The 56,680-nt window shown below is 73.1% G+C and carries 51 protein-coding genes and 1 pseudogene (2 of these 52 cut by a window edge); 22 read left to right on the top strand and 30 right to left on the bottom strand.

Translation table 11 applies throughout. The annotated features are described in order from the left end of the window. The 6 genes from ACN269_RS04555 to ACN269_RS04530 all read right to left on the bottom strand — a co-directional run. Positions 1-2,011, bottom strand: partial view of an FtsX-like permease family protein gene (locus tag ACN269_RS04555; RefSeq protein ID WP_421471171.1) — the 5' portion only. 146 nt of this gene lie to the left of the window's left edge; only the first 2,011 of its 2,157 coding nucleotides appear in the window; its start codon is at positions 2,009-2,011; its stop codon lies beyond the left edge, outside the window. Further along, positions 2,008-2,688, bottom strand: a complete 681-nt coding sequence (locus tag ACN269_RS04550) for an ABC transporter ATP-binding protein (protein ID WP_421471170.1) — start codon at positions 2,686-2,688, stop codon at positions 2,008-2,010. The genes ACN269_RS04555 and ACN269_RS04550 overlap by 4 nt, the downstream gene beginning before the upstream one ends. Further along, positions 2,685-3,209 carry a PadR family transcriptional regulator gene (locus ACN269_RS04545; protein ID WP_421471169.1) on the bottom strand — a complete coding sequence of 175 codons (525 nt, stop codon included), beginning with the start codon at positions 3,207-3,209 and terminating at the stop codon, positions 2,685-2,687. Before ACN269_RS04545 ends, ACN269_RS04550 begins: the two co-directional genes overlap by 4 nt. A 91-nt stretch (positions 3,210-3,300) precedes the next feature. Beyond that, the gene (gene crcB, locus ACN269_RS04540; protein WP_421471168.1) at positions 3,301-3,663 is read right to left on the bottom strand and encodes a fluoride efflux transporter CrcB; all 363 of its coding nucleotides are present in this window, start codon (positions 3,661-3,663) and stop codon (positions 3,301-3,303) included. Beyond that, positions 3,660-4,136 carry a fluoride efflux transporter FluC gene (locus tag ACN269_RS04535; protein ID WP_421471167.1) on the bottom strand — a complete coding sequence of 159 codons (477 nt, stop codon included), beginning with the start codon at positions 4,134-4,136 and terminating at the stop codon, positions 3,660-3,662. The genes crcB and ACN269_RS04535 overlap by 4 nt, the downstream gene beginning before the upstream one ends. A 57-nt stretch (positions 4,137-4,193) precedes the next feature. Further along, a complete protein-coding gene (locus tag ACN269_RS04530; protein ID WP_421471166.1) occupies positions 4,194-4,952 on the bottom strand; it encodes a class I SAM-dependent methyltransferase in 759 nt (252 codons plus the stop codon). A gap of 260 nt (positions 4,953-5,212) precedes the next feature. Here ACN269_RS04530 and paaK point away from each other — a divergent pair, with 260 nt between their 5' ends. Genes paaK through ACN269_RS04515 form a run of 3 tightly spaced genes read left to right on the top strand, consistent with a single transcriptional unit; the run spans position 5,213 to position 8,308 of the window. After that, entirely contained in the window at positions 5,213-6,520 is a 1,308-nt protein-coding gene (gene paaK / locus ACN269_RS04525; protein WP_421471165.1) for a phenylacetate--CoA ligase PaaK, read from the top strand. 55 nt (positions 6,521-6,575) lie between these two features. After that, positions 6,576-7,685, top strand: coding sequence for a nucleotide disphospho-sugar-binding domain-containing protein (locus ACN269_RS04520; protein ID WP_421471164.1), 1,110 nt, complete (start codon positions 6,576-6,578; stop codon positions 7,683-7,685). Between the two features lie 56 nt (positions 7,686-7,741). After that, on the top strand, positions 7,742-8,308 hold the full coding sequence (locus ACN269_RS04515; RefSeq protein WP_421471163.1) for a dienelactone hydrolase family protein: 567 nt from the start codon (positions 7,742-7,744) through the stop codon (positions 8,306-8,308). A 337-nt stretch (positions 8,309-8,645) separates the two neighbouring features. On the opposite strand, the gene ACN269_RS04510 is transcribed toward ACN269_RS04515, so the two are convergent. Together ACN269_RS04510 and ACN269_RS04505 are read right to left on the bottom strand one after the other, a co-directional pair. Beyond that, complete coding sequence (locus ACN269_RS04510) at positions 8,646-9,338, bottom strand: hemerythrin domain-containing protein (RefSeq protein ID WP_421471162.1); 693 nt, start codon at positions 9,336-9,338, stop codon at positions 8,646-8,648. Between the two features lie 83 nt (positions 9,339-9,421). After that, a complete protein-coding gene (locus ACN269_RS04505; protein WP_421471161.1) occupies positions 9,422-12,691 on the bottom strand; it encodes a BTAD domain-containing putative transcriptional regulator in 3,270 nt (1,089 codons plus the stop codon). Between the two features lie 120 nt (positions 12,692-12,811). Here ACN269_RS04505 and ACN269_RS04500 point away from each other — a divergent pair, with 120 nt between their 5' ends. Next, positions 12,812-13,627 (top strand): class I SAM-dependent methyltransferase, encoded by an 816-nt coding sequence (locus ACN269_RS04500; RefSeq protein WP_421471160.1) that lies wholly within the window; start codon positions 12,812-12,814, stop codon positions 13,625-13,627. 28 nt (positions 13,628-13,655) lie between these two features. Here the strand turns inward: ACN269_RS04500 and ACN269_RS04495 are convergent, their stop codons facing one another. After that, complete coding sequence (locus tag ACN269_RS04495; protein ID WP_421471159.1) at positions 13,656-15,767, bottom strand: AAA family ATPase; 2,112 nt, start codon at positions 15,765-15,767, stop codon at positions 13,656-13,658. Positions 15,768-15,961: 194 nt separating this feature from the next. Between ACN269_RS04495 and ACN269_RS04490 the strand changes: the two genes are divergently transcribed. From ACN269_RS04490 to ACN269_RS04470, 5 genes are all read left to right on the top strand, one after another. Then, positions 15,962-18,862, top strand: coding sequence for a helix-turn-helix transcriptional regulator (locus tag ACN269_RS04490; protein WP_421471158.1), 2,901 nt, complete (start codon positions 15,962-15,964; stop codon positions 18,860-18,862). Positions 18,863-18,998: 136 nt separating this feature from the next. After that, positions 18,999-19,769, top strand: coding sequence for a DUF5995 family protein (locus tag ACN269_RS04485; protein WP_421471157.1), 771 nt, complete (start codon positions 18,999-19,001; stop codon positions 19,767-19,769). Between the two features lie 366 nt (positions 19,770-20,135). Continuing rightward, on the top strand, positions 20,136-20,537 hold the full coding sequence (locus tag ACN269_RS04480; RefSeq protein ID WP_421471156.1) for a hypothetical protein: 402 nt from the start codon (positions 20,136-20,138) through the stop codon (positions 20,535-20,537). Between the two features lie 87 nt (positions 20,538-20,624). Next, positions 20,625-22,721, top strand: a complete 2,097-nt coding sequence (locus ACN269_RS04475; RefSeq protein WP_421471155.1) for an amino acid transporter — start codon at positions 20,625-20,627, stop codon at positions 22,719-22,721. A gap of 170 nt (positions 22,722-22,891) precedes the next feature. Next, the gene (locus tag ACN269_RS04470) at positions 22,892-24,406 is read left to right on the top strand and encodes a hypothetical protein (protein ID WP_421471154.1); all 1,515 of its coding nucleotides are present in this window, start codon (positions 22,892-22,894) and stop codon (positions 24,404-24,406) included. An 85-nt stretch (positions 24,407-24,491) separates the two neighbouring features. On the opposite strand, the gene ACN269_RS04465 is transcribed toward ACN269_RS04470, so the two are convergent. After that, positions 24,492-25,451 carry a TIGR03557 family F420-dependent LLM class oxidoreductase gene (locus ACN269_RS04465; RefSeq protein WP_421471153.1) on the bottom strand — a complete coding sequence of 320 codons (960 nt, stop codon included), beginning with the start codon at positions 25,449-25,451 and terminating at the stop codon, positions 24,492-24,494. A 299-nt stretch (positions 25,452-25,750) separates the two neighbouring features. On the opposite strand from ACN269_RS04465, the gene ACN269_RS04460 reads away from it, so the two are divergent. Next, a complete protein-coding gene (locus tag ACN269_RS04460; protein WP_421471152.1) occupies positions 25,751-26,116 on the top strand; it encodes a hypothetical protein in 366 nt (121 codons plus the stop codon). Positions 26,117-26,210: 94 nt separating this feature from the next. Here the strand turns inward: ACN269_RS04460 and ACN269_RS04455 are convergent, their stop codons facing one another. The 13 genes from ACN269_RS04455 to ACN269_RS04395 form a co-directional block, all read right to left on the bottom strand. Next, positions 26,211-27,029: a class I SAM-dependent methyltransferase gene (locus ACN269_RS04455; protein ID WP_421471151.1), complete on the bottom strand. Its 819-nt coding sequence runs from the start codon at positions 27,027-27,029 to the stop codon at positions 26,211-26,213. A gap of 63 nt (positions 27,030-27,092) precedes the next feature. Then, positions 27,093-27,863, bottom strand: a complete 771-nt coding sequence (locus ACN269_RS04450; protein WP_421471150.1) for an ABC transporter ATP-binding protein — start codon at positions 27,861-27,863, stop codon at positions 27,093-27,095. Further along, a complete protein-coding gene (locus tag ACN269_RS04445) occupies positions 27,863-28,606 on the bottom strand; it encodes an ABC transporter ATP-binding protein (protein ID WP_421471149.1) in 744 nt (247 codons plus the stop codon). The genes ACN269_RS04450 and ACN269_RS04445 overlap by 1 nt, the downstream gene beginning before the upstream one ends. Beyond that, a complete protein-coding gene (locus tag ACN269_RS04440; RefSeq protein WP_421471148.1) occupies positions 28,603-29,619 on the bottom strand; it encodes a branched-chain amino acid ABC transporter permease in 1,017 nt (338 codons plus the stop codon). Before ACN269_RS04440 ends, ACN269_RS04445 begins: the two co-directional genes overlap by 4 nt. Then, on the bottom strand, positions 29,616-30,512 hold the full coding sequence (locus ACN269_RS04435; RefSeq protein WP_421471147.1) for a branched-chain amino acid ABC transporter permease: 897 nt from the start codon (positions 30,510-30,512) through the stop codon (positions 29,616-29,618). Before ACN269_RS04435 ends, ACN269_RS04440 begins: the two co-directional genes overlap by 4 nt. After that, positions 30,509-31,702, bottom strand: coding sequence for an ABC transporter substrate-binding protein (locus ACN269_RS04430; protein ID WP_421471146.1), 1,194 nt, complete (start codon positions 31,700-31,702; stop codon positions 30,509-30,511). Before ACN269_RS04430 ends, ACN269_RS04435 begins: the two co-directional genes overlap by 4 nt. A gap of 41 nt (positions 31,703-31,743) precedes the next feature. Beyond that, positions 31,744-32,148: a roadblock/LC7 domain-containing protein gene (locus ACN269_RS04425; protein ID WP_421471145.1), complete on the bottom strand. Its 405-nt coding sequence runs from the start codon at positions 32,146-32,148 to the stop codon at positions 31,744-31,746. A 16-nt stretch (positions 32,149-32,164) separates the two neighbouring features. Beyond that, the gene (locus tag ACN269_RS04420) at positions 32,165-34,621 is read right to left on the bottom strand and encodes a nitrate- and nitrite sensing domain-containing protein (protein ID WP_421471144.1); all 2,457 of its coding nucleotides are present in this window, start codon (positions 34,619-34,621) and stop codon (positions 32,165-32,167) included. Between the two features lie 179 nt (positions 34,622-34,800). Further along, positions 34,801-35,280 carry a helix-turn-helix transcriptional regulator gene (locus tag ACN269_RS04415; RefSeq protein ID WP_421471143.1) on the bottom strand — a complete coding sequence of 160 codons (480 nt, stop codon included), beginning with the start codon at positions 35,278-35,280 and terminating at the stop codon, positions 34,801-34,803. Between the two features lie 254 nt (positions 35,281-35,534). After that, positions 35,535-36,818 carry a cytochrome P450 gene (locus ACN269_RS04410; RefSeq protein ID WP_421471142.1) on the bottom strand — a complete coding sequence of 428 codons (1,284 nt, stop codon included), beginning with the start codon at positions 36,816-36,818 and terminating at the stop codon, positions 35,535-35,537. Positions 36,819-37,192: 374 nt separating this feature from the next. Further along, positions 37,193-40,093, bottom strand: coding sequence for a glycosyl hydrolase (locus ACN269_RS04405; protein ID WP_421471141.1), 2,901 nt, complete (start codon positions 40,091-40,093; stop codon positions 37,193-37,195). Positions 40,094-40,255: 162 nt separating this feature from the next. Next, positions 40,256-40,627: an MmcQ/YjbR family DNA-binding protein gene (locus ACN269_RS04400; protein WP_421471140.1), complete on the bottom strand. Its 372-nt coding sequence runs from the start codon at positions 40,625-40,627 to the stop codon at positions 40,256-40,258. A gap of 62 nt (positions 40,628-40,689) precedes the next feature. Further along, positions 40,690-41,409 carry a DUF1223 domain-containing protein gene (locus ACN269_RS04395; RefSeq protein ID WP_421471139.1) on the bottom strand — a complete coding sequence of 240 codons (720 nt, stop codon included), beginning with the start codon at positions 41,407-41,409 and terminating at the stop codon, positions 40,690-40,692. 235 nt (positions 41,410-41,644) lie between these two features. Between ACN269_RS04395 and ACN269_RS04390 the strand changes: the two genes are divergently transcribed. The 3 genes from ACN269_RS04390 (at position 41,645) to ACN269_RS04380 (ending at position 43,652) form a co-directional block, all read left to right on the top strand. Further along, entirely contained in the window at positions 41,645-42,817 is a 1,173-nt protein-coding gene (locus ACN269_RS04390; RefSeq protein WP_421471138.1) for a lactonase family protein, read from the top strand. Between the two features lie 180 nt (positions 42,818-42,997). Continuing rightward, positions 42,998-43,267: a GlsB/YeaQ/YmgE family stress response membrane protein gene (locus ACN269_RS04385; protein WP_421471137.1), complete on the top strand. Its 270-nt coding sequence runs from the start codon at positions 42,998-43,000 to the stop codon at positions 43,265-43,267. A 94-nt stretch (positions 43,268-43,361) separates the two neighbouring features. Then, positions 43,362-43,652 carry a GNAT family N-acetyltransferase gene (locus tag ACN269_RS04380; protein ID WP_421471136.1) on the top strand — a complete coding sequence of 97 codons (291 nt, stop codon included), beginning with the start codon at positions 43,362-43,364 and terminating at the stop codon, positions 43,650-43,652. Positions 43,653-43,658: 6 nt separating this feature from the next. Here the strand turns inward: ACN269_RS04380 and ACN269_RS04375 are convergent, their stop codons facing one another. Both ACN269_RS04375 and ACN269_RS04370 read right to left on the bottom strand, forming a co-directional pair. Beyond that, on the bottom strand, positions 43,659-43,997 hold the full coding sequence (locus ACN269_RS04375) for an ArsR/SmtB family transcription factor (protein WP_421471135.1): 339 nt from the start codon (positions 43,995-43,997) through the stop codon (positions 43,659-43,661). Beyond that, entirely contained in the window at positions 43,994-44,452 is a 459-nt protein-coding gene (locus ACN269_RS04370; RefSeq protein WP_421471134.1) for an SRPBCC family protein, read from the bottom strand. The genes ACN269_RS04375 and ACN269_RS04370 overlap by 4 nt, the downstream gene beginning before the upstream one ends. A 171-nt stretch (positions 44,453-44,623) precedes the next feature. Here ACN269_RS04370 and ACN269_RS04365 point away from each other — a divergent pair, with 171 nt between their 5' ends. Continuing rightward, complete coding sequence (locus tag ACN269_RS04365) at positions 44,624-45,340, top strand: isocitrate lyase/PEP mutase family protein (RefSeq protein ID WP_421471133.1); 717 nt, start codon at positions 44,624-44,626, stop codon at positions 45,338-45,340. A 101-nt stretch (positions 45,341-45,441) separates the two neighbouring features. Here the strand turns inward: ACN269_RS04365 and ACN269_RS04360 are convergent, their stop codons facing one another. Together ACN269_RS04360 and ACN269_RS04355 are read right to left on the bottom strand one after the other, a co-directional pair. Continuing rightward, positions 45,442-46,371, bottom strand: coding sequence for a 5'-3' exonuclease (locus ACN269_RS04360; RefSeq protein ID WP_421471132.1), 930 nt, complete (start codon positions 46,369-46,371; stop codon positions 45,442-45,444). Positions 46,372-46,430: 59 nt separating this feature from the next. Then, positions 46,431-46,658, bottom strand: coding sequence for a hypothetical protein (locus ACN269_RS04355; protein ID WP_421471131.1), 228 nt, complete (start codon positions 46,656-46,658; stop codon positions 46,431-46,433). A 122-nt stretch (positions 46,659-46,780) separates the two neighbouring features. On the opposite strand from ACN269_RS04355, the gene ACN269_RS04350 reads away from it, so the two are divergent. Then, positions 46,781-47,875, top strand: coding sequence for a DUF4037 domain-containing protein (locus ACN269_RS04350; RefSeq protein WP_421471130.1), 1,095 nt, complete (start codon positions 46,781-46,783; stop codon positions 47,873-47,875). Here the strand turns inward: ACN269_RS04350 and ACN269_RS04345 are convergent. Next, a pseudogene (locus tag ACN269_RS04345) lies at positions 47,859-48,951 on the bottom strand (MFS transporter). The gene ACN269_RS04350 and the pseudogene ACN269_RS04345 sit on opposite strands and share 17 nt — an antisense overlap. Positions 48,952-49,049: 98 nt before the next feature. On the opposite strand from ACN269_RS04345, the gene ACN269_RS04340 reads away from it, so the two are divergent. Beyond that, positions 49,050-49,937, top strand: coding sequence for a winged helix-turn-helix transcriptional regulator (locus ACN269_RS04340; protein ID WP_421471129.1), 888 nt, complete (start codon positions 49,050-49,052; stop codon positions 49,935-49,937). A gap of 38 nt (positions 49,938-49,975) precedes the next feature. On the opposite strand, the gene ACN269_RS04335 is transcribed toward ACN269_RS04340, so the two are convergent. Then, entirely contained in the window at positions 49,976-51,346 is a 1,371-nt protein-coding gene (locus tag ACN269_RS04335; protein ID WP_421471128.1) for a glycosyl hydrolase family 18 protein, read from the bottom strand. Positions 51,347-51,549: 203 nt separating this feature from the next. Between ACN269_RS04335 and ACN269_RS04330 the strand changes: the two genes are divergently transcribed. From ACN269_RS04330 to ACN269_RS04320, 3 genes are all read left to right on the top strand, one after another. Next, complete coding sequence (locus tag ACN269_RS04330; protein ID WP_421471127.1) at positions 51,550-52,659, top strand: M24 family metallopeptidase; 1,110 nt, start codon at positions 51,550-51,552, stop codon at positions 52,657-52,659. Continuing rightward, a complete protein-coding gene (locus ACN269_RS04325) occupies positions 52,656-53,798 on the top strand; it encodes an acyl-CoA dehydrogenase family protein (RefSeq protein ID WP_421471126.1) in 1,143 nt (380 codons plus the stop codon). Before ACN269_RS04330 ends, ACN269_RS04325 begins: the two co-directional genes overlap by 4 nt. Before the next feature lie 68 nt (positions 53,799-53,866). Continuing rightward, the gene (locus ACN269_RS04320) at positions 53,867-54,373 is read left to right on the top strand and encodes an Lrp/AsnC family transcriptional regulator (RefSeq protein ID WP_355051132.1); all 507 of its coding nucleotides are present in this window, start codon (positions 53,867-53,869) and stop codon (positions 54,371-54,373) included. Here the strand turns inward: ACN269_RS04320 and ACN269_RS04315 are convergent. Continuing rightward, positions 54,303-54,914, bottom strand: a complete 612-nt coding sequence (locus ACN269_RS04315) for a histidine phosphatase family protein (protein WP_421471125.1) — start codon at positions 54,912-54,914, stop codon at positions 54,303-54,305. The two genes, ACN269_RS04320 and ACN269_RS04315, sit on opposite strands and share 71 nt — an antisense overlap. Positions 54,915-55,070: 156 nt before the next feature. Between ACN269_RS04315 and ACN269_RS04310 the strand changes: the two genes are divergently transcribed. From ACN269_RS04310 to ACN269_RS04300, 3 genes are all read left to right on the top strand, one after another. Then, positions 55,071-55,265: a CsbD family protein gene (locus tag ACN269_RS04310; RefSeq protein ID WP_421471124.1), complete on the top strand. Its 195-nt coding sequence runs from the start codon at positions 55,071-55,073 to the stop codon at positions 55,263-55,265. A gap of 75 nt (positions 55,266-55,340) precedes the next feature. Continuing rightward, entirely contained in the window at positions 55,341-55,682 is a 342-nt protein-coding gene (locus ACN269_RS04305) for a YnfA family protein (protein WP_421471123.1), read from the top strand. 472 nt (positions 55,683-56,154) lie between these two features. Beyond that, positions 56,155-56,680, top strand: partial view of a polysaccharide deacetylase family protein gene (locus tag ACN269_RS04300; protein ID WP_421471122.1) — the 5' portion only. 155 nt of this gene lie beyond the right edge of the window; only the first 526 of its 681 coding nucleotides appear in the window; its start codon is at positions 56,155-56,157; its stop codon lies beyond the right edge, outside the window.

The raw sequence follows: 56,680 nt of genomic DNA, 5'->3' as shown, positions 1-56,680 counted from the left end.
CCCGCAGGAAGAGGTGCGCGGCGAGCAGACCCGTCCCGATGGCGACGGCGGTGACGGCGAGCATCGGTACGGCGCTCTCCAGCGCGACGACCCGGCGCAGAATCCGTACCGGTGCGCCGCTGAGGCGCAGCAGGCTGAACGGCCGCCGCCGTTCGGTCAGGCCACCGATCACGCTGACCGCGAGGCTGCACCCGCCGAGCGCCAGGCTGGCGATGATGACGACGTTCGCCAACTGCTCCCAGCCGCGCAGCGTGTTGGAGAAGTTCGTCTCGTAGTCGCCGGGCACGTTCGGCCCCACCCAGAAGGTCGGGAAGGCGACCTCCAACACGGTGCGGACCCGCTCGATGGCGGCGGCCGAGCCGTCCGTGCCGACGACCATCGCCCCCACCGGTAGCCGTTGAAGGTCGGCGACGGTGAGGGACGCAGCCGGCCAGACCGTCGCGGACGACGCCGACTCCCGCCAGCGGCTCAGGCCGTACGGCACCTCGATGACGCTCGCGCCGTCGGCGCACCGGCCGTACGCGCTCGGCAGGTCGGCGCAGGCGATGACTCCGACCTCGCCGGAGGCCGTCACCTGCGGGTTCTCCCGGATGGCGGTCGCGGACCGCACGCCGTTGATCGCCCTCAGGTCGGCGAAGAGAGTGCCCGGCACCGTGGCCGTCTCCTCGTCGAAGACGGTGGTCACCGTGCTCGCGTCGATGGAGCCGACCGGGGCCGGGCCGCGTTCGTCGATGATCGTGGTGATCACACCGACGGCGACGCTCGTGACGAACAGCGCGAGCATGATCCCGCTGATCGCCCGGAAGCCCGCCTTCGGGTTGTCCGCGAGCCGCCGGGCGGCGATGAGCGTGGCTGGACGGTCGGCGTGCCGGGCCATGATCCGTGCGCCGACCATCGTCAGCCACGGGCCGGCGACGACCAGGCCGGCCATGATGAGCAGCAGCCCGGGTAGGAAGACCGCCGTCTGCCCGTCGGCGGTCGCGGGCCGGTAGCCGAGGGCGGCCACCAGCACGGCCACCCCGGCCAGGGCCGGGATCAGCCGGTACGCGCGCGGCGCCCGTGGGGTGACCCGCCGGGTGACGCCCAGCGGCGAGATCCGGACCCGGCGCAGCGAGACCCGGGCCGCCACCGCCGCGCCGGCCGGTACGCCCACCGCCACGGCCAGGACGTCCCACACCCCGAGCGACAGGTCGCCGGGGAAGAACGGCATGCCGGTGAACGGGATGGCCGCTAGTGGGCCCCGGAAGGCGAGGAACAGGCCGAAGCCGACGGCGGTGCCGGCGACGGCCGCGACGGCCGACTCCACGGCGGCGACCGTGGCGATCTGCCTCGGCGTCGCGCCCACCAGACGCATGGCGGCGAAGCGTTGCTCCCGGCGGGCGGCGCTGAGCCGGGTGGCGGTGCCGATGAAGATCAGCACCGGGAAGAGCAGCCCGCCGGCGGCTACCCCCAGGATGAGGTTCACGGTGGTCTCGGGGAGCGCGGGCGTGTCGCCGACGCTGCGGACCTGCCGCGCGCTGGGCAGTGCGGAAACCTGCTCGGGCGTGCTGCCCACGATGGCCAGGAGGGTGTCCGGTGAGGTCAGCCCGGCCGGGCCGACCACGCCGACGTCACGTCCGGGGTAACGGTCGGCCAGTTCGGCGGTGGGGTGGGCGGCCAGCAGGTCGCGCAGCACGGGGGAGGCGTAGAACTCGCCCGGCCCGGGAGTGCCCGGGACGCCGGCCGGGACGGGCGCGCTGGGCCCGGTGGCGGCGACGTCGATCCGGATGATCTGTCGGCCCTGGAAGTAGTCGTCCCGGGTGGACCACCAGAGCGGGTCGGCGGCGCCGCCGCCCACCTCGCTGGGGTAGATCGACGCGTACCGGGTGAGCTGGGAATTGGTGGCGTTGACCCCGGCCAGGGTGGCCAGCAGCAGCCCGCTGCCGACCGCGACGGCGGCGGCGATGACGACCAGGCGGGTGAGCGCCTCCCGGCCGCCCGCCACGGCGAGGCGCAGCGCGAGGCCGATCACGACGCGACCCGTTCCGGCGTGGTCACGCGCCCGTCGCGGACCATGACCTCGCGGTCGGCGTACGCGGCGATCCGGGGTTCGTGGGTCACCAGGACGACCGTGGTGCCCTGCTGCCGGGCCGCGTCGACGAGCAGGTCCATGACGTGCTCGCCGGTGAGGGAGTCGAGCGCGCCGGTCGGCTCGTCGGCGAAGAGCACCCGCGGCTCGGCGACCAGACCGCGGGCCAGGGCGACACGCTGCGCCTGCCCGCCGGACAGCTCACCCGAGCGCCGCTCCTGGAGCCCGTCCAGGCCGAGGCGCGCGAACCAGGATCGCGCACTGGCCAGCGCCGACGTCCGGCGGACACCGCTGAGCAACAGCGGCAGGGCCACGTTCTCGACCGCGGTGAGCTCGGGGACGAGCTGGCCGAACTGGAAGACGAAGCCGAAGCGGTCGCGGCGCAGGCTGCTGCGGGCGGTCTCGGCGAGGGTGTCGACCCGCATGCCGTCGAAGAGGATCTCGCCGGCGTCGGGCACCAGGATGCCGGCCAGGCAGTGCAGCAGGGTGGACTTGCCCGAGCCGCTGGGACCCATGACGGCGACGATCTCGGCGGCGTCCACGGCGATGCTGGCGCCGCGCAGCGCGGGTGTCTGTCCGAATGCGAAGGTCACGTCGCGGGCCTCGATGACGGCGCTCATGGCCGTACCTCCTTGCGCAGGGCGTCCAGGCGGGCGCCGGTCATCTCGATCCACCGGAGGTCGGCCTCCAGGTGGTAGAGCCCGTGGTCGGCGAGCAGCGCGTCGACCAGGTTGCCGGAACGCTTGATCTCGGTCAGCTCGCGCATCCGGCTCAGGTGCGCGCGGCGCTGGGTGTCGAGGTACTCGTCGGCGGGACGGTCGGTCATCAGCGCGAGCACGACCTTGGCGAAGAGGACCGTCTGGAGGTGCGGTTCCGGGTCGACGGGCTGGGTCAGCCACTGCTCGACCTCGGTCGCGCCCCGGTCCGTGATGACGTAGCGCTTGCGATCCGGGCCGGCACCGGGCGCGACGTCGCTGATCACGACCTTGCCGTCCCGGGCCAGGCGGCTGAGGGTGGAGTAGACCTGGCCGAACGGCAGTGGCTTGCCCCGGCCGAAGAAGGCGTCGTAGTCGCGCTTGAGGTCATAGCCGTGGCTGGGCTCTCGTTCGAGGAGGCCGAGCAGGGTCAGTGGCACGCTCATGTCGAGGAGAATACACCGGGGGTATACCTCGCGTATATATCCTCAGGGTGTTCGTCATCGCCCCTGGTGAGGAGGCGTGTGGTGGGAGGGGTCAGCCCGTCAGGGCGTGGGCCAGGGCGTAACCGACGGTGGCCGCGACGAGTCCCGCGGCGACGCTGCCCGCCACGTTGGCCAGCGCGAGCAGCCGGTGACCGCCCCTGGTCAGGCGCAGCGTCTCGTAGCTGAACGTCGAGTAGGTGGTCAGCGCCCCGCAGAATCCGGTGCCGAGGAGCGCGCCGACCGTCGGACCCACCGGTACGCCGACGAGGGCGCCGAGCAGCAGTGAGCCGACCACGTTGACGGTCAACGTTCCCCAGGGGAACGCCGAGCTGTGCCGGGACTGCACGGCCCGGTCGGTGAGGTAGCGCAGGGGAGCGCCGACGGCCGCGCCCAGGGCGATGAGCAGGGCGGTCATCGGGCCGCTCGGCCGTTCAGCAGTCGGGCGGTGACGGCGTCGCCCAGCGCGACGGCGACGAGCGCCCCGAACAGCGTCGCGGCCAGGTAGGCCAGCGCGGTGCCAGGGGCGCCCGCGACGAGCGCCTGCTGGATGTCGACCACGTAGGTGGAGAACGTCGTGAAGCCGCCGAGGATCCCGACCCCGAGGAACGGGCGCGCGAGGGGGTGCCCGCCGCCGAGGTGCCCGAGCACCGCCATCAGCACGCCGATCAGCAGGCAGCCGGACGTGTTGACGGCGAAGGTCGCCCACGGAAAGCCGGTCGGTGTGTGCGGAGCGAGGTGTTGCAGGCCGGCCCGGCCCAGCGCGCCGAGCACGCCACCCGCCGCGATCGTGGCGAGGACGGTCGCCGGGTGCGCGGTCAGCTCACCCCGGTCGGCGGGAACCCGCAGGTCGACGTCGGGGTCGGTGCGCGGGTCCAGTGGTTCTGCCACGGGTGCTCAGCGTACTGCCGACCCGCGCACGACCACCGTCGGCAGCCCTTGGCGGCGTCAACGGACGGCCACGACGGCGGCGTCCGCGCCGCCCCGCCAGAGGGTGCCGACCTCGGCGAAGCCGGCCGCCCTGAGGGTGGTCAGGTGCCAGGAGACCGGCGGGTTCCACTCGGGGCTGTGGCCACTCGGATAGATCGTCTGTCGCTGGGCGACCAGCGGGGCGAGCGCGGGGTCGGCACCCGCGCGGGCCCACCAGTCCGACCAGGACGGCGTCGAGCCGGCGGCGTAGCGGGCGTTGCGCCGGTCGCGTGCCCGATCCAGGAGCCGCTTGGTGAGCTCCGGCAGCGCGTCGTCGGGCATGTGGTCGGCGTTGACGAGGACTCCGCCGGGGCGCAGCGCGTCCCGCAGCTCGGCGTAGAGCTGCCCGAGCCGGTCGGCCGGCAGCCAGTGCAGGGCGGTGGCGGTGAGGACGGCGTCGTACTCGCGGTGGGGGAGCGCGGCGTGCCAGCCGGCGGCGCCGAGGTCGGCGGTGACGATGGTGGCGCGGTCGCCCAGGGAGGCGTGGGCGATGGCGAGCAGTGCCGGGTCGAGGTCCACCAGTGTCACCTCGGCGTCGGGGAAGCGGGCCAGCGTGCGCAGCGAGATGGTCCCGGTGCCGCCGGCCAGGTCGAGCACGCGCGGCGGCCGGCCGTCGGCGATCGCGTCGACGGTGTCGAGCATGGCGGTCAACCGGTGTTCCCGGTCCGGCAGGTACGCCTCCTGCTGGCGGTCCCAGCTCTCCTGCCACGCCCACGGATCGGTGATGTAAGGACTCATAGCAAAGAGGCTAGTTACGTCTCCGAAGCGGTGTCCAGACCTTGTTGCACATAATTTGCAATTGCGAGAAGATGGCAGAGCGATGATCGAAGCGACGCCGGGTCGGGCCGACGCCTGACCCGGCGTCGTCGTGTCGGCGGTCGGGGCGTCCCCCGGCCAGCTCCGCGTCGGGCCGTCCGCTGACCGCCGGGTCAGCCTGACGACGGCGGGCGTACGGTACCGGCAGCCCCACCGGGACCGCCGCACCAAGGAGGCACGCGATGCAGGACCGCACCCCGTCACCGGAGGAGCTGGAGCCCATCGAGCGCGCCGACGTCGACGAGCTGCGCGCCCTGCAACGCGAGCGGCTGCGCTGGTCAGTGCGGCACGCGTACGACAACGTGCCGCACTACCGCCGGGCCTTCGACGCCGTCGGCGCGCACCCCGACGACTGCCACGACCTCGCCGACCTGGCCCGGTTCCCGTTCACCGGCAAGGCGGAGCTGCGCGACAACTACCCGTTCGGCATGTTCGCCGTACCCCGGGAGCAGGTCGCCCGACTGCACGCCTCCTCCGGCACCACCGGCCGACCCACGGTGGTCGGCTACACCCGGGACGACCTGCGCACCTGGGCCCGGTTGATGGCCCGGTCCATCCGCGCCTCCGGGGGACGCCCCGGCGACCGGGTGCACGTCGCGTACGGCTACGGGCTCTTCACGGGCGGCCTGGGCGCCCACTACGGCGCCGAGGAGTTGGGGTGCACGGTCATCCCGGTCTCCGGCGGCATGACCGAGCGGCAGGTCATGCTGATCCGCGACTTCGAGCCCGAGATCATCATGGTGACGCCCAGCTACATGCTCGCCATCGTCGACGAGATGCGACGTCAGGGCGTCGACCCCCGCGCCACCTCGCTGCGCGTCGGGATCTTCGGCGCGGAGCCGTGGACCGAGGACATGCGCCGCGAGATGGAGCAGCACCTGGACATCCACGCGCTGGACATCTACGGGCTCTCCGAGGTGATGGGCCCCGGCGTGGCGACCGAGTGCGTCGAGACCAAGGACGGGCTGCACCTCTGGGAGGACCACTTCTACCCGGAGATCATCGACCCGGTCACCGGCGCGGTGCTCCCCGACGGCGAGCAGGGCGAGCTGGTGCTCACCTCGCTGACCAAGCAGGCGATGCCGGTGGTGCGCTACCGCACCCGCGACCTCACCCGGCTGTTGCCCGGCACCGCGCGCCCCATGCGCCGGATCGAGAAGATCACCGGCCGGACGGACGACATGATGATCGTGCGGGGCGTGAACGTCTTCCCCACGCAGATCGAGGAGCTGATCCTGCGGACGCCCCAGCTGTCGCCGCACTTCCAGTGCGTCCTGGACCGGCAGGGCCGGCTGGACACCCTGACGGTCCGGGTCGAGCGGCGCGCCGACGTGGCCGCCGACGCCGCCGAGCGGGCGGGTGTCGCGCTGGTGGAGCTGGTGAAGAACACGATCGGGGTGAGCGTGACCGTCGACGTGCTCGCCCCGGACGCGGTGGAGCGGTCGATGGGCAAGATGCGGCGCATCGTCGACCAGCGCCGGGCCCGCTGACCCCGCCCGGTCAGCGGGACAACGGGTCCGCGGCTGTCGACATAGGATCGCGGCCATGCGCGTGCTGGTGGTCTCCGCCCCGCTGGTCGGGCACGCCTTCCCGCTGGTGCCGCTGGCGGTCGCGCTGCGCGACGCCGGCCACGAGGTGCTGCTGGCCACGGGCGGCGGTGGCCTGGCCGCCGCCGACGCCGGACTGGCCGTACACGACATCGCACCGGGGTTCGACTTCGGCCGGATCGCGCTGCGGGTCCTCCTCCGGCACCCGCTGATCGCCCGCGCCGAGCTGGCCGGCACCGCCGGCACCCGCGGCGCGGGTCTGCTCTTCGGCGCGCTCAACGACCAGCTCACCGACCCGGTCGTCACGCTGGCCGAGCGATGGCGACCGGACCTGGTGCTGCACGAGCCGTTCGCGGTCGCCGGGGCGGTGGCCGCCGCACTGCTGGGCGTGCCGGCCGTACGCCAGGAGAACAGCCTCTTCGACGGCCGCGAACTGGTCCGGGCCACCGTCGCCCACCTCGACGCGGCGCTGCGCCGACACGGCCTGACCGAGCTGCCCGCCCCGGCCGCCGCCCTCGCCGTCGCGCCGCCCAGCGTCGCGACCCAGGACGGCTGGCCCATGCGCCACGCCTCCTACGTGGGCGGCGGTGAGCTGCCGGCCTGGCTGCGCGAGCCGGGCGACCGACCCCGCATCCTGGTCACCCGCAGCACCCTCACCGGCCCCGGCGACCAAGGCCCGATGCACGCCGTGGTCGCGGCCGCGCCCGACGTGGACGCCGAGATCGTGCTGGTCCGACCCGACCGGCGTACGACGGCCCGTCCGTTGCCGGCCAACGTCCGCGTGGTCGACTGGATCCCGCTCGACGAGGCGTTGCCGGCGAGCGCGGCGCTGGTCCACCACGGCGGCGCGGGCAGCGCGCTCGGCGCCCTCGCCGCCGGCCTGCCGCAACTGGCCACCGTCGGCCCGGGAGACCGGCGGCACAACGCCGAGCTGGTGGCCCACCGGGGCGCCGGTCTGGCCGCGCGCCCCGCCGACATCACCGCGCACACGCTCACCCGGCTGCTCACCGACGAGCGCCTGCGGACCGCCGCCGCGCAGGTCAGCCAGGAGATCGCCGCGATGCCACCGCCGTCGGCCCTGGTCGCCCGGTTGGCGGCGCTGGGCTGAGCCCACCCCCCGCGTGTCCCCGTCGGTCGGCGGCCCGGCGGCGGCAAGATGACCGGATGCGCCACGTCGTGCTGTTCCACTCCGTGTACGGGCTGCGGCCCGCCGTCCGCGCCGCCGCCGACCGGTTGCGCGCCGCCGGGCACCAGGTCACGACCCCTGACCTGTACGGCGTCCCCGCCGTCGACACCGTCGAGGAGGGCTTCGCGCTGCTCGACAAGATCGGCCACGAGGTGGTGCTGGACCGGGCCCGCGCCGCGCTGCACGACCTGCCGCCGCAGACGATCCTCGCCGGCTTCTCGATGGGCGCGGGGGTGGCCGGGGCGCTGCTCGCCGAACGCCCCGACGCCGCTGGCCTGCTCCTGCTGCACGGCACCGGCGGCGCGCCGGAGGTGGTCCGGCCCGGCCTGCCCGTGCAGTTGCACGTCGCCGACCCGGACCCGTACGACGCGCCGGACGAGGTCGACGAGTGGCAGCGGGCGATGACCGCCGCCGGCGCCGACCTGACGGTGTTCCGCTACCCGGGCGTGGGTCACCTGTTCACCGATCCGGCCCTGACCGAGTACGCCCCGGACGCCGCCACGGCGGCCTGGCCCCGGGTGCTGACCTTCCTGGCCGACTCCTGACCGCCCATCTGCGCGCGGTCAGGCATCGGCCTGCCGCATCCGTGCCACCCGTGGCGCGGGGTCTTTGCCCCGGCCCGGCTCACCCGTGGCGCGGGGTCTTTGCCCCGGCCCGGCTCACCCGTGGCGCGGGGTCTTTGCCCCGGCCCACCCGCGGCGCGCCGTGGCGTCCTGGTCGCCAGGCCACCCCGCGCGGAGCCCTCCGTCGCCGGCGCCCCCATTCGCCGGCGACGGTCGACCGCGCCACCCCCTCGTCGGCGCGGCCGATATGACGAGATCTTGGACAGTTCCCGTCATCAGATGACGGGAACTGTCCAAGATCTCAGCAGGAGCCGATCGGTCAGCTCGCGTTCGCGCCGATGCGCGGGGGCGTGGCGGTGCCGTGGACGCGCTTGGCGTACGAGCGGTAGAGGCGGGGCCCGACGACCGGCATGAGCAGTCGCGCCGGCAGCGGGGCGTGCGCGAGCACGGCCTTGATCACCGCCGGGTCGCCCTCGTACATGGCCATGCCCATGATCAGCGGCAGGTCCTTCTTCGGGGTGTCGTTGAGGCCGTGCTCACCGAGCTTCGCCCACTCGGCCGCGGTGACGTACCGCTGCGCCAGCGGCAGGATCTCGGCCTCCTCCAGGGCCATGTGCTCGGCGGCGACGGTCCGCAGCTGCTCCAGGGCGTCGGCCACCGCCGCACCGTCCTGTCCGGTCCGACGCCAAGCGGGGAGCAGGGCGACGACCGTCTCGTAGGCCTGCTCGATGCCGTGGTGCTGGGCCTGCATCGCGGGAACGATGGCGGCCGCCTCCGCGCCACCGCGCTCGGCGAGCAGCGGCCACAGGAAGAGGTCCTCGCCCTCGTGGTGCAGGTGCAACTGCTGGCACAGGAGCGCGGCGTGGGCGCCGACGACGTCCGCGCGCTTCGCGTCACCGGACCGTACGCCGCGGACGAGTTGCGGGAGCAGACCGAGCTCGCGGCGGAACATGATGTGCACCATGTACATGTCGCGGACGTCGGCCATCGCTTCCTGATGGGTCTGGTTCACGGTGCCCTTTCCAAGGATTCAATGGGTCGAACACGACGATCATTCGCGCCGCCACTTGGAAGCCACTTGGAACGGGCCAGGAGTCAGTCGGCCAGCGCCGCCGTCGCTCGGGCCAGCCAGTGCGGCGACTCCCACCGGCGGGCCAGGGTCGCCGCCAACCGGAAGTGGTCCGCCGCCTCCTCGATACGACCGGTCAGCCGGAACAGCTCCCCGAGGGTCAGCGCGACCGGCCGTACCACGGCCGCCGTGGTGGCGAGCCCGGCCAGTTGCTCACGGAACGGGAGCAGCGCGTCGATCACCGGCTGTGCCAGGTCCCGCCGATCCAGGGCCACGATCACCATCGCCCGTACGCTGAGCAGGGACGACTCGAAGTAGTCGGGCCGATAGGTGTGCCGGCCGATCGGCATGGCCCGCGCCTCGTCAACCCGACCGCTGCCGATCAACGCCAACGCCAGCAGGTCGTCCACGATCGGCCCGAGCACCGGCCGCATCCGGCGGGTCGCCTCCACGTGCTCGCCGAAACGGCCCTGGCTCATCAGCAGGGTCGCCACGGCGAAGTAGTGGAAGGCCTCGGCGTGCAGGGATCCCTGCCGACGCATCTGCTCGGCGACCTCGTCGTAGTGCCGTCGGGCGGTCACGAAGTCCCCGGCGACGTGCGCGAGCACCGCAAGCGAGCACAGGTGCAGCACCTGTGCCTCCTTGAGCTGGTACGTCTCGGCCAACTGCCCCTGCCGGGCGACGCTGGCACGCAACCGCTGCGGATCGTTGAGCGCGGCGGCGCAGTGACCGACCACCTGCTCGGCGACCCACCGCCAGGTCACGAGGCCGTGCTCGTCGGCGAGGTCCCGCAGCTCCCGGGCCACCTCCAGGCGCTGCGACGCCTCCAACTCGTAGTTCATGGTGCGGGCCCGGGCGGCCAGCGCGAGGGCGCGCAGCTCGGGGTCGTCCCGCCGCCGGGCGATCGCCAGGGCCTCCCGGCCGGCCGCCACGCCCCGCGGGTCCGCCTCACCGTCCAGCTCGGTGGCGAGCGCGTCGAGCAGCCGGCACCGGGTTTCCGGATCCAGCTGGTTAGTGCGCAACAAACGCGTGAGCAACTCGACGGCGGTGTGGTCCACGCCGCCGTACTCGTGTCGTAGCCAGGGGCTCGGCACGGTCCACGCGGTGAAGGCCGCGACGAGCAGCTCGTCGCGACCGGCCGCGATGGCGATGTCGACGGCCCGCCCCCGCGTCTGCTGTGCGGCGGCCACCGCGCCGGCCCGGGCCTGGGCGCGCAGCAGCCGGCCCAGCAGGTCGACGCGGAGCGCGTCCCGGTCCCCGGGCACCGACGCGGCGGCGTCGACGGCGTTGCCGAGCAGTTCGATGGCGGTGTCGTACGCGTACCGACGTTCGGCCAGCTCGGCGGCGCGGACGGCGTACTCGACGGCGAGGGGCGCGGTGGCCGTCGACGCGGCCCGCGAGTAGTGGTACGCCAGGGCCGGATAGTCGTCCGGGTCCAGCCGGCGGGTGACGGCGGCGATCCGGGCGTGCAGCCGGGTGCGGCGTAGCTGCGGCAGGTCGCGGTAGATGGTGTCGTGGACCAGACCGTGGACGAAGCGGACCCGTCCGGGCGCCGGCTCGGTGAGCAGACCGGCGCTCAGCCCGGCTTCCAGCCCGCCCAGGACGGTGCCCTCGTCGGTGCCGGAGGCGTCGACGAGGGTCCGCACGTCCGCCTCCCGCCCCACGGTCGCGGTGAGGCGCAGCACCGACACCGCCGCCGACGGCAGGTGGGCGAGACGCCGACGCAGCACGTCGCGTACGCCCTCGGGCACGTCGGAGGTGGCGACGAGGGTGCCCTCGGCCGCGAGCAACCGGGCCGACTCCCGGACGTAGAAGGGGTTGCCGCCGGTGCGTTCGGCCAGCGCGGCGACGGTCTCCGGATCGACGGTGGTCCGGGCCAGCGCGCCGAGCAGCCGTTCGACCTCCGGCGTCGCCAGTCCGCCCAGCGCTATCCGGTGGGGAGACCGGCGGGCCAGGACGGCCATGGTGTCGGCGAGTCGTTCGGCGTTGTCGGCGGGCCGTAACGCCGCGACGAACAGCACCGCGCCCGTCGTCGTCCCGGTGACGCTGGTCAACAGCAGCAGCGTCTCGGCGTCCGCGGCGTGCAGGTCGTCGAGCACGACGGCGACCGGTCGGCCGACGGCCGCGGCGTCCAACCAGGCGGCCACGGCGCGGTGCAGCCGGAACCGGCCGGCGGTGACGTCCCCGCCGACCTCCCCGTCGCCCTCGTCGAGCAGCGGTGCGAGCGCCGGGGCGAGACCGCCGGGCGGCGCCTGGAGCGCGAGGTCCCGGAGCGCCTCGACCCACGCCCAGGCCGGTGGGGCGCCCTCGACCTCGGGGCAGCGGCCGTGGGCGACCAGCCAGCCGGTGGCGGTCAGGTCCTCGACGAACCGGCTGAGCAGACGCGTCTTGCCCGCGCCGGCCTCACCGCTGACCAGCGCGACGCGCGGGCCACGTGTCCGCGCCTCGGCGGCTGCCTGGCCGAGAGCCGCCAGCTCGGCCTCCCGGCCGACGAACATCTCCTCCGGCTGCTCGGCCTCGACGGCCGTCGTCACGGCGACCGGCGGGAGCAGGTCCAGACGTTGGCCCAGGATCGCCGACTCGACCTCGACCAGCGCCGGGCCGGGATCCAGGCCGAGCTGGTCCACCAGGGTCGCCCGGGCCCGCCGCAGCGCGGCGAGCGCGTCCCCCTGCCGGCCGGTACGCCACAACGCCAACGCCAGCAGCCGCCACGCCTCCTCCCGCAGCGGCACCTCGCGGGTCAGCAGCTCCGCCTCCGGCACCGCCTCGGCGGGGTCACCGCCGCGCGTGGTCACGTCGACCAGCAGCTCCCGGGCGCCCAGTCGCAGCTCCTCCAGCCGCAGCACCTCCGGCTGCGCCCACGGCTCGCCGACGAATTCGGCGTACGCGGGTCCGCGCCACAGGTCGAGCCCGGCGCGGAGCAGCCGACGTGCGCGTTCCGGGTCGGTGGGGCTGACCGCGCGGGCCTCGGCCAGCAGCGACTCGAACCGGCCGGCGTCGACGGCCTCGGCCGGCACCCGTAGGGCGTACCCGGGTGGCACGGTGACCAGGACCCGCGCCGGCGCGCGGCGCTCGCGGGTCGGCTCCACCACACGGCGCAGGTGCGAGACGTACGCCTGGAGCGAGACGATCGCCCGTGGTGGCGCGTCCCCCCGCCACAGCAACTCGATCATCCGACCGACGGAGACGACCTCGCCGCGGGCAGCCAACAGCAGCGCGAGCACGGCGCGCTGACGGGGGCCGCCGAGGTCGGTCGGTCCGCCGGTGTCGACCTCGACCTCGAGCGGTCCGAGCACCCGTAGCAGCATGACTGCGGCAATCCTAGTCAACGGCGTGGGGCGGCCCGCCGTACCCACCGAACCGTCGGCCTCCGCTACGGTGGCGGCACCGTCACGATCCATGGGGGTACGGCTGTGGTGACCACCGCCTTCGACGAGCACGAGCGGCGACGTTGGGCCGGGCGGGCGGCGGCCTTCGACGGCAGTTTCGCGCTGCTGTGCGCGCATCCCGCCGACTCGCTGCTGGACGCCGCGACCGTGGGCGTCGGCACCCGGCTGCTCGACGTGGGCACCGGCTCGGGGACCGTCGCCGGGTTGGCGAGCGCACGCGGCGCCAGCGTGGTGGCGGTCGACGCGGAGCCCAGCATGGTGGACCTGGCGCGCCGTCGGCTCCCGCACGCCGAGCAGGTGTGCCTCGCGGCCCTGCCGCGCCTTCCGTTCGACGCCGGGCGGTTCGACGCGGCGGTGGCGAACTTCGTCATCAACCATGTGGGCGACCCGGCCGCCGCGATCACCGAACTGCGGCGGGTCGTGCGCTCGGCGGGCCGGGTCGCCGTGACGACGTGGCCGCACCCACCGCCACGGGCGCAGCGGCTGTGGGGCGAGGTGTTCGCCGCCGCCGGGGTGGAGCCGGCCGCGCCCGCGCCGACCGTGGACCCGGACCGGAACTTTCCCCGTACCGTCGAAGGGTTGGCCGGTCTGCTCGACGCGGCCGGCCTCGTCGACGTGCGCTGCGAGACGATCACCTGGGTGCACCGCACCGACCCCGAGGCCTGGTGGAGCGGCCCGGCGAACGGCATCAGCGGTCCGGGGCTGTTGATGGAGGCCCAGCCGCCGGCCGTGACAGCTCGCATCCGTGCCGCCTACGACGACCTGACCGCCGCCTACCGGGGGGCGGACGGTCTGCTCGCCCTGCCCACCGCCGCGCTGTTGGCGTCGGCCGCCGTGCCGTAGCACGGGAGCCATGCCCGGGTCGCCACGGTCAGGCCGCGGCGGCCAGGTCGCGCAGCGGGGGCGTCACCGGTAATCGGAAGCCGGCCCGGGCGCGGCCGGGGCGCAGCGCCGTCCGGGCACGGCCGACGGGGGTGGGCACCCCCGGGGCTACGGCCAGCGACGCGACATCCGCGCGCCACGGGGCACCACGGCGGCTCGCGCCGGCCGACGGCACGTCCGCCGGGACCGCGCGCAGTCGGCGGCGGACCGGCGCGCGGTCGACCGGGGGCGTCGGCCCGACCGGTGTGGGCGTCTCCGGCGTGGTGCGGAGCGGTCGGAGAATCCGCGCGGGGTCGGGCGTCGGCGCCGCCAGGGTGGGCACGCGCCGTTGCTGGCCGGTGCGCGGCAGCGTCGCCGGGCCGCTCACGCTGTCGGATGCCGGACCCGCGGCGGCCCGCCGGGTGAGCACGGCGCGCAAAGCGTGGGGAAGACGCTCGGCGGCGACCTGACGCAGCGCCGGGGCGACGAACGCGTACCCGCGGGTGTGGTCGTCGCGCAGCAGTCCGGCGCGGACCAGGGCGCGCAGCAGGGGAGCGGACCGCCCCGGCGTCCAACCCAGCGCCCGGTCGAGGGTCGGTCCGGAGAGCATGCCGGTGAGGGTGCCGGCGGCCATCAGCACCGCCCGGCCGTCACCGCCGAACCGGTCCAGCTCGGCGCCGGTGCTGCGACGTACCGGCTCGGGCAGCGTCGTCGGGTCGCCGCCCGCCGCGATCGAGGTGACGTACGCGGCGGCGTGCCCGGGCCGGCCACCGACCAGCGGCAGCAGCCGGCCGACCAGGTCCACCGGCTGCCCGGCGCGGGTCAGCAGGTGGCGCAGGAGACGGCCGGACTGGACGGCGGCCAACGGTCGGATCGGCACCCGCCGGGCAGGGCTCGGCCGGGTGTCGGCCCACTGCGGCTGGTGCACGGTGAGCACGGCCAGCGGCACGCCACGCACCGTGGCCGCGGTGAACAGGTCGTGCAGGAAGCGACTCACGGCCGGCGCGGCACGGTCCACATCGTCCACGGCCACGACCAGCGGCCGATGGGCGGCCAGCCGCAGCAGGGCGTCGCGGCAGATCGCCGCGGCGGCCTGCGCCTCGGCCGAGGCGTCCGGGCTGGTCAGCAGCCGGTGCAGCGCCGGCACCGCCACCGCGACGCGGTCCGGCGGGTAGAGCGGAGTCAGGGCGTCGGTCAGGCGTGCGCGGACGGCTGCCGGGCCGTCGCCGGGGCGGGTACCGGCCAGGACACGGACCAGTTCGGCGACCGGCGCGAGCACCTGATCGGGGTACGGCGGGCACCCCACCACGCACCAGCGCACCGGCATCCCGTCCACCGTGCGCAGCGTCCGGCTCAGCTCGTGCAGCAGCCGGCTGCGGCCGCTGCCGCTCGGGCCGACGAGGGAGATCCAGCGCGGTTCGCGCGTCCGCAGTGCCGCGCTCACCTGCTCGCCGATGCCGGTCAGTTCGCGGCGACGCCCGATGAGTGGGCCGTCGTGCCGGTCGGCGCCGGGACGGGCCGGACCGGTGGCGTGCCACACGGGCATCGGCGCCAACCGGCCGGCCACCGTCATCGGCGCGAGTTGACGCTGGGCGATCAGGCCGGCGGTGGCCCGCGCGGTGACCGCGCACAACGCGACGCCGCCAGGTGCCGCGTACCCCTGTAGGCGGGCCGCGGTGGTGATCACCGCGCCGCTGGCCACGCCGTGACCGCCGCTCACCGCGTCGCCCAGGTCGACCACCACCTCGCCGGTGGCGATGCCGACGCGCACCCGCAGGATGATGTCGCCGAGGATCGGACGGCGGTCCAGCGCGGCCTGGATCTCCAGACCTGCCCGCACCGCCCGGTACGCGTCGAAGCCGTCGGAGTGCCGCGCCCCGAACAGCGCCATCACCGCGTCGCCGACGTACTTCTCCACCACGCCGTGCCAGCGGCGCAGCACACCGGCGACCTGTTCGAAGTAGGCCCGTTGCAGCGCGCGGACGTCCTCCGGGTCGAGCTGGTCGACGAGCGTGGTGGAGCCGACGATGTCGGCGAAGAGGACGCTGACGGTCCGTCGTTCCTCGGGCACCGGCCAGTGTGGGCGGTCGGTCCGCGGCGTGTCGGTGACGATGGTGATCATGGATGGCGTACCCGACCTTCCCCAGGTGGTGGGCTGACGACCCTCGGAGATTGGCATCCCTGGGCCGACGGGGGATCGGCAGAACGACGTATGTCGGCCACCCGCAACCTTTAGTCGCAATGTCGACGCGAGGAGTACCACAAGCGGCAGATGGCCGTAGAACGGTCGGGGGGCCTGTGATTAGGCTGCGTGCCATGGCCAGCGATGTGGACACCGCACCGCTCGTGGGCCGGACCGAGCTGGTACAGACGGTTCGGTCGGCGCTGCTCGGTGACGTGGCACAGGGACAGACGGCCGCCGTCTTCCTTACCGGCGAGAGCGGCGTGGGCAAGACCCGGATCCTCGGCGAGGTCGGCGTCCGGCTGCGTGAGGCGGGCGCGCTGGTGTTGACCGGCAGTTGCCTGGACATCGGCGACGCCTCCCCACTGCACCCGTTGCTCCAGGCGCTGCGGCGCTTCGACGCCGACCTGACCGCCGCGCAGGCGCGTACCTCCTCGGCCGTACGTGGGCTGTTGCAGGTGTTCGCCGACGAGACCGGCGGCCCGGACGGCGCGGGCACCCTGCTGGAACGGGTCTCCCGGGGTCTGCACCTGATCGCCGAGGGACGGCCGCTGGTGCTGATCCTCGACGACCTGCAGTGGGTCGACCGCAGCACCCGGCAGCTCCTGCTCTACCTGTTGGCCGGTCTGGGTGACCTGCAACTGTCGGTGCTGGCCGCGGTACGCGCCGAATCGTTGCAGGGCGCACACCCGCTGCGTCGGGTGCTGACCGAGCTGCGCCGGCTGCGCACGGTACGGGTGCTCGATCTGTCACCGCTGGACCGTGCCGGCACGGAACAGCTGGCCGCCGCGGTGGTGGGCCGGCCGCTTCCCGTCGAGGCGGCCGAGCAGGTCTGGCAGCGCAGCGGCGGCAACCCGTTCGTCATCGAGGAGCTGGCCCGCGACCTGCGGGACGGGCGGGACGGGCTGTCCGAGACGCTGCGTGAGATCTTCCTCGACCGGGTCGACGCGCTGCCGCAGCACGCGCACGCCGTGGTGCACGCCGTGGCGGCCGGCGTCGAGCCCGTGCAGCACTGGCTGCTGGCCGAGGTGCTGCACCTGCCCGACGGCGAGTTGATCGAGGCCGCGCGGGCCGCGGTCGCACACCGCTTGCTGGTCAGCGCCGACGACGGCTACCGGCTGCGGCACCGACTCGTCGCCGAGGTACTGGCGCACGAGCTGCTGCCCGCCGAACGCTCCGGGCTGCACCGCCGCTACGCCGAGGCGCTCACCGCGGCGCCGGGCGAGCTGCGGCAGGCCCGGTTGGCGCATCACTGGCGGCTGGCCGGCGAGCCGGCCCGGGCGTTGCCCGCCGCGGTGGGCGCCGCGCAGGAGGCCGAGCGGCTGCACGGTTACGCCGAGGCGCACCGCCACTGGACGGCCGCGTTGCAGTTGGCCGGCGACTCCGGCTCGCCGGAGGTGGACCGGGTCGAGCTGCTCGGCAACGCGGCCGAGGCGGCCCACCACTGCGGAGAGCACGCCCGCGCCCTGGCGCTGCTGGAGGAACTGGTCGCGGTGCGCGGTGGCGCGCCGAGCTGCGCGCTGCACATCCGCCGGGCGCGGTACCTCGCCGCCGCGGGCCGCTCCGCGCTCGCCGAGAAGGAGTACGAGCGGGCCCTCGAAGCGGCGGACTGCTCGCCACGGGACCGGGCGGCCGCCGCCGCGCGACTCGCCGAACTGCTCCTGCACCTGGGCCGGTACGCCGACGCGGGCCAGCGCGCCCGGGAGGCGCTGGCGTTGGCCGCCGAGGTTGAGGGGTCCACCACCGAGGTGGTGCTCGCCAGCTCGGCGCTCGGCTTCAGCGACGCGTACCTGGAGGACCCGGACGCCGGGCTGGCGGTCATGCGCCAGGCTCTGGAGACGGCCGAGCGCTCCGGCCAGCCGGAGGACGTGGCCTGCGCGTACCTGCACCTGGCGGAGTTGTTGACCGGGCCGCTGAACATCCTCGAAGAGGGTGTCGTGGTGGCCCGCCGGGGCGCCGAGCGGGTGGCCGAGCTGGGCCTCGGGCGTACCTATGAAACCCGCCTGTTGGCCATCGCCACCAACGGGCTGTTCCGGGTGGGGCAGTGGGCCGAGGCGGAGAAGGTGGTGGCGGCCGCGCTGCGGCACCGACCGTCCGGAGCGGACGCCGTCGAGCTGCTGCTGGCCCGGTGCCGGCTGTCGGTGGGCTACGGCGACATCGCCGCCGCCGACCGGGACCTCGACGCCGTGGCGACGGTGCTGGCCGGCGGCGGCGCCCGGCACGTCATCCCGCTGCTCACGCTGCGCGCCGGGCTGTCGATGTGGGAGGGCCGGCACGACGTGGCCCGGCAGGCCGTGCAGCGGGGCCTGACCGAGAGCCGCTCGGACGACGTGACGATCCTGTCCGCGCTGGTCTGGCACGGGTTGCGCGCCGAGGCGGAGGCGCACGCCAGCCGCACCGTCGACGTGGACCCGACGGCGGTCCGCCGGTTGCGGGACGTGGCCGAGCGGGTGGCGCGCAAGAGCGCGTCGGCGGCCCGACCGGTGCGGTCGGTGGTGGACGGGTTCCTGGCGCTGTGCGCCGCCGAGGTGAGTCGCCTCGACGGCAGCGACCCGGAGCTGTGGGCCGCTTCGGTCGCCGAGTGGGACCGGCGTAACCACCCCTACCCGGCGGCGTACTCACGGTTGCGGCAGGCCGAGGCCCTGCTGGCCCGACGGAGCCGGGTCGCCACCGCGGGCAAGCTGTTGCGCGAGGCGTACCGGGTGGCGCAGGGGTTGGGCGCGGTGCCGCTGACCTCGGAGATCCGGGAGCTGGCCGGGCGGGCCCGGGTGTCCCTTGAGGAGCGGGACAGCGCCGACGGCGCGCGTGCCACCGGGTCGGTCGAGCCGGCCGACGACGAGTTGGCGACTCTCACCGCGCGGGAGCGGGAGGTGCTCGCGCTGGTCGCCGAGGGGTTGACCAACCGGGAGATCGGGCAGCGGCTGTTCATCAGCGAGCGGACCATCGGCGTGCACGTGTCACATATCTTCGACAAACTCCAGGTCCGCACCCGCGTACAGGCCAGCGCGATCCACCTGCGCAACGCGCGCGGCTGACCACACCACTACGTATCCCCGGTGCGCGTGTGCGCCGGGGATACGTCGTTCTACTGATCCCGGCGGCGGTTGCCGGCTGAGAGGCTGTGCCCCGTCGACGGCGTCACGGGGGCGCACCGACCATCATGGAGGAGAGATGACCGAACCGGTCTGGGGGCCCGTGCACCGGGACATCGTCGACCTGCTCGCCGATCACCCGGCGGACGTGCCGGCGGTGGTGGACCATCTCACGAAGCTCCAGGACCTGCTGGTGCGGTTGCCTCCGTTGGAGGCGAGCTGCCCGCTCGCCGACTTCAACAAGTTGTACCTGACGATTACCAGCAGTGTGCTGGACGGCCTGTACGACGACCGTTTCGTCGATCCGGTCTTCCTCTCCCGGCTGGACGTCGAGTTCGCGGCCCGCTACTTCGACGCCCTGCGGCTCTGGACCGACTCGAGCCCGGGCACGCCGAAGGCGTGGTCGTGTCTGTTCTCGCGGATGCGGGGGCCCGACGCCCGCCCGTTGCCGTCGGCGGCGGCCGGTGTGAACGCGCACATCAACTTCGACCTGCCGTTCGCGTTGGTGACGACGTTCGACCACCTCGAGTCGGAGCCGGTGGACGGCACCGACCAGCACCACGACTACCTCCAGATCAACAACATCTTCGCCGACAAGATCCCCGGTCTGCGCCGGGGCTACCTGGAGCGGTGGCAGCTGCTCATCGACATGCTCAACGGCGACATCGACGACTGGTACCAGGGGGAACTGGTCGAGTACACCCGCGATGTCGCGTGGCGCAACGCGCAGAAGATCTGGCGGTGCCGGCACGATCCGGACGCCCGAGAGTGTGAGCGTCTGCGGCTGGACGACAACGCCGCTGCGCTTGGACGGTTGCTGCTCTCGCCCCTCGGGGCGTTCCTGCAGTAGCCGGGACGGGGGGTCCCCGCGCTCCGCCCGTGGGGGTGGCGGAGCGCGGGGGCGCAACCGCCCCGCTCGCTCCACCTACCCGCGCGGTCCGTCGGCATCCGTCGGCGGCGGCCGGGGAGTCGGCCGGTCGGCCCGGGGGGGTGCCGACCGTCCGCCGTCGTCGGCCGGCCCGGGGGGTGTCGGCCGGCGACGGGGGAGCGGCGGCTGCGGTGAATCTGGGGGGTGTCGACCGATGAGTTCCGGGTACGCCCGCGCCATGACCGTCCTGGCCCGGCGTCGTCCCGCTGCCCGACCTCGTCCCGCGCGACCCGGCCCGCTGCGTCCGGGCGGCCCCGTCTCCCGGCCGGCGGCCCGGCCGGGTGCCCGATGACCGACGTACCGACCCGGTTTCCGTTTCGCTTCGACGCGGCGTTCCGTCCGCCGCTGGCGCTGCTGGGGGTCCGCCCGGCGACGGCCTGGGTCGCGGTCGACGACCGGCACCTGGAGATCCGGTACGGGCCGTGGTGGCTGCGCACCGGCCGGGACAACGTGCTCGGCGCCGAGGTCGGCGGGCCGTACCGGTGGTGGCGGGTGTTCGGCCCGCGCCTGTCGCTGGCCGACGGCGGCGTGAGTTTCGGCAGCAGCGCGCAGGCCGGGGTCTGCGTGCGTTTCGGCGTGCCGGTGCCGGCCCTGGCGCCCGGTGCCTGGCTCCGGCACCCGGCTGCCACGGTCACCGTCGCGGAACCGGTGGCCCTGGCTCGGCTCCTCGCCGGAGCGGACCTGCCCTGAGCAGGCCAGCTACCTACCCGGTTCGGCCGCTCGTGCCGTCGGCTGGCACCTACGGTCGGAGCAGGACCTGCGAGGGTGGGACGGGCGATGGCTGACGAGCACCGGGCGAGACCGCGACGCTGGGGCGGACGACGCCACACGCCGACCGGGCCGGACCCGGCCCTGCGCGCGGCCCGCGACCCGGCCCGGCCGCATCCGGGCGGTCGACATGGTGTCGTGGTGCCGGAGCGGGTGGACAGTCCGGTCCGCTCGACGCCGCCGGCCAGCCCGCTGCGGCGGTGGCTCTTCGAGCACCGGGTGCAGCCGCCGGGCCCGGAGACGAGCGAGGGGCAGAACCGCCGGCACGCCTGGTGGCAGGTGATGTGCCTGACCGGCGTGGACTACTTCTCCACCCTGTCGTACCTGCCGGGCATCGCGGCGGTGGCCGCCGGCGCGCTGTCACCGCTGGCGACCCTGCTGATCGTCGCCCTGACCCTGTTCGGCATGTTGCCCATGTACCGGCGGGTCGCCCAGGAGAGCCCGCACGGGCAGGGTTCGGTGGCGATGTTGGAACGCCTGTTGCCGTTCTGGCGGGGCAAGATCTTCGTGCTCGTGCTGCTCGGGTTCGTGGCCACCTCGTGGATCATCACGATCACCCTCTCCTCGGCGGACGCCACCGTGCACCTGCTGGAGAACCCGTACCTGCCGGACGCGCTGCACGGCCCGGCGGTGCCGGTGCTGGTCACCGTGGCGCTGCTGCTCGTCCTCGGCGGGGTGTTCCTGCTCGGCTTCCGGGAGGCCGTGGTGGTCGCCATCCCGTTGGTGGCCGTGTTCCTGGTGCTCAACGCGGTGATCGTGGTGGTCGCGGTGACCCGGATCGTCGGCGATCCGGGCATCGTGTCGGACTGGACGGGGGCGTTGACGGCGGACGGCGGTGGCCCGGGCGGTGTGCTGCTCACCGCCGTGTTGGCCTTCCCGCTGCTGGTCCTGGGGCTGTCCGGCTTCGAGACCGGAGTCAGCATGATGCCCCTGGTGGCGGCCGACGGGCCGGACCGGGAGGCCCGGCTCGCCGCCCGGATCCGGAACACCCGGCGACTGCTCACCACCGCCGCGCTGATCATGTCGGTGTACCTCATCTCGACGACGTTCGTGACCACCACGCTCGTGCCGGCCGCCGAGTTCCGGCCGGGTGGGGCGGCGAACGGGCGGGCGCTGGCCTATCTGGCGCACACCTACCTCGGTGAGGCGTTCGGCACCGTGTACGACCTCAGCAGCGTGCTCATCCTCTGGTTCGCGGGTGCGTCGGCGATGGCCGGGCTGATCAACATCGTGCCCCGTTATCTGCCCTCGTACGGGATGGCCCCGGAGTGGGCGCGCGCCGTACGCCCGGTGGTGATCGTCTACACCGTCGTCAGCGTCGCCATCACCATCGCCTTCCGCGCCGACGTCAACGCCCAGGCCGGCGCGTACGCCACCGGCATCCTGGCGATGATGGTGTCCGGCGCGGTGGCGGTGGCCATCTCGGCGGTCCGGAGCCGCCAGCGTGGCGGCGCCATCGGCTTCACCGTGCTGACACTGGTGCTGGTGTACGCCCTGGTGGAGAACGTCATCGAGAAGCCGGACGGGATCACCATCTCGGCGCTGTTCATCCTCGGCATCATCGCGGTGTCGCTGATCTCGCGGGTCACCCGCACCACCGAGCTGCGCGCCGAACGGATCGAGTTCGACGAGCCGGCCCGACGGTTCATCACCGAGTCGCTGGCCCATGACGGGCAGCTGCACCTGATCGCGAACAAGCGCCAGGGCGGGTCGGTGAAGGAGTACACGGTCAAGGAACGGGCGCAGCGGGGCATGAACCCGGTGCCCGGCGCGTCCGACGTGCTGTTCCTGGAGATCGACGTGGTGGACCCGTCGGGGTTCAGCCAGGTGCTGCGGGTGCACGGGGTCGAGGTGGGGGGTTTTCGGGTGCTGCGGGCCAGCAGCGCGGCCGCGCCGAACGCGATCGCCGCGATCCTGTTGGCGCTGCGGGACGCGACCGGGGTCCGCCCGCACGCGCACTTCGAGTGGTCCGAGGGCAGCCCGATCGCACACCTGCTGCGCTACCTGATCCTCGGCCGGGGGGACACCCCACCGGTGGTGCGGGAGATCATCCGCCGTACCGAGCCGGACCCGCTGCGCCGCCCCGGTATCCACGTCGGCGGGTGAGGACGCGCGCCGTCTGGTACCGAAAAAGATGAATGGCAGCACTATTCACGTTCACACCTCCCTGTCCGTATTGCGGTCATATCGTGACCTCTGGTGGTCGGCGGCACGTCCGGCCCCCCGCGCCCGAATGGGACGCGGACACGGCACGTACGCAGGAAGGCAGGCACCGGATGTCCACGTACCAACCAGGGGACCGCCCAGCTCGACCTCGACGGCGGTCCCGATGGTTCTTAGCCGGCGGGCTCCTGGCGGGGAGCCTGGTGGTGGGCGCCGCCGGAGTGGCCGGCGTCGCCGCCGCCGCCGACCGTGATCTCTCCCTCGGAGTCCTGGGCAGGTTCACCGTCGCCGACCGCGACGACGACCGGCGCTCCGGTGACCGGTCCACCCCCGAGCGCGGCGGGGACGACGCCGAGCGGGCCCGGCCGCAGACACCGGGCACCGGCAAGCGCGGCGTGGTCGAGGTGCCGTGCGACGCGGCGAAGCTGGTGGCGGCGCTGGTGTCCGCCAACGCGGCGGGCGGCGGCGAGCTGCGGCTCGCGCCCCGGTGCCGGTACACGCTGACCGAGGCGTTCCACGAGACCGACCAGTACGACGGCGGGATCCGGGACGCCCGGGAGCAGGCCGACGCCGCGGAGACCCCCGGGGACGCCGACGCCCCGCCGCACAACCCGGCCGACGACACAGCCGGCCTACCGGTGATCTACCAGCCCATCACCATCGACGGCGCCGGCGCGACGATCGCCCGCGACGCCCAGGCCGAGGCGTTCCGCTTCTTCACCGTCCGCGACGGCGGCGAGCTGACCCTGCGCGACGTCGAGCTGCACAACGGCCGCTCGCTCATCGAGGGCGGCAGCGTGCACGTCGTGCACGGCGCGACGGCCGTGGTGGAACGGGTCACCGTCACCCAGAGCACGTCGCTGTCGCCCGAGGGCGGCGGCGGTGGGATCTTCAACGACGGCAACATGGTGGTCACCGACTCCACGTTCATCGGCAACAGCGCCTCCGGCGCCGCGGGCAAGGGCGGGGGCCTGCTCAACGGCGGGGTCTTGACGCTCAAGCGCTCGGAGTTCCACCACAACAGCGCCAACGGCTACGGCGGCGGGCTCGGCAACTACCGGGGCGCGGCCGACGTGGAGAGCACCAGCTTCGCGCAGAACAGCGCCGGACAGGGCGGCGGCCTGGCCAGCTTCTCGGCCCGGACCAAGGTGTACGACACCGAGTTGTTGAACAACACCGCGCAGGTCGGCGGCGGGGCCGCCAACTCGGACGCGGTGCTGGTGATGCGCAAGATGACCATCCGCGGCAACACCTCCACCGTCAACGGCGGCGGCATCTCGACCGTCAAGGGGCTGCTGCCCCTCGACGACAGCGTGGTGGCCGGCAACACCACGCACGGCATCGGGGCTGGCATCTACACCGAGAAGTCCAACCTGCTGGTGCGCGGCAGCGACGTGACCGGTAACGAGGCGGTCGGCGCGACGTCCAAGGGCGGCGGGATCTACGCCACCGCGGGCGCGGTGGCGCTCTACACCAGCAAGGTCACCCACAACGCGGCCACGGTGAAGCCGGGCGGCATCTTCGCCGAACACGCCCAGGTCAAGATCGACGACGAGAGCGTGGTCGTCGAGAACGAGCCGACCAACTGCGAGGGCAGCGCCGTGCCGATCGCGCACTGCTTCCGCTGAGTTCCCGTCCTCCATCCATCCTGAGCGCCCCCGCCCGTCCGGACAGCCGTCCGGGCGGGCGGGCGCGTGTGTCGAGTGCGGCCGCTCAGCCCAGCGCGCGCAGCCGCCCGGACAGGTCGGCGGCGAAGAAGTCGAGGAAGCCGTCGGGGTCCGGACCGGCGTTCTGCAACACGATGTGGTCGAAGCCGGCGTCGACGTACGACCGGACCTTCGCCACGTGCGTCTCGGGGTCGGGGCCGACGGCGAACAGCGCCCGGATGTGCTTCTCCTCGACGTGCGCACTCGCCGCGTCGAAGTTCACCGGGTTCGGCAGTTCGCTCATCACCTTCCACCCGGTGACCATCCACCGGCTCTTCTCCCACACCGCGTCGACCGCCTGTCGTTCGTCGGTGGCCCAGGCCAGCGGCACCTCGGCGTAGCGGGGACCGGATCCGCCGGCGCGCCGGTAGTGCTCGACGATCGAGGCGTCCGGATCGGTGGCGAACAGTCCGTCGCCGAGTTCGGCGGCGAGCCGGGCCGACGCCTCGCCGCTGGCCGCCACGGCGATCACGGGCGGGGTGTCCGGCAGGTCGAAGACCTGGGCGTCCTCCAGGTGCAGGTGTCGCCCCTCGTACGACTGGTAGCCGCCCCGCCAGAGCAGGCGGATGATCTCCAACGCCTCGCGGAGCCGTTCGTGCCGTCCCCGTACGCTGGGAAAGCCCTGCCCCACGACGTGTTCGTTGAGTCGTTCACCGGCGCCGACGCCGAGGGTGAACCGCCCGTCGGAGATCAGCCCCATGGTCGCCGCCGCCTGCGCGATGATCGCCGGGTGGTAGCGCACCGTCGGGCAGGTGACGCCGGTGGCGAGGCGCAGGGTGCTGGTACGCGCCGCGATCGCGCCCAGCACGCTCCAGGTGAAGGACGAGTGGCCCTGCGCCTCCAGCCAGGGGTGGTAGTGGTCGCTCATCTCGACGAAGTCGAAACCGGCCTGCTCGGCCCGGACGGCCTGGCGGATGATCTCCTGCGGCCCGAAACCCTCCGAGGCCAGCTTGTAGCCGATCTGCATTGGCGCGCCCCCGATCCGTCCTCGGCCCTGACGGCAGTCGGTTCCCGACCGCAAGATCGACAAACCAGCCCCATGGGATCTGTCGCTGGCGCCGATCCGGCACCGGTGCCCGAGCCGGTGAGTGGGTGGAAGGTCGAAACCGGTCACGTCTTTGTTGCCGGCGGGGGTCAGGTGTCGAACTTTGGTCCATCTTTAAATCTGCATCTATCGATGCAATTGATCACTGGCTGTTAGTAGCCTGCTGCGGACCGTCCGGTCGAATGTCTCTCGTGCTCAGCAATCGATGGGGAGAACCAGGCGTGCGGAAGAAGAAGTTGTTCATCAGCAGCGCAGTGGCACTATCGGTCAGCGGTCTTCTGCTGGTCGTTCCGCTGAGCGGGGCGAACGCGGCTGACACCAGTCCCGCCGCGAGTAATAAGCCGTCCGGGATGAGTGCACTGTCGCAAACGACAGGGACTCCCGTAACAGTGGTGGCGGGGGCGAACAACATCTCCTTCGCCACCTGCCCAGCGGGCACGATCGTCACCGGAGGAGGCGGACAGACATCCGCGTTCGACATCTTCCTCACCGACTCGTTCGCGTCCGGCAACGGCTGGGCGGTACGCGGCTCCAACCGGGGCACCACGGCTCAAACCCTGACGGCCGTCGTCACCTGTCTCGGCTAGACCGGTTCGCAGACGGGCCCGTTACCCCCGGTGCCGGGGTAACGGGCCCGCTGTCATTCCGGGCTGGCCTGAAATGGTGGTGTCCTAGGACGCTTTAGGGGGTGTGGGCCGGGCCACCGAGCCGGCCCCGGGTGGAGACGAAGTGGTAACTCATGACGGCGAACGCCGGGTCGCGCACGAGTCGACGAAAGGCGGCGAGCTGCTGCGGCGAGAAGCCGGCCGCCAGCAGGTCCGGTTCCAACTGGCGGGAGTTCGTCTCGTAGAGCGACGTGCCGGTCGACCCGCCAGCCCAGCTCTGCGAGTGGGTGACGGTGTCGACGTCGGCCAGGCCGGCGAGGGTCATCTCGGTGTGCACGTCCTGCGCCCACCCCAGGTCGGCGCCGTGGTCCTGGAGCACCCCCATCATGGTGTCCATCACCTGCGCGAACAGCTTCGCCGCGTCGTCGCTCGGCGCGGTCAGCACGCGTACCGGGGTAGTGCAGTCGAACTCCTCGACGACGAGCCAGCCGCCGGGGGCCAGCGCGCCGACGAGGGTACGCAGGACCCGCCGGCGTTCGGGCAGGTGTAGCAGCACCAGACGGGCGTGGATCAGGTCGAACGCGTCCCCGGGCGGGGGATCGGCGCGCACGTCGTGGCGGCGCACGCGCAGGTTGCCGTCGGCCACGAGGTGCGTGGGGTCGATGTCGGTGGCCAGCACGCTGCCGTGCCCGCCGACCGCGCGGGCGATCCGCCGGGCCATCGAGCCGCCACCGGCCCCGACCTCCCAGCAGGTCGACCCGAGACGCAGCACCGGACGGCCCAGGCGGCGCATCGTGATCGGGTCCAGGAAGGACTCCAGCGCCCGCATCTGCGGTACCGCGTCCGGTGCGCCGTTGTCGAAGGTGTACGTCGCCTCGCTGGTCGGGGTCGCCATCAATCGTCTGCCTCTCCGGATGGGTGACTGCGGGGTGTCGGCCCCGCGCAGGGGACCGGGTGACTACGGGATGTCGGCCCGGAGCTGTCGGCTCGCTCCGGTGCCCGGGTGTGTGCGGGTGACGGCGCTGCCGACCATCGCCTCCAGGCGGCCCGGATCCCTGCGCGCCTCGGCGGTCGGCCGGTCGTAGACCACCCGGCCGTACTCCAGCACCGCCACCCGGTCGGCGATCTCGATCGCGTGGCGGAGTTGCTGCTCGACGAGCAGCACGGTCAACCCGTTCGCGGCGAGGTTACCGACGAGGTCGCGGACCCGCGCGGCCAGGTCGGGCGCGAGTCCTTCACAGGGTTCGTCGAGCAGCAGCACCCGGGGCTGGCCGAGCAGCGCGCGGGCGATGGCCAGCATCTGCTGCTCGCCGCCGGAGAGTTCGCACCCGCGGTGGCGCAGCCGTACCGCCAGGCGCGGCAGCAGGTCGAGGATCCGGGCCACCGTCCAGCCCTCGCCGCCAGGTGTCGCGGCCCGCCACGGCGCGGCCGCCAGGACGAGGTGCTCGGCCACCGTCAGCCGGGAGAAGACCCGCCGGCCCTGCGGTACGAGGCCGACGCCGCACTGGGCGATGCGGTGCGGTTGCCGTCCGGCCACGTGGACACCGCCGATCTCGACGCGTCCGCTCGCGGCGCGTACCAGCCCGGCGATGGTGTGCACGAGGGTGCTCTTGCCGGCGCCGTTGCGACCCACCACGGCCTGGATGGTGCCGGGCGGCACCCGCAGATCGACGTCGTGCAGCACGGTCCCCCCGGCGTAGCCGGCGCAGAGCCGCTCCACGTACAGCATCAGGACATCCCGTCGGCGTAGGCCCGCCGCACCAGCGGCGAGGTACGGATCTCGTCCGGTGTGCCGGTGGCCACCGTCCGGCCGTCGCGCAGCACCGTGACGGTGTCGCAGAGGGCGTACACCAGGTCCAGGTGGTGTTCGACCAGCAGCACGGCGATCTGCCGGGGCAGCGCCGCCAGCAGCTCGGCGAGCCGGCCGACCTCGGTGGCGGACAGTCCGGCGGCCGGTTCGTCGAGCAGCAGCAGGCGGGGGCGGCCGGCGAGGGCCATCGCGATCTCCACCTGCCGGCGCTGCCCGTGTGCGAGCTGGCCGGCGGGCACCGTCGCGAGGTCGGACAGGTCGAGCTGGTCGAGCAGCGCGGTCGTGCGCCGTCGGGCGGCCTCCCGGGTTCCAGCGGGCCAGCAACGACGTGGCCGGATCGTTCGGGGCAGCGCGGCGACCTCGATGTTCTGGCTGACGGTGAGGGTCGCGAAGACGGCGGGCCGTTGGTGTGTCCGGTCGATGCCGCGGCGGGCCCGTGCGGCCGGTCCGAGCCGGCTGACGTCGCTGCCGGCGAAACGCACCGTGCCGTGCTGTGGGCGGGTCGTCGCGCCGAGCACGTTGAGCAGGGTCGTCTTGCCGGCCCCGTTGGGCCCGATCAGGGCGTGGCGCTGGCCGTCGTGCACGCACAGGTCGACGTCGGTGAGCGCGGCGAGCGAGCCGTACCGCACGGTGATCTTCTCGGCGCTGAGCAGGCAGGTCATACCCGCAGCTCCGGTCCGCGGGCGGCTGCCGGGGCGGGGCGGTCCAGCGTGGGGACGGGTTGCCGCGACCCGCCGCGTTGCCGGCGGACCCGCGTGACGCCGGTGGGCAGCAGGTAGACCGTCGCCACGAACAGCGCGCCCAGCACCAGCGGCGCGTGACCGGGCAGCACCCCGAACAGCCAGTCGCGGACGGCGATGACGAGGACCGCGCCCACCAGCGCGCCGCCGACCGACGCGGTGCCGCCGATGACGACGCCGAGCAGCAGCAGCGCGGACGTGTCGAAGCCGAAGTCGGCGGGGGAGACGTACTGCTGGGCGACGACGAGCAGGGAACCGGCCGCACCGGCGATCGCCCCGGCCGCGAGGTGCGCGCCGGACAGGTACAGCGGCACCCGGTGCCCGCTGGCCCGCAGCCGCGCCTCGTCGTCGCGCGCGGCCCGCAGCAGCAGCCCGCCGCGGGTGCGCATCAGCAGCAGGACCGCGCCGACCAGCGTCGCCACGACGATGAGGGTGTAGACGTACCGGGCCCGGTCGGAGGCCAGCACCGGCAGTCCCCACAGCGGACGGACCGGGGTGATTCCGGCCAGGCCGTCCGTGCCGCCGGTCACCGACCGCCACCGTCCGAGGACGGTCACGACCAGCTCGCCGATCGCCAGGGTGATCATCAGGACGATGACGCCCCGGGCCGGCACGACCAGCGGCAGCGTCACCGCGGCGAGGGTCGCGCCGGCCAGCGCCGCCACGGCTACCTGCACCACGCCGACGTCGGAGACCTGGCTGCCGAGCACCGCGCTGGCGTACGCGCCGGCGGCGTACGGCGCGGTCTGACCCAGGGTGGGCAGGCCGGCGACGCCGGTGAGCAGCGCCACGCTCACCCCGACCAGGCCCAGTGCGAGGGTCCGGGCGAGGATCGCCGCGGTGTAGTCGTCGACCACCCACGGGGCCAGGACCAGGCCGGCGACGACGAGCGCCGCGACGGTGGCGCGTGCCCGGCGGAGCAGTCCGTCCCTCACGTCGCCGCCCACCGCAGGGCCAGGCCGCGCGCCCGCACCGCGAGCACGGCGGCCATGGCCGCGAACAGCAGGAACGGTGCGGCGGACGGCAGCAACGCCACGCCCAGGGTCTGGATCTCGCCGACTGCGAGGGCCGCCAGCAGGGTGCCCACCATGGACCCGAGCCCACCGAGGACGACGACGACGAGCGACAGCAGCAGTACCGTGTCGGCGGTGTCCGCGCCGGGGCCGATGATGGGCGCGCCGAGCACCCCGGCCGCGCCGGCCAGCGCGCCACCGGCGGCGAGCACGCCGACGCGGATCCGCGCCGGGCTCACGCCCAGGCAGGCGACCATCTCCGGGTCGTCCACGGCCGCGCGGACCAGCATTCCGGCCCGGGTCCGCCGCACGACCAGGTAGAGACCGGCGGCGAGCGCCGCCGCCACCACGATGAAGACCAGCCGGTACGCGGCATAGCGGTGCCCGGCGACCGCCACCGACCCGTCGAGGGCGGCCGGCACCCGTACCTGTGGATCGTCGGGGCCGAAACCGGCGACGAGGAGGCTGCCGCCGGCCAGCGCCACCCCGAAGGTCAACAGCGCCTGGGTGAGGTGGTTGCCGGTGGCGACCGGCGTGAGCAGCCCGGCGAGCAGCACACCGGCCGTCGCGGCGGCCAACACACCGACGCCGAGCGCCAGCGCGAGACTCGCCCAGCCGCCGTCGAGCACCGCCGCGGCGGTGTAGCCGCCGATCGCGTAGAGCATGCCGTGCGCCAGGTTGAGGATGTTGGCGACGCCGAAGCAGAAGACCAGGCCCGCCGCGGCGACGAAGACGAGCAGCCCGTAGGCGACCCCGTCCAGCGCCGGGATGAGGTACGGGTCGATCCGGTTCGGGCCTGCCGCCACGGTGCTCACCGGCCGACGGTCGCGAGGTCACCCACGACGGTGTTGGACAGCGCCCGGCCGTCCTGGCGGACCTGACGCAGGTACCACTTCTGCACGGGCGAGTGGGTGACCGTGGAGAACTGCCACGCGCCGCGCGGGCTGGCGATCTGGCCGAGCTTGCCGATCTGCGCGTTGATGGCCTCCGGTGTCGGGTCGCTGCCGGCGGCCCCGATGGCGCGGTCGAGCACCGCCGCCGCGTCGTACGACGCCAGGGCGTACGTCGTCGGCGACCCGTCGTGCTTGGCCTTCCACGCCGCGACGAAGTTGCGGTTCTCGGCGTTGTCGAGGTCGGGGGAGTAGTTGAGTACGGAGTAGATGTCCCGGGCCGCCTCGCCCTGGGCGTTGAGCACGCCGCCCTCGGTGAGGAACCCGGCCGCGTACAGCGGGACGTCCTTGATCTCGGACTGCGCGTACTGCTTGACGAAGTCGACGGCGGCGCTGCCGGCGTAGAAGGTGTAGACCGCCTGCGCGCCGGAGGCCTTGATCCGGGCGAAGTACGGCGTGAAGTTGGTGGTGGCCGGGAACGGCGTGAAGGTGGTCTTGCCGTCGGGGTTGGCGAGCGTCCCGCCCGCCTTGGTGAACGCGTCGGTGAAGCCGCGCAGCTCGTCCCAGCCGCCCTGGTAGTCCGGGCCGATGGCGTACACCGAGCCCTTGACGTTGTCCTTGACGTGCTGGGCGATCGCGGCGCCCGGCTCGTCGGAGAGGTACGAGGTGTGCCACACCCGGGAGACGTCCTTGATCTCCGGCCGGCCGTTGGAGCCGACGAGCGGGACCTTGGTCTCCTGTAGCAGTGGGTAGACGCCGGCGACCGAGCCGCCGCCGACGATGCCGGTGAGCGCGGCGACGCGGTCCTGCTTGAGGAGCTTGGTCGCCGCCGGGACGGCGGTCGCGGCCCCGTTGCCCTCGTCGGCGACGACGAGGTCGACCTGCCGGCCGCCGAGCTTGCCGTCGTGGGTGTCCAGGTACAGCTCGAAGCCGTCGCGGATCTCCTTGCCGACGGACTGGTACGTCCCGGACAGCGACGCGAGGAGGCCGATCTTGATGGATCCGCCGCCGGTCGTGCCCGGTTCGTCGTCGGCGCAGGCCGTGCTCACGGCCAGCACGAGGGCGAGCAGCGCGGCGCCGACGGCACGGCTGCGCGCAGGGGTATCGAGGGACATGTCGTCTCCAGGGGAAGAGGAGGAGGGGGTCGGTCGGTGGGTCAGCGGCTGCGGGCGAGCGCCGCCCGGGCCGCGGGGGTCAGCGCGTCGCCGATCCGGTTCGCCAGCTCCGTCATCTCGTACGACACCTTGCCCACGTCGCAGTCGGGCGCGGCGAGCACGAGCAGCGAGGCGCCGTCGTTGAAGGCCATCGAGAACATGAAGCCGCCCTCGAGCTGGGTGACGTTGGAGATCACCGCCCCGGCGTCGAAGAAGGCCGCTGCGCCCCGCAGGAGGCTGACCAGGCCACTGCCGGTGGCGGCGAGCTGGTCCGCCCGGTCCGGTGGCAGGTCGCGGGTGGCGGCCACCATCAGGCCGTCACTGGAGATGGCGATCGCATGGCTGACCTCGATCGCGCGCTCGGCGAAGCTGTCCAGCAGCCAGCCGAGGTCCTGGTGGTCGGTCACGTGCTCTCCCTGTCGGTCACGAGTTGCCGAGGTTGATCGGGGTACGCCGCCGGGCCGCCACGCCTCGCGCGTACGCGGCCATCGCGGTGGCGACCTGGGCCGGGTCGCGGTACTCGGAGCGTTGCTGCGGGGCGGGCGGGGTGACGCCGCCGGGCACCAGATGCCGCTGCGGTTGTCGTTTGGGCAGGCCGGTGGTGGTGGTCGTGGCCACCTCGGGCGTCTGCGCCTGGGCGGCGGTCCGCCACGCGTCGTCGGCGGGGCTGGACCACTGGCGACCGTTCGGAGCGTCCACGACGTCGGTATGGAACCAGTGGTTGACCTGTTCGAAGATGAGCAGCTCCTCGGTGGGCGCGTCCGCGGGGTCCACCCGGGACGTCGGGCGGAACACGGGTGCCGCCGGCAGCGGCCGGGGAGCGGGGGCGTGCCCGGCGGTTGGCTCCGCGCCCGGCCGGTACGGGGGCGGGGCGGCGGACGTGCGGGCGGCCCGCCGGGACAGCCGGCCGGGCGCGAGCAGGTACTCCTCCGGCGGCAGCGATCGGATCATGGCCGCGGGCAGGGTCGCCTCGGCGAGGGTGCCGCGCCGGGGGCCACGGCGCAGTTGGACGCTCGCGCCGAGGCGGGCGGCGAGTTGACCCACGACGACCAGGCCCATGGCCCGGACGGCGGCGACGTCGATGGCGGGTGGTCGGGCCAGCAGCTCGTTGAGTTGCTGCAACCGCTGCGGGGGCAGGCCCACGCCCTCGTCGCTGATCTGGACGATGACCCGGTCGCCGAGGCTGCGGCCGCTCACCCAGGTCTCGCTGCCCGGCGGTGAGTACGCCGTCGCGTTGTCCATGAGTTCGGCGAGCAGGTGCACGACCTCGTCGACGGACTTGGCGGCCACCGCGACGTCGCCGTCGACCATGCCGAGCCGGATCCGCGCGTAGTGCTCGATCTGGGACTGGGCGGCCTGGAGCACCTGTTGCAGGGGGACGTCGTGTTGGCGTACCCGGCCGACGCCGACGCCGCCCAGCACGAGGAGGCTGGCGTTGATCCGGCCCATCCGGGTGGCCAGGTTGTCCAGGGCGTAGAGCTGGTGCAGGCGGTCGGGGTCGGTCTCGTCCCGTTCGACCCGGTCGACCTGGGCGAGGACGGCGTCGACGAGCCGTTGTTCGCGTCGGCTGAGGTGGATGAAGATGTCGGCGGTGTTGGCGCGCATGACGGCCTGTTCGGCGGCGGTCCGCACGGCGGCCTGGTGCACCGCGCTGAACGCCTGGCCGAGTTCGCCGATCTCGTCGTCGCTGGACGCCTCCAGGGCCGCCGTGGACTGTTGGCGGGCCAGCTCGTCGGGGTCGACGCTGGCGCTGTCGGGGCGTTGCAGGCGGGCTACCACGGCGGGGAGCTGTTCGAACGCGACGGCGTTGGCCGCGTCGCGCAGTCGTCGTAGCCGGCGGGTGATCTGCCGGGCGACGGCCCAGGTGACCAGGGCGGTCAGCACCAGCGCCAGCAGTACGCCGACGGCCTCGGCCACGGCCCGGCGGCGCTGGTCGGCGTACGCGGCACGCACGTCGTCGAGCACCGCCACGTCGACGCGGCCCCGCAGGTCGGCCAGGCGGGCGACGCGCTGCTGCGTCGTGGTGACCCAGTCGGCGGTCGCCAGGCGCAGCGGCGATCCCGGCTGGGCGCGGTTCACCTCGTCCTGCATCCGTTGCAGGGCGAGCGCCTCCTTGCCGGTGCCGGCCTGCTCCCACCAGAGGCCCCACTCGGCCGGGGCGAGGGCCAGGAAGGACAGGCTGGACTCGGTGTAGCTGGTGCGGGCGGCGGTGATGTCCTGCTGGGTGGCGGGGGTCAGCTCGCCGGCCGCCACCGCCCGCAGGACGGCGACCTGCTGCTGGCCGATCGCCTCGGCGGTCTTCGACAGCGCGGCCGAGGCGCGGATGCCGTCGGCGAGCCGCGCGTTGACGACGCCGTGCGAGACGTTGTCCCGGAAGGTGATGAGGTCGGCGATCGCGATGCGGTAGCTGAACGTCATGGCGGACACCGAGGCGTGTTCCGCCGTACGGACCTGGGTGCGCAGCGGTGCCAGGCCGTCCAGCGCGGCGTCGACGCGGCGCAGGAGCCCGGCGTTGGCGTCGGTGGGCACCCGGTCACGCTGGCGGCGGTAGCGCGCCACGGAGGCGTCGGTGGCGACCATCTCCGCGCCGAAGGCGTCCTGCTGTTCGGCGGCGGCGGTGGTGAGCAGGTCGGCGGCCGCGACCCGTTCGCGTTGCAGCCGGTACGCCAGGTCACCGGCCTCCGCGCCGAGGCGTGCCAGCACCTCCAGGTCGCTGGCGCGGGCCGTCTGGCGGGCGCTCTCGGTCAGCGCGAGGCCGGCGAACCCGATGACGGCGACCAGTGGCGCCGCCACGATGAGGCGCATCCGGCCGGCGATCTTCCAGCCGCGCTGGCGGGTCGGGTAGGGTCTGGCCGCGTGGGACCTCGTGCTCGACGCCAAGATTGACTCCCGCGACTCGTCGATGACGGTCTATCCGCACCTTGCCGAATGCAAGTCCCATTCGGCCGGAACCCGCGCTCGGAGGCCAGACCTCGCGGTGGTACAAACTGGCCGTACCAGCATCTGTACCCAGAGTCAGCGGCCGGTGGCGCGGTGCCTCCGGCCGGTGTGGGACGCGCTCAGCGCTGATCGTCGAGGTGCTCGGACCCGCGCCGTGACGCGGCGTCGTCCGCCTCGGGTCGGCTGCTGAGCACCTGACCGATCAACTCGCGCAGTTCGTCGATGGCGTCCACCACGGCGCCCGGGTCGCGCGCGTCGCGACGACCCCGCTGGCGCGACGCCGGTGGGTCGAGGCGAGCACGGTCCGACGATCGTGGGCCCCGTCGTCCGTCCGCCGCCAACTGCTCGGCCGCGACCTGTGGCCACAGTGCGGCCAGCCGGCCGCCGGTGTCGAGCACGTCGTCGCAGCGGACCGCGAACTCCTGGCTGCCGAAGCGGCGGCCCGCCTCCACCGCCGCGACCGTCTCCCGGCTGAACCGCACCAGGTCCGCCAGGGCCCGCTGGGTCAGGCCCCGCCGTACCCGGCAGGTGCGCAGCTCCCACCGGAACTGTTGGCTGGCCGCGGAGTATGCGGCACTCGGCCCGGGCGTGTGCTCCATGCGCTCACCTTCGGGGCGCCCGCGAATCAGCGGCGGGTGTCAGATCGAGATTGACCGATGGGCTGGACATTCACAGGGGGCAATTCTTAACCCTTGACACGATGGGTGTGAAGACGTGCGCGGCGATGAATTGTCGCGCAATCCGCGAGAGATCCACCGGCCGTGACTCGTCCGCGGGTGCCGGCGGCGTCGCACCGATAGGACTCGGAAGGTGTCGGGCCGGGCGCCGCACCGCACCGCCGTGGCCCGCCTCGTCAGGCGGCCTGTGCCTCGGCCGGGGTTGCTTGCCCAGTGTCGGCGGGCGTGCGGATGTCGATTGTCGCGAGCAGAGCGTGGTGCGCTCGGAATGACACGTTGGGTGCGAAGGAACGGCGATGGTCGGGGGACAGGCTCAGTCCGGGAATGGCCTCGGCGAGGTGGGTGAGAGCGACGTCGGCCTCCAGTCGCGCCAACGCCGCGCCGATGCAGAAATGCGGTCCGTGGCCGAATGACAGGTGGTCGGTGGCGTCGGTGCGGTGCGGGTCGAACCGGTCCGGTCGGGCGAACACCGAGGGGTCCCGGTTGGCCGCCCCGATCATCAGCAGGCACCGCGCGCCCGCCGGGATGGTGACCTCGCCCAGGGTGACGTCCCGACGGGTCACCCGCAGCCAGCCGTCGATGGCGGGCGCGAACCGCAGGGTCTCGGTCACGAAGTCGGGCACGGATCGCGGGTCGTCGACGAGTGCCCGCCACCGGTGCGGGCGGGACAGGGCCGCGTCGAGCGCGTGGGCGAGCAGCCCGGCGGTCGTCTCGTGCCCGGCCACCAGGAGGTTGAAGGCCAGGCTCGCCACCTCCGGCACCGTCAGCACGTCGTCGTCATCGTCGCGGTAGGTCAGGGCGCGGCTGATGAAGTCGTCGCCGTCGGCCCCGCTGTCGAGTCGCTGCCGTACCAGGTCCTGGCAGTAGCGCCAGAAGTCCAGCAGGCCCCGGGCCAGGCGCAGCTGCTCGTCCGGGGTCGGCTGCCCCCAGATGAGGGCCACCTGCCCGTCCGCCCACCGCCGGATCTCCTCGACGTCGGCGTCGGGAACCCCGAGGATGTCCAGGATGACCAGCAGCGGAAGCTCGGTGGTGAACTCGCTGACGAGATCCACCCGCTGGCCCTGCCGGGCGACGAGCCGGGACACCAGGTCCCCGACGCGGCGGCGGACGATCCGGCCGTACTCCGTCTCGGCCCGTTCGGCGGTGTTGGCGAAGGTCGCCCGCAGGGCGCGGCGGGTACGGGGGTGTACCGGAGGGTCGGCGGCGGCCGTGGTCGGCGGTGCGTCGATCTGCGTGATGACGCTCATGGCCGCCGGGCACACCTGGTAGACCGGGGCGAGGGTGAGGGCGTTGGCGAACGTCGTGGCGTCGGCGAGGGCACGCCGGACGTCCGCGTGCCGACCGATCAACCAGAGGCCCAGATCCTCGGCGTACAACGCCCGGCCGGGATCGTCGAGAATGCGCCGCCAGGTGGCGGCCGGGTCGCTGAGATAGGCTCCTGAGTACGGATTCAACTGCATCGAATGCCTCCTGACACACCGCAGGAAATCAGCGGCGCTCGCATTCCGTCCGTCGCGCGAGGCGGGCCGACAATGGTGGGCATCCGCCGCATGCTCCTCACGGTCCGCCGCTCCGATGCGCAAGTCAAGATTGGTGTCTATCTATTTATGGAACGGTCAATTGTGGAATGCACAACCACGTCGGCCGTGGCCGCTTGCATCTTGCAGTCGGGTGCTTGCCCGCCGGTCGTGCCCCGCGCAAGCCGCGTCCGCCGCCCGCCCGGAGAGCGCAGACGCGGTCTCCGTTTCCGGCAACGACCGCCCTGGGCCGCGGGTGACGCCACCGCGCCCGCCGCCGGCCGGGGCACGGTCGGCGACGGGCGCGGTTGGGCCGATCAGGAGTACGGAAGCCGGAGCACCGACTGGTTGCCGATGCCCAGGGTGGTGAGGTTGTTGCCGATCGCCGACCAGACCTCCACCCGGACGGTGCCGTTGCTCAACGTGCCCAACGTGCCGGTGGCCGAGGCCAGGCCGGCGTTCTGGGTGTAGTGCTCGTAGCCGGGGACCGGGTCGGTGGCGAAGTAGCGCCAGGTCTCCGTCCGATCCCAACTGCCGTTGCCGGTCAGGTCGTAGGAGACCCGCACCTGCGTGCCGTTGCCGACGGCCGTACCGGCGTCCAGGAACAGGTCGAACGCGGTCTGCGCCCCGGAGTAGGCGAGGTTCAGGCCGGTCGCCGTGAAGACCTGGGCGTTCGTCGGCGTACCGTCGTGGTTGCCGTTGGCGGCCGCGACCGTGGTCGTGGTCCCGCTGCCGGCGTTGCCCAACCCGCCACCGGCGAGCAGGTACCGCGTCGGCGAGCCCGAACTGGGCGGCGGCGTGGTCGGCGGTGCGGTCGTCGGTGGCGCGGTCGTGGGCGGTGCGGTCGTCGGTGGCGCGCTGGTCGGCGGTACGCCGCCGGAGGCGTTGCCACCGCTCCAGGTGTACGCCCCGGTGGTGGCGGTGCGTCCGGCCCCCACCGTGAGTCGCGTGCCGTTGGAGAACGTGACGGTGATGGGGTTGGCGGTCGGGTTCGACGCCACGTAGGTGCGCGCGCCGTTACGGGAGAAGACCGCGCTGAGCGGGTGGTTGGCGCTGACCGTCGTGTCGACGGTGCCCAGCGCCGCGAGGTTACGGATCCAGTGGAAGGTGTGCGCCCTGCTCTCGCCCTCCTCCGGGGTGTAGCCCGGGTTGGCGCGCAGGTTGGCCAGGGCCGCGTCAGGGTCGCCGAGGGCCTGGAACTGCCACAGGATGTCCTGCCACACTGTAGGCGGCCCGCCGTTGTTGCGGACCAGTTCGGCGTAGTTGGTGCGCACGTACGCCGGGTTGTTGCCGAGGTACAGGTGACCGCCGGTGACCGGCAGCAGGTTGATGCCCTGGATCATCTCGGGGTCGGCGCTGAACCAGGTGGCGTACGCCCCGCCGTCACCCCACACCATGCCGACGGTGGAGTGCCCGAACGCGGCCGGGAAGTTCTGGTCGCTGACGTCGAACCAGTACTCCTGGATCGCGGCGGCCTGCGTCGTGTAGAGGAAGATGCCGGCGTCGCGAACGGCGGTGTCGCCGGTGACCTGTCCCCACTGGATGAGGGCGTTGGCGAAGTTCATCCCCTCCGAGGACGACTCCTGGTTGTTGCCGGAGCCGAACGAGCCGTGCCCGGACGCCCAGTCGTGCCCCGCGTAGATGTCGAAGTCCCGCAGGTACGGAAAGCGGGTGTCGTCGCGACGGTAGTTGTTGGCGTCGCGGATCAGCAGGTCCACCATCCCGCCGTAGCGGCTGCTGGCGGCCCACGACGGGTCGAATTTGGCCAGGGTCGCGGCGGCGGCGATGAAGTAGCCGTAGTGGAAGTGGTGGTCGTTGAGTTCCTGGTCGGAGCCGTACGACGCCGGATAGCCGATCAGGGTGCCCCAGTTGGCGTCGTAGTAGAAGAGCTTGCTGGTCTTGCCCGTGGAAGCGGTGAACCAGTCGGTGAGCGTGGAGCGGATCGCGTTCAGCGCGCTGTCGCGGGTGGTGGTGTCGTTGACCAGGTCGGCGATCTCGGCGATCCGGGCGGCCCGGCCGAGCCCCTTGCCGGTCCAGTACGTGTCGGTGCCGCGCTGGTCCATCGGGTTGCTCCGGGCCGCGGCCAGGTGACCGGTCAGGGTGGACAGGTCCGATCCGCTGCCGTCGCCGACGGCCGGCAACTCCGGCAGGACGCCCTGGAACGTCATGGCGGTACGGAACTGGCTGATCCCGGTGAGGACCTTCATCCGGCCCCGCGCCGACGGGTAGGTCGGCGTGATCGGGGTCGAGCCGGACAGCGACTTCCACTGGTGCGGGTAGAGGCTCACCACGGTCTGCGTGGCGCTGCCCTCGCGGGCGGTGGTGGTGAAGGCGTACGTCGTGCTCAGGCCGTTGGTCGACGGGTCGTAGGAGTAGGAGATCCGGGTGCCGGTGACGTGGGCGTGCGCGTACCGGCCGTAGGTGGTGGCCAGGTCGGCGCGCTCGCTGGCGCTGCCCGTCGGCGGCAGCAGGGCCACCGAGAAGTAGCCGCGACCGGCCAGGGCGGAGGAGATGCGGCCACCGCTGACGGTCCAGCTCGCGCCGCTCGGGGCGTACGCCGCGTAGTCGTGGCCGTTGACCCGGAAGCCGATGGTGGTCCCGCTGTTGGACCACACCTCGGGGGTGCCGGATGTGCCGATCACCGCGTCGCCGCCGCTGGCCTGGAAGTAGGCGAACGGCAGGCCGTGGCCGATGGTGGCGCGTAGGGTGCGGGCACCGTCGCTCCAGTACGGGCTGACCGTCCAGTCGGTCCAGCCGTCCACCTTGACCTGGGACGCGGCGAGCCCGGCCACGCCGACGCGGATGTCCTGCACGTACGGGTAGTGGTACTCGCCGACGCCGGTCGCGGTGCCGCTGATGGCGGGTGTGGAGTTGGCCGAGAAGCCGAGCCCGTCGGTGAACGTGTCGTACGAGGTGGGGTGGGCGTGCAGCGGCTCGCTGAAGGCGCAGTCGGTGCGCTTCCACAGCAGCGAGGACCACCAGTCGTTGGTGGGCACCGCGCCCGAGGGCGCGTTGGCGGTGGCGAACTGCCGGGGGTTGCTGGACATCTGTCCGCAGCCGGTGGGGAGCGCGCCGACCGGGGTGGTGGTGTAGCTGCCGGCGCCGACGGGCGCGGCTTCGGCGGCGCGGGTGACGGGGATCGTGAGGCCACCGACGACCAGGGCCAGGGCGGTGGCGGCGGCCAGCGCCCATCGGCGGTGGGGGACGGGAGGTTTCATGGTGCCTCCATCGCGCGTCCGGGCGCGGACGGTGCCGCCCCGACGCCTTGCGTCTGAATTGTGGAAAACGTCGATCGAGAGAGCGCTCTCTCAGTCGGCACGGTAATCGACCGTCGAGATCCCCGTCAATGTGTCCGTCCGGTTGCGTGCGGATGTCGCGAACTAGCCGACCCCGTCCAGCTCGGCGTGCAGCGCCTCCGGCGCGCGCATCCGCCACGCGTCGGTCACCAGCTCGCTGAGCCGGTCGACGTCGACCGCCGCCAGGCGCAGCAGCACCAGCGGCAGGCCGTCGTACCCGGGTGTGGTGAAGAAGATCTCGGGTTCGCCGAGCAGCAGGGCCTGCTTCTCGGCCTCGTCCCCGACGAACAGCACGGCGATGTCGAGTCGGATCACCCGTGGCCGGCCCGGCACGCGCTCCGGATACGACCAGACGAAACCCTTGTCGGCCACCCGGAAGTCGAAGCCCTCGCTGTCGATCTCGACCGTGTGGGGCAGGGCCAGGGCCAGGCGGCGGACGTCGTCCGCGTCAGCCACCGGGACCCCGCACATCGCGCGCCATCCGCATGCGCAGAGACTACGCATCGGGACCGACAGACTCAGCCGGACAGGTCGACGGCCGCGGCGCCCACGACGACCCGGTCGGTCTCGCGCTGGACGTAACCGATCACCGAGGCCTGGGCCGGGTCGAGGTCCGGCGGCACGGCCAGCTCCACCCGCCCCCGCTCGGCGTGCAGTGGTGTCGACGCGAAGGCGCGAACCACGTTGTCCTGCCGCAGCGTCCGGCCGGCGTTCTCGCCCCGCGCGATCGCGCTGTCCAGCCCACGCTGCACGACCGCCACGTTCACCACCGCGCGCTCCGGCGGCCGCTCGACCCGGTAGTCCAGGACCATCGGCGTGCCGCCTCCGCCGAGCTGCGGGACCGACACCGTCAGAGGCGCGGCGACGGCCGACGCCAGCGCCGACGCGATGGCGCTCGCCGCCCGGCCCCGGTCGGACCCGACGAACTCGACGGTGCCGTTGACGATCATCTGCGGGGTGTAGAGACGTCCGGAGCCGAAGGCGCGGGCGTACGCCTCCTGCCGCGCGGTGTGTGCCGCGTCCGCGAACTGGTCGGGCCAGCCCAGGTCGTCCCAGTAGTCGACGTGGAACCCGAGGGCGAAGACCGGCTCCCCACGCGTGCGGGCGTCCCGCTCGATCTCGATGAGCAGCTCCTCGGCGGGCGGGCAGCTGTTGCAGCCCTGGGAGGTGAACAGCTCGACGACGGCGACACCGCCGCCGGTCGCCGTCGACGGCTGACCCGGCGATGGGTTGGTCATGTCACGTCTCCTCCCCGAGAACTGGTGGCCGCTCTGCGATTCCCGTTACCGCGCCGACGACGCCTGGTCAGCGAGGCCGTCACGGCTCTCGGTGCGCTCCTGTAGCACAAATCCCCCGTTAAGCGTGACGTTGCCACTTACGGGTAAGCAGCCGCCAAGCGGGATCTTCCTCCGATAGCTTGCGAATGAGAGAAAAACTCTCATTCGTCGTGAGTTGCGGCTAAGGAGATCAGTGATGAAGCGCAGCGTAGCGCTAGCGGCGGCCCTCCTGGTGGGTCTGACCAGCGCCGGAACACTTCCCGGCGCCGCCTTCGCGGATGGCGGGCCCGCGGGTGGCCACGATGATCGCGCAGGACACGGGCATCACCGGGACAGCGAGGGCGCGGTCTTCGTCCAGACCAACAAGGCCGAGGGCAACACCATCAAGGTGTACGAGCGCGACGAGGACGGCCAGCTCAGCAAGGCGGGGGAGTACGAGACCGGCGGCCTCGGCGGCTTCACGATCGGCCCGCCGGTCGACGCGCTGGCGTCACAGGGTTCGTTGGTCTACCACCGTGGGCTGCTGTTCGCCGTGAACGCCGGCAGCAACACCGTGACCGTCTTCGACGTCGACGGCACCCGGCTGCACAAGCGGCAGGTGATCTGGTCCGGAGGGCTGCTCCCGGTCAGCGTCGCGGTCCGCGACAACCTCGTCTACGTGCTCAACGCCGGTGGCGAAGGCTCGGTGCAGGGCTTCGAGCTGGACAAGGGGCGTCTGTCGCCGATCCACGGCGCCAACCGCTCGCTCGGCCTGCACAACGGCAACCCGCCCGCGTTCATGACCGCCCCGGCGCAGGTCAAGATCGACCCGGACCGCGAGTTCGTCCTGGTCTCGACCAAGGCGGCCAACGTCATGTTCAGCTACGAGATCGGTCGCCACGGCGAACTGTCCCGCCACCCGGTCATCAGTGACGCCGGGTCCGCGCCGTTCGGCTTCACCTTCGACACCGAGGACTCTGTGCTGGTCACCGAGTCGGGCAGCAACGAGGTCAGCCGGTTCGACCTCGACGAGGACGGCGCCCTCGACCAGGTCGGGCCCTCGGTGCCGAACGGTCAGCAGGCGCCCTGCTGGATCCAGCGGGTCGGCGACTACTTCTACGTCGCGAACGCCGGCAGCTCCACGATCAGCGCGTACCGGGTCGACGACGACGGCAAGCTCGAACTCGTCCACGCCGTTGCCGCCGACACCGGCGGAGGCGCGATCGACATGACCACCAGCGACGGTTTCCTGTACGTGCAGAACGCCGCCGCCGGCAACGTGCAGGGCTACGAGGTGAACGACGACGGTTCCCTTCGCCTCGTCACCACCGTCGAGGGCCTGCCGAAGTTCACCGACGGCATCGGCATGGAGGGCATCGCCGCCTCCTGACGATCGACACGTCGCCGGTCCCGGTCGCTTGCGGCCGGGACCGGCGACGTGTCTCCTTCCGCCGCGGACATGACAACTGTGTGACAAATCGGCCCGGCGGCCGATCGCCGGTTTCGGCGGGGCCGGGCGTGGGGCAACCAGACGTCGCTGACGACAACACATTCGGAAGGGACGGCCCCCGTGGAAATCCAGGGCTTCTTCACCGCGATCATCATCGGCCTGGTCATCGGCGCCCTCGGCCGCCTGGTGGTTCCCGGCAAGCAGAACATCTCGATCGTGCTCACCCTCGCGATCGGCGTGCTCGCCGCGATCCTCGGCACGCTCGTCGCCGGCGCCCTCGGCGTCGACGACACCGCCGGCATCGACTGGATCGAGCTGCTCCTGCAGGTCGTGTTCGCCGCGATCGGGGTGGCCGCCACCGCCGCCGCGCTGGGTCGGCGGCGCCCCTGACGTCCCGCTCCCTCGGGCCCGCAGGCCCCCGCACGCCCGTGGCGACGACCGGTCGCCACGGGCGCTGTGCTTGGATGATCCGGTGGACTTCACCGTGACAGACGTGCCAGCGCGGGAACGGTTCGAGGCGCGCGACGAGGCGGGCACGGTCGCCGGGATCGTCACCTACCAGCTGACCGGCGCCATCATCGCCTACACCCACACCGAGGTCGACCCGGCGTACGAGGGCCGGGGCGTCGGCTCGACCCTGGCGCGCGCCGTCATGGACGACGCGCGCGCCAAGGGCCGCAGCGTGGTGCCGATCTGCCCGTTCCTCGCGGAGTGGCTGGTCAAGCACCCCGAGTACGAGGACATCGTCGTACGGTCGACCCGCAAGGTGAAGTAGCGACGGCTACTGGGTGCGGTGACGTTCGATCGTCTCGGCGATCCGCTTGATCCGGCGGAGTCGGGCGTCCCAGGTCGCGCCGACGGCCGTCAACTGGGCGACCGCGCGGGCCAGTTGCGCCTCGTCGACCCGGTAGTGCCGCTCCCGACCGGCGGGCGCGGAGGAGATCAGGCCCACCCGGTCCAGGACGGCCAGGTGCTTCGAGACGGCCTGGCGGGTGACGGGAAGCCGTTCGCTCAGTGACGTGGCGGTGCCGGGCCCGCCGGTGAGCAGCAGGTCGATCATGCTGCGCCGGATGGGATCCCCGATCGCCGACCAGAGGACGTCGTCGACCGCGGTGGTCATGACGCGGCGACCAGCCGGGCGACGTACGCGCCGAGGGCCGGAACGTAGTGGTTCCATCCGCCGACGTGGTCCTGGTACTGCTTCTCCAGCACCGCGATCTCCCAGCCCATCTCGCGGAAGCCGGTCTCCGTCATGCGGAGCCGGGTCCCCGTCGCGGTGGGAACGAGATCGAAGGTGACCAGCAGCGACTGCCCGCCCCGGTCCGGCTCGGTGAAGCACCACCGGAAGGAGAACCGCCTCGGCGGGTCCACGTCGACGACGGCGAGGTCGACGGTCGTCGTCGCGCCGGTCTCGGCGTCGCGCCACACCAGCTCGCCGGGAGCGCCCGGGCCCGGCTCGAACCGGGCGTCGTCGGGCCACCACTCGCGTACGTGCTCGGGCTGGCTGATGACCTCGAAGACCACCTCGGGTGAGGCGTCGATGTCGATGTCGCGTTCGATCACTCCGTACTCCATGCGTACCACCCTCTCGCAACCTTTGGTTGCGTCACGGTACAACGGCCCGGCGGCAACGTGCAACCTTTCGTTGCATGTTGCGCGGCCGGCGCGGAGTGTGCGCTGACGGTACGGTCCAGGGTGGCCGCCCCGCGCCGTCGTGCCGCCACGTCCCCCCGGGAGACCTGAACGATGACTGCCTCCGTCCTCCGCGCCCTGCACCACGACCGCCCCGCCGGCGACCCGCTCGTCCTGCCGAACGCCTGGGACGCGGGCAGCGCCCGGGTCTTCGCCGACGCCGGCTTCGACGCGCTCGCCACGCCCAGCGCCGGCGTGGCGGCCTCGCTCGGCTACGAGGACGGCTCGACCCCACCCGCCGAGATGTTCGCCGCGGTGGCGAGGATCGTCCGGGCCGTGTCCGTACCGGTCTCCGCCGACGTCGAGGACGGGTACGGGCTGGCCCCCGCCGAACTGGTCGAGCGGCTGCTGGAGGCCGGCGCGGTCGGCTGCAACCTGGAGGACTCCGAGGGGCACGCCACGCTCAAGGACCCGCAGCGGCACGCCGACTGGCTGGCCGAGGTGCGCGCGGCGGCCGGCGACGCGCTCGTCGTCAACGCGCGCGTCGACACGTTCCTGTTCGGCACGGGCGATCCGGCCGACGCGATCGCCCGTGCGAAGCTCTACGTGGCGGCGGGAGCCGACTGCGTGTACCCGCTGCTGGCCCCCACCGAGGTGCTTCCGGTGCTGCGCGAGGGCATCACCGGCCCGATCAACATGGCCGCCGCGCCGAACCGGGAGTCGGTGGCCGAGTTGGCCCGCCACGGCGCCACCCGGATCACGTTCGGCCCGGGCCTGCAGCGGTACGCGATGGCCGCGATCGGCGACCTGGCGGCGAACCTGCGACCCTAGGGTCGGTGGCCCGACCGCAGGCCGCCTGGTTCCGGACCGCGTCAGCCGTTGAAGTCCGTCAGCATGCGGATCCGGTCGAAGCCGCGTTGGGTCGCTGGTGCTCAGGCCGCGTCGACGCGGGCCGCCAGGGCGTCCACGAGCCGGCGGGCCGAGCCGGCCAGGTTCCACCGGCCGGCCAGGTCGAGCAGCCGCTCCGGGTCGGCGGGTGCCGTCGGCAGCGCGGTGGGCAGCTCCGGCAGGGCCACGTCCAGGGCCACCCGGACCACCGTCGGCGCGACGGTGAGGTAGTCGCGGGCGCCCGCCAGCTTGGTGCGCAGGCCCGGCGCGAAGGACGAGTCGGAGTCGTCCAGGGCGGCCAGGATGCCGTCGATGCTGCCGTACCGCTCGATCAACCTTGCGGCGGTCTTCTCGCCGACGCCCGGCACCCCGGGCAGCCCGTCGCTGGGGTCGCCGCGCAGGGCGGCGAAGTCGGCGTACCGGTCCGCCGGCACGCCGTAGCGGGCCCGCACCGCCGCGTCGTCGCAGTCGTCGAGCTTGGCCACGCCGCGCCCGACGTAGAGCAGGCGTACGTCCCGGGCGTCGTCGACGAGCTGGAACAGGTCCCGGTCGCCGGAGACCACCTCGACCGGGCCCGGCTGGGTCACCGACAGGGTGCCGAGCACGTCGTCGGCCTCGTAGCCGTTCGCGCCCACGGCGGTGATGCCGACCGCGTCGAGGACCTCCAGGATCATCGGCACCTGGGGGGAGAGCGTGTCGGGGACGACCTCGCCGCCCTGCGGGGCCACCCGGTGCGCCTTGTACGACGGCAGCAGCTCGACCCGCCACGCCGGCCGCCAGTCGTAGTCCAGCGCGCACACCATCCGGTCGGCGCCCCGACCACGGATGAGCGTGGCGAGCATGTCGAGGAAGCCGCGTACCGCGTTGACGGGCGTACCGTCCTCGGTGCGCGCGGCGGACTCCGGGATGCCGAAGTAGGCCCGGAAGTAGAGGCTGGGTGCGTCGATCAGCAGGATCGGGGATCGGTGTGCCACGCCCGACAGCCTGGCACAGCCCACCGACGATCAGCGGTACGCCCGGCCGGCCGGCGGCGTCAGCGCGGCTCGTCGCGCCGGTAGACGGTGTCACGGCGGGCGAGGTGCTGCACGAGGTAGCTGGTCACCAGCAGCAGGATCGCGGCCACCACCTCCACCCAGGCGGCGACGCCGTCGGCCACGGTCAAGCCGATCACGAGCAGGACCAAGCCGAGGAGGGCGAGGACGCCGGCCCACAGTTGCCGACGACGGCGGGTCGCCGCCCGGTTCGCGTCGTTCGATGCCACGTCCGTCCTCCCCGCCCGGGAGCCACCGTGCGGACGGCCCGATCCCAGGCTATGGCCCCCGCCCCGGTCCTACCGGGGAAACCAGCGTGCGGGCCGGCCCGGGGAGGGCGCAGACTGCCGGTGTGGCGTTCCTTCCCGGCCTGGTGCTGGCCCGCCGGTACCACGACGAGGTGGTCGCGCCGATCCTGCGCGGTCGCCTCCCTGGCCTGCGGTACGCGGCGGGGCTGCTCGACGGTGGCTCGGAGGTGCTCGGCCTGGACACCGCCCGGTCCACCGACCACGACTGGGGTCCTCGGGTGCAGGTGTTCGTCGGGCCGGCCGACGTCGCCGCGATCCCGGGGCTGCGCGCCGTGCTGGATGCCGACCTGCCGACGGAGTTCCTCGGCTGGCCCACGCGTTTCGCCGAGGACGACGGTCGGCTGGGCGTCGCCGACGCGGCCGGGACGCGGCACGGAATCACGATCGACGAGGTGGCCCTGTGGTGGCGTCGACGGCTCGGGTTCGACCCGGTGGCCGGGGTCGGCACGGCGGACTGGCTGGCGTGCCCCACCCAGCGGCTCGCCGAGGTGACGGGCGGCGAGGTCTTCCACGACTCTCTCGACGGGGCGTTGACGGCCCGGCGGGACGCGGTGCGGTGGTATCCGCCGGACGTGTGGCGGTACGTCCTGGCCGCGACGTGGACCCGGGTCGCGCAGGCTGAGCACCTGCCCGGCCGGTGCGCCGAGGCCGGCGACGAATTGGGGAGCCGGATCGTCACCGGGGGCCTCGCCAGGGACCTGCTACGGCTCGGTCTGCTGCTGCGTCGACGCTGGCCGCCGTACGACAAATGGCTCGGCACTTCCTTCGCCGCACTGCCCGACGCGGCCCCGGTGGTCGCGGCGCTGGCCGAGGCGGTCGGCCCGGCCGACTGGACCCGACGCCAGGCCGGTCTGGTCGCGGCGTTGGAGACCATGGCCCGGTGGACCGACGACGCGGGCCTGGCCGAGCCGGTACACGCCCGGGCCATCCCGTTTCACCGCCGGCCGTTCCTGGTGCTGCGTGCCGAGCGCGTCGCCGCCGCGCTCCGCGCCGCCGTGACCGACCCGACCGTGCGCGACCGACCGCTGGTGGGTGCCGTCGACCAGTACGTGCACAGCGTCGACGTGCTCGGCCACGCGGCCAGGGCCCGCCGGGTGGCGGACGGTCTGTGGTCGGACGCGCTCACCGACCAGTGGTGACGACCGGACGCCGGCTCTCGTCGCGGTCGCGGTCGTGGTCGGTGAGGTCGTGCAGGCGCCGGACGGGGGAGAACAGCAGCGCCAGGGGCGCACCGACCAGGGTCGCCGCGAAGACGAACAAGGTGGCGCGCGCGCCGAGCGGGCCGGCCAGCGCGCCGGCGACCAGCCCGCCGACCGGGATCGCGCCCCAGGAGACGAACCGCACGGTCGCCATCACCCGGGAGAGCAGCTCGGGTGGGCTGGCGATCTGCCGGTACGTCCGGGTGGTCACGCTGAGCACGACCGTGCCGAGAGAGAAGACGATGCTCCCGGCGGCGAAGGCGGCGTACGCGGCCCAACCGGTGCCCACGGGAATGGTGCAGCGCGAACTGGGCGCCGCAGACGAGGTTCATCGCCGTCGCGGCCCACATGCACGGCCCGATGACCGGGTGGTACGCGGCGTAGCGCCAGCCCTCACGGATCAGCTCTCCGACCGGCGGCCAGTGCTCGGGGGCGTCGACGCGGCGCGCGGGCAGCGTACGCAGGAGAGCCGCGGAGACGAGGTAGCTGGCCGAGTCGACGAGCAGGGTGGGCACCGCGCCGAGCGCCTGCACCGCGAGCCCGCCGAGGGATGGGCCGCTGAGCAGGGTCGCGGCGTGGGTGGCTGAGGTGAGGCTGTTGCGCGACTGCAACTGTTCGCGCTCGACGATGCTGGGCAGGAAGGTCGAGTTGGCCACGTCGAACAACACGTTGGCGAAGCTGACGACGAGCGCGGTGACCACCAGGTGGGCCACCGTGAGCTGCCCCCACCACCAGGCCAGGGGGATCGACGCGACGGCGACGGCCCGGGCCACGTCCGCACCGACCTGGGCGCCGCGCAGCGGCAGGCGCTGCACGATGACACCGGCGGGTAGGCCGATCACGATCCAGGCGACGTAGCTGGCGGCGGCGATCAGACCCATCTGCCAGGCGGAGGCGTCCAGGACGACCAGCGCGGTCAGCGGCAGGGCCACCGCGCCGACCGCCGACCCGACCAGGCTGGTCGTGCCGGCGGTCCACCAGCGCCAGAACACCCCGGCCCGTTCGTCGACGTGCATGTCGTCGGCCCCCGTTCGTCGCGCCGGTGCGTTCGGTTGCACAGTGCGTTCCAAACTGGAACTGACTATAGTCAGATGAGGACGGAGGGAGGAAGCGGGTGCGACGTGAGGACCTCGCCGACGCGGACTGCGGCATCGCGCAGGCGCTCGGGGTGCTGGGGGACTGGTGGACGTTCCTCATCGTGCGCGACGTCGCGGGCGGCACGACCCGCTTCGACGCGCTCCAGCGTGAGCTGGGCGTCAGCCGACGGGCGTTGACCGAACGCCTGGCCGCGCTGGTGGAGCACGGCGTACTGGAACGTCGCCCGTACTCCGCGCACCCGCCCCGGCACGACTACCTGCTCAGCGCGAGGGGCGAGGGCCTGCTGCCGGTGCTGATCGCCCTACAGGACTGGGGAACGAGGCACCTGATGGGTGACGGGGAACTGACCGCGACCGCCGACGACGCCTCCGCCGAGGCGCGACGGGTGCAGCACCTCGTCGGACGGCGGCTGCCCGAGATCGTCCTGCCCGGGGCGGACGGACGGGCGGTCCCCGTGTCCACGCCGGACGAGTGGTGCGTCCTCTACCTCTTCCCGGGCGCGTACGCGCCGGGCGTGAACGCCTATCCGCCCGGCTGGGCCGACATCCCCGGTGCGCGGGGCTGCACCCTGGAGTCGACCACCTACGCCGACCGGTATCCGCGGTTCCGGGACCTGGGGGTGCGGGTGTACGGCGTCAGTACCCAACGGCCGGACCAGCTCGCCGACTTCACCGCGTACGCCGGCTTGCCGTTTCCGCTGCTGTCCGACCAGGACGGCCGGCTCGCCGCCGGTCTGCTGCTGCCCACCTTCCGGGCCGGCGGGGTGACCCGGTTCAAGCGACTGACGATGTTGGTCGACCCGACGTCGGTGGTGCGGGCGGTGCAGTTCCCGGTCACCGACCCGGCCGGGTCGGTCGACGAGATGCTGGCCCTGGCCCGCGACCGAACGACGATCCCCGGCTGACGCGGGGCGTCAACCGGGGATCGGGCGTACGGGTCGGGTCAGGCCGGGAGCGTCCAGCGCTGGTTGGCGCCGGCGAAGCACTCCCAGATCTGCAGGCGGGTGCCGTCGGCCGAGGTGTTGTCGGTGACGTCCAGGCACTTGTTGGACTGCGGGTTGCGCAGCGTGCCGTTGGACTGCGCCTGCCACACCTGCGCGCCGCTGCCGTTGCAGTCGTAGAGCTGCACCTTCGCGCCGTTCGCCGTGGAGCCGCTGGTGATGTCGGCGCACTTGCCCAGGGCGCGCAGCGTGCCGTCGGTGGCCACGGTCCAGGTCTGCGCGGTGGTGCCGTTGCAGGTGTAGAGCTGTACGGCGGCGCCGTTGGCGGTGCTCGCGGCCGCCACGTCGACGCACTTGCCGCCGAGCCCGGTGATCCGGCCGGTACGGCCCGACGGCGGCGGGGTGGTGCCGCCCATGATGGTGTCGTACATGGCGCTCACCAGCGAGGTGGAGCCGGTGGTGTCCTGCGACAGCTCCCAGTTCATCACGCCGCCGGCGTTGGCCAGGGCCCACTGCGTCTTGCGCTTGACGGTCGGGATGCCGTTGTAGCACTGCTGCGCGCCGCCGGCCGTGGTGCAGTCCCGGTTGGCGTTGGCCGGGTCCAGGGCGACGAGCGCCGAGTACGTGTAGTAGCCGGGGCGGCTGTAGAAGGGGATGCCGAGGACGGCCTTGCTGGCCGGCAGTCCACGGGACTTCCACAGGTTGATGCTGTTGATCGACCAGTCGTAGTTGGAGTGCGGGCTGCCGCCGTCGTACGCCATGATGTTGAGCCAGTCGACCTGGCTGAACACGGCGGTCGGCACGCCGTCGAGGTAGTAGCCCTCGGAGACGACGGCGGCGGTGAGCAGCTTGCCGCGGCTGTGCATCGCGCTGCCGAGCTGGGTCATGAGCTGGGTGTAGTTGTTGGCCGAGGCGCCCGGGTCGGGGTACTCCCAGTCCATGTCGACGCCGTCGAGGTTGTACTGGTTGACGAAGTTGACCAGGTTGTTGACGAACGCCGTCCGGCTGCCGGAGTTGGCCGCGAGGGCTTCGAAGGCCGAGTCGTTGCCGTCGTTCCAGCCGCCGACGGCGATGGAGACCTTGACGTTGTTGGCGTGTGCCTGGGAGACGAGCGAGGAGAGCTTGCTCGGGTTCTCCACGGCGCGCAGGCTGCCGTCGTTGTTGGGCAGCACGAAGGCGTAGTTGATGTGGGTGAGCTTGTTGTACTGGATCGTGTTGACGTTGCCGGCCCACGAGGGCATGTAGCCGACGCTCTTGAAACCGTTCGGCAGCACCACGGCCTGCGCGGCGGTGGGGACGAGGGCGACGGTGGTGGCGGCGGTGGCCAGGGCGAGCAGGCCGGCGCTGACGGCGCGGCGCAGTGGTGAGGACATGGGGGCCTTCCCGTGGGCGGGGGACGACACCCGCCCACGCAGGGTGTCGCGGGCGGGAGGTGCGGGGACGCAGGAACGGGTGGGCCTCGAGGTGGCCAAATCTTAAAGAGTGTTAACTGTCCGAGTCAATCAACGCCGGTGGATTTCCGTCGCGGGACGTACGCGGCTGCCGGCAGTCCCCAAACGACCGTTAAGCTGACGGGGTGGGAACCGACGAGCTGTACCCGCCGGACCGGCTGGTCGCCGCGCAGCGCGCCACCGCCGCTGCCGGCCTGGACGCGCTGCTGCTCACCCCCGGCTCCGACCTGCGCTACCTGACCGGCTACGACGCCCACGCGGGGGAGCGGCTGACCTGCCTGGTGCTGCCCGCCGAGGGCGAGCCCACGCTCGTCGTGCCCCGACTGGAACGCCCGGCCGCCGAGGCGGCGGCCACCACCGGTCTGCGCATCGTCGACCACGCCGACGGCGCTGATCCGTACCCCCTGGTCGTGGCGGCCCTCGACGGCCCGGCGGCGGCGGTCGGGCTCGCCGACCGGATGTGGGCCGAGCAGGTCCTGGCCCTGCGCGCGGCACTGCCCGGCGCCGCGCAGCGGCTCGCCGGGGAGGTGCTGCGCGAGCTGCGGATCCGCAAGTCCCCGGCGGAGATCGCGGCGCTCGCCCAGGCCGGCGCCGCCATCGACGAGGTGCACCTGCGGATGGGCGAGTGGCTGCGACCCGGGCGCACCGAGGTCGAGGTGGCCGTCGACATCGCCGCCGCGATCCGCGCCGCCGGGCACGTCAGCGTCGACTTCGTCATCGTGGCCGCCGGCCCCAACGGGGCGAGCCCGCACCACGGCACCTCGGACCGGCCGATCGGCGTCGGCGAGCCGGTGGTGGTCGACATCGGCGGCACCATGCCGTCGGGCTACCGCTCGGACTGCACCCGCACCTATCTGGCGGGCGGGCCCGCGCCGGCCGAGTTCGTGGAGTACTACGCGGTGCTGCACGCCGCCCAGCGCGCGGCGGTGGCGGCGGTCCGGCCCGGCATCACCGCGGCGGCGGCCGACGCGGCGGCCCGGACGCCCATCACCGCCGCCGGATACGGTGACGCGTTCCTGCACCGCACCGGGCACGGCATCGGCCTGGACGGTCACGAGGAGCCCTACCTGGTGGCCGGGAACGACCGGCCGCTGGAGGCCGGCATGGCGTTCTCCATCGAACCGGGCGTCTACCTGGCGGGCCGGCACGGCGCCCGCATCGAGGACATCGTCGTCTGCACGACAGGCGGCGTGCAACGGCTCAACACCACCCCCACGGAGCTCATCGCGCTATGACTGTCGACCGGATCCTCCCCACCGACGAGGCCCACGACCTGCTGGACCTCGCTACCGAGCTGGCCGACCGCGAGTTGGCGCCCAAGGCCGCCGGCTTCGAGGAACGCGCCGAGTTCCCCCGCGAGGTGCTGCGCACGATCGGCCGCGCCGGCCTGCTCGGCCTGCCGTACGCCGAGGAGCACGGCGGCGCGGCGCAGCCGTACGAGGTGTACCTCCAGGTGCTGGAGATCCTGGCCAGCCGCTGGCTCGCGGTCGCCGAGGCGGTCAGCGTGCACACCCTGAGCTGCTACCCGGTGGCCGCGTTCGGCACCGACGAGCAGCGCAAGCTGCTGCCGGACATGCTCGGCGGCGAGCTGCTCGGCGCGTACTGCCTCTCCGAGCCGCAGGGTGGCTCGGACGCGGCGGCGCTGAGCACCCGGGCGGTCCGTGACGGCGACGCGTACGTCCTCTCCGGCACCAAGGCGTGGATCACCCACGCGCACAGCGCCGACTTCTACAACGTCTTCTGCCGCACCGGCGGACCCGGCCCGAAGGGCATCTCCTGCCTGCTGGCCGACTCCGGTACGGCCGGTATCGCGCCGCAGGCGGCGGAGCGGACCATGGGGCTGCGCTCCTCGCCGGTGGCACAGATCGTCTTCGACGGGGCGCGGGTGCCCGCCGACCGGCTGGTCGGCGGCGAGGGAGCGGGCTTCACCATCGCGATGTCCGCGCTGGACTCGGGCCGGCTCGGCATCGCGGCCTGCGCGGTCGGGCTCGCTCAGGGGGCGCTGGACTACGCCGTCGGCTACGCGCGGGAGCGCCAGCAGTTCGGTCGGTCCATCATCGACTTCCAGGGTCTGGGCTTCCTGCTCGCCGACGCGGCCACCCAGATCTCCGCCGCCCGTGCGTTGACGCTCGCGGCGGCGCGACTGCGCGACGCCGGGCGGCCGTACTCGATCGAGGCGGCGAAGGCGAAGCTGTTCGCCACCGACATGGCGATGCGGGTGACCGCCGACGCCGTGCAGGTGCTCGGCGGTGCCGGCTACGTGGCCGACCACCCGGTCGAGCGGTACATGCGCGAGGCGAAGGTGCTGCAGATCGTGGAGGGCACCAACCAGATCCAGCGGTTGGTGATCTCCCGGGCACTCGCGAAGAGCTGACCAGGCCCCGGGCGGCGCGGCGGGGATCCTCGTCGCCGTCGCGCCGATTTCCCGGTAGGTTGCTCGCCGTGGAGGAGATCGACCGCGCCATCGTCGCCGCCCTGACCGCTGACGGCCGCCTGTCGTACACCGACCTGGCCGAGCGGGTGGGCCTCTCGGTGTCCGCCGTGCACCAGCGGGTGCGGCGGCTGGAGCAACGCGGTGTCGTCAAGGGGTACGCGGCCCGGGTCTCCTTCGAGGCGCTGGACCTGCCGTTGACCGCGTTCGTGGCGATCCGGCCGTTCGACCCGTCCCAGCCGGACGACGCGCCGGAGCGGCTCGCCCACCTGCCCGAGATCGACTCGTGCTACTCGGTGGCGGGGGAGGACTTCTACCTGCTGTTGGTGCGGGTGGCCAGCCCGACGGACCTGGAGCGGGTGTTGCAGGAGATCCGCACCTCGGCGAACGTGACGACCCGGACGACGGTGGTGCTGTCCACGCCGTACGAGAACCGTCCGCCGAAGATCAGTGCCGGGGCGCCTGGTCGGTCGCGGTCCCGGGCGCCGGAGGAGCCGGCTGGTTCCACCGCAGGATGACCTGCCGGCCGTGCTCGTGACCGAGCGCGCTGACCGTCGCGGTGTCCAGCCGCAGTCGTCCGCCGGCCGACGGCGGTAGCCCGATCCAGCGGGCGCCGAGCACCCGCAGGCTGTGCGCGTGGCCGACCAGGGCCACGGTGCCGCGGTCGAGCAACGGGGTGACGCGGGCCAGCACCCGGTCGAGACGCTCGCCCACCTGGGCGGGTGACTCCCCGCCGGGGCAGCCGTCGGTCCAGATGTTCCAGTGCGGGTCGTCGTCGTGGATGTCGACGGTGGTGCGGCCCTCGTACTCGCCGTAGTTCCACTCGCTGAGGTTTTCGTCGACGGCGTCGACGGTGAGCCCGGCGAGCTGCGCGGTGCGCAGCGCCCGGGAGCGGGGGCTGGCCAGGACGGTCGCGAAGCGCCGGCCGGCGAGGAACGCCGCGAGGGTGCGCGCCTGTCGCTCGCCGTCGGGGGTCAGCTCCAGGTCGGTGTACGAGGTGTGCCGCAGGCTGGCGCTCCAGGTGGTCTCGCCGTGCCGGATCAGCAGGAGCTCTCCCATGCGGCCAGTTAACCACCGTGGCGGCATGGCCCGGGCCACCCTCCCTCAACCTATCTTCCTAGGATGCCTTAGCGGGTGTGTGGACCGGCACCACCGGTTTCAGCACCCGAAGACCGGGCAAGCGAGCGGCGACAACCGCCAGACCGAGGAGGCGCGATGAGCTTCACCGAGAAGGCAAAGAACAAGGTCGAGCAGATGGCCGGCGCCGCGAAGGAGCGGGTCGGCGACATGACCAACAACGAGCGGATGCGTGGCGAGGGCGCCAGTGAGCAGACTGACGCGCGCGCCAAGCAGGCCGGTCAGAACATGAAGGACGCGGGCCGCAACGTGAAGGACTCCTTCACCAAGTGACCTGAGTGGTCCACGGGTCCCCGGGTGCGCACGTCACCCGGGGACCCGTGCGTGCGTGGCCGTTAGGGTCGCGGGGTGACCGTGCTGCGTTCCGTGCTGCTGTTCCTGCTGGCTGCCCTGACCGAGATCGGCGGCGCCTGGCTGGTCTGGCAGGGTTGGCGTGAGCAACGCGGCCTGTGGTGGATAGCCGCCGGAGTGGTCGCCCTCGGCTGCTACGGCTTCGTGGCCACGTTCCAGCCGGACGCGAACTTCGGCCGTATCCTGGCCGCGTACGGCGGCGTGTTCGTGGCCGGCTCGCTGGGCTGGGCGATGGTGGTGGATGGTTTCCGCCCGGACCGCTGGGACGTGACAGGCGCACTCCTGTGCCTACTGGGCGTAGCCATCATCATGTACGCCCCCCGCACCCCGTCCCTCTAACCCCCAGCCCACCCGCCCCCACCCGCCGCCCCGCCCCCGCCCCCGCCGATCATGGAGTCGTGGCGGGGACGAAGGCCCCCGCGAGACCCCAAACCAGGCACCACAAGTCCATGATCGACGGGCAGGGGATCACGGAGCACCCCGCCGCGCCGATCTTGCACTTTCTGTGGTGGCGTACGGGGTATCTCGGGCATTCCGACGACCGAAAGTGCAAGATCGGCGGGAGGTGGGCGGGGCGGGGCGGGTGGGCTTCTGCGATGATGCGCGCGTGATGGGACCCTGGCTCCGCTCGGTGCTGGTTGTGGTGGTTCTGCTCGGCGTTGGTGGGTGCGCGGCGTCTCGGGTGCCGCCGCCGGAGCGGCCCACGTTCGTTGGTCCCTCCGTGTCGCCGGCTGCGCCCGTGGGCAGCACCGCCGCGTCGGCGACGGGGGCTCCGACGCCGGGTGTTGCGAGCGTTCCCGGGGCGTCGAGGGTGGGGACCAGGGCGCCGGTGGTCGACCACGGGCCGCGGACCGGCAACCGGGTCGCGTTGACGTTCGACGCGGACATGACCGACGGGATGCTGGCCAATCTGCGCAGTGGCAAGGTGCGGTCGTACGCGAACCTGCGGATCCTCGACCTGCTGGAGCGGGAGCAGGTGCCGGCGACGTTCTTCCTGACCGGCAAGTGGGTGCAGCGGTATCCGGAGGTGACCCGGCGGATCGCCGGCAATCCGCGGTTCGAGGTGGCGAACCACACCTACGGGCACGCCGCGTTCACGGCGGACTGTTACGACCTGCCCCGGCTGCCCGTCGACGAGCTGGCCGCCGACGTGGCGAAGACGTTCGAGGTGATCGCGCCGTACGGGGGTCGGCAGACGCGGTACTTCCGCTTCCCGGGGTTGTGCCACGACGCGGCGGCGTTGGACGCGTTGGCGCCGTTGGGCGTGACGGTGGTGGACGGTGACGTGGTCAGCGGTGATCCGTTCGCGAAGGCGTGGAAGCCGCTGGTGCGGGCCG

This window comes from Micromonospora sp. WMMD736 (assembly GCF_049179015.1).
Lineage (GTDB): Bacteria > Actinomycetota > Actinomycetes > Mycobacteriales > Micromonosporaceae > Micromonospora.
The sequence above is the reverse complement of the archived record's forward strand: the minus strand, read 5'-3'. Positions and strand labels throughout refer to the sequence as shown.

What these genes read in the sequence shown, in the direction of transcription:
- ACN269_RS04550 (WP_421471170.1), bottom strand. Translation starts at nt 2,688, where the DNA reads ATGAGCGCCGTCATCGAGGCCCGCGACGTGACCTTCGCATTCGGACAG.
- ACN269_RS04545 (WP_421471169.1), bottom strand. Translation starts at nt 3,209, where the DNA reads ATGAGCGTGCCACTGACCCTGCTCGGCCTCCTCGAACGAGAGCCCAGC.
- crcB (WP_421471168.1), bottom strand. Translation starts at nt 3,663, where the DNA reads ATGACCGCCCTGCTCATCGCCCTGGGCGCGGCCGTCGGCGCTCCCCTG.
- ACN269_RS04530 (WP_421471166.1), bottom strand. Translation starts at nt 4,952, where the DNA reads ATGAGTCCTTACATCACCGATCCGTGGGCGTGGCAGGAGAGCTGGGAC.
- paaK (WP_421471165.1), top strand. Translation starts at nt 5,213, where the DNA reads ATGCAGGACCGCACCCCGTCACCGGAGGAGCTGGAGCCCATCGAGCGC.
- ACN269_RS04520 (WP_421471164.1), top strand. Translation starts at nt 6,576, where the DNA reads ATGCGCGTGCTGGTGGTCTCCGCCCCGCTGGTCGGGCACGCCTTCCCG.
- ACN269_RS04515 (WP_421471163.1), top strand. Translation starts at nt 7,742, where the DNA reads ATGCGCCACGTCGTGCTGTTCCACTCCGTGTACGGGCTGCGGCCCGCC.
- ACN269_RS04495 (WP_421471159.1), bottom strand. Translation starts at nt 15,767, where the DNA reads ATGATCACCATCGTCACCGACACGCCGCGGACCGACCGCCCACACTGG.
- ACN269_RS04490 (WP_421471158.1), top strand. Translation starts at nt 15,962, where the DNA reads ATGGCCAGCGATGTGGACACCGCACCGCTCGTGGGCCGGACCGAGCTG.
- ACN269_RS04485 (WP_421471157.1), top strand. Translation starts at nt 18,999, where the DNA reads ATGACCGAACCGGTCTGGGGGCCCGTGCACCGGGACATCGTCGACCTG.
- ACN269_RS04480 (WP_421471156.1), top strand. Translation starts at nt 20,136, where the DNA reads ATGACCGACGTACCGACCCGGTTTCCGTTTCGCTTCGACGCGGCGTTC.
- ACN269_RS04475 (WP_421471155.1), top strand. Translation starts at nt 20,625, where the DNA reads ATGGCTGACGAGCACCGGGCGAGACCGCGACGCTGGGGCGGACGACGC.
- ACN269_RS04470 (WP_421471154.1), top strand. Translation starts at nt 22,892, where the DNA reads ATGTCCACGTACCAACCAGGGGACCGCCCAGCTCGACCTCGACGGCGG.
- ACN269_RS04465 (WP_421471153.1), bottom strand. Translation starts at nt 25,451, where the DNA reads ATGCAGATCGGCTACAAGCTGGCCTCGGAGGGTTTCGGGCCGCAGGAG.
- ACN269_RS04455 (WP_421471151.1), bottom strand. Translation starts at nt 27,029, where the DNA reads ATGGCGACCCCGACCAGCGAGGCGACGTACACCTTCGACAACGGCGCA.
- ACN269_RS04450 (WP_421471150.1), bottom strand. Translation starts at nt 27,863, where the DNA reads ATGCTGTACGTGGAGCGGCTCTGCGCCGGCTACGCCGGGGGGACCGTG.
- ACN269_RS04445 (WP_421471149.1), bottom strand. Translation starts at nt 28,606, where the DNA reads ATGACCTGCCTGCTCAGCGCCGAGAAGATCACCGTGCGGTACGGCTCG.
- ACN269_RS04430 (WP_421471146.1), bottom strand. Translation starts at nt 31,702, where the DNA reads ATGTCCCTCGATACCCCTGCGCGCAGCCGTGCCGTCGGCGCCGCGCTG.
- ACN269_RS04415 (WP_421471143.1), bottom strand. Translation starts at nt 35,280, where the DNA reads ATGGAGCACACGCCCGGGCCGAGTGCCGCATACTCCGCGGCCAGCCAA.
- ACN269_RS04410 (WP_421471142.1), bottom strand. Translation starts at nt 36,818, where the DNA reads ATGCAGTTGAATCCGTACTCAGGAGCCTATCTCAGCGACCCGGCCGCC.
- ACN269_RS04405 (WP_421471141.1), bottom strand. Translation starts at nt 40,093, where the DNA reads ATGAAACCTCCCGTCCCCCACCGCCGATGGGCGCTGGCCGCCGCCACC.
- ACN269_RS04395 (WP_421471139.1), bottom strand. Translation starts at nt 41,409, where the DNA reads ATGACCAACCCATCGCCGGGTCAGCCGTCGACGGCGACCGGCGGCGGT.
- ACN269_RS04390 (WP_421471138.1), top strand. Translation starts at nt 41,645, where the DNA reads ATGAAGCGCAGCGTAGCGCTAGCGGCGGCCCTCCTGGTGGGTCTGACC.
- ACN269_RS04375 (WP_421471135.1), bottom strand. Translation starts at nt 43,997, where the DNA reads ATGACCACCGCGGTCGACGACGTCCTCTGGTCGGCGATCGGGGATCCC.
- ACN269_RS04370 (WP_421471134.1), bottom strand. Translation starts at nt 44,452, where the DNA reads ATGGAGTACGGAGTGATCGAACGCGACATCGACATCGACGCCTCACCC.
- ACN269_RS04365 (WP_421471133.1), top strand. Translation starts at nt 44,624, where the DNA reads ATGACTGCCTCCGTCCTCCGCGCCCTGCACCACGACCGCCCCGCCGGC.
- ACN269_RS04335 (WP_421471128.1), bottom strand. Translation starts at nt 51,346, where the DNA reads ATGTCCTCACCACTGCGCCGCGCCGTCAGCGCCGGCCTGCTCGCCCTG.
- ACN269_RS04325 (WP_421471126.1), top strand. Translation starts at nt 52,656, where the DNA reads ATGACTGTCGACCGGATCCTCCCCACCGACGAGGCCCACGACCTGCTG.
- ACN269_RS04315 (WP_421471125.1), bottom strand. Translation starts at nt 54,914, where the DNA reads ATGGGAGAGCTCCTGCTGATCCGGCACGGCGAGACCACCTGGAGCGCC.
- ACN269_RS04310 (WP_421471124.1), top strand. Translation starts at nt 55,071, where the DNA reads ATGAGCTTCACCGAGAAGGCAAAGAACAAGGTCGAGCAGATGGCCGGC.